Raw genomic sequence first — 49530 nt, 5'->3', positions numbered from 1 at the left:
TTCTCGCGCAGTTCCCCGCGCCCCTTACAGGGCGCACCCGCCGTCGCTCAAGTGCGGGAGCGTCGTGGTTTCTCGCGCAGTTCCCCGCGCCCCTTACAGGGCGCACCCGCCGTCGCTCAAGTGCGGGAGCGTCGTGGTTTCTCGCGCAGTTCCCCGCGCCCCTTACGGGGCACACCCGCCCGTCGCTCGGGTGTGGCGGCGGCCTGGATCAAGGACCCGATCAGGTCTCTTTCTCGCGGTTGAGGTAGTTGTAGACGGTGAAACGGCTCACGCCCAGGGCGCCGGCGACGGTCTCCACGCCGTGCCGCACCGAGAAGGCGCCGCGCGCCTCCAGCACCCGTACGACCTCCTGTTTGGCCTTGCGGTCCAGGTCGGCCAGCGGCCTGCCCTGCTTGCGTTCCATGGCGGCGAGGATGCGCTCCAGGGAGTCGGCGAGCTGCGGCAGGCGTACGGCCACCACGTCCACGCCCTGCCAGGTGAGCACGACATCGTCGGGACCGGCCAGGTCCGGCGGCACCAGCTGCCCGCCCATGGCGTCGACCAGCGGCTTCACGGCCGCGACGAACGGGTCGTCCCCGGTCAATTGCCGCCCTCCCTCACCACGTTCACCTGGAGCGAGATCCGCGTGGCACCGGCGTCGAGCGACTTGCGCAGCAGGGCGTCCACGGCACCGAGCACGGCGTCGGCCGCGCCCTCCGCGGTGTTGCCGAACGGGCCGACGTCCACCGCGTCCAGCTCGGCCGCCTCGATGACCTCGCGGGCCACCACCGCGTGCGCCGGAGCCTCGTCGAGGTCGAAGGGTTCCGTCGTGAACTCCACTCGCAATCGCACTGTGCCCCCATGGCATGGCTCCGCCGCCCTGGCCCGTTCCTCCCAGGGCAGATGGCTGTACACGTTCAGAGTCATCGCGGCGCCGGTGCACCCCGGCCGCTCCGACACGACCTTAACCGACTCCCCCGCGGCGATCAGCGGCGCTGCACAGGCCCTCGTCACACGATCACGGTCGGGCCTTCCTGGGGCGTCGCCGACCGACCCCCAGCCTTGACAAGCACCCGCCACGGGTAGCAGCCTTCCATTAAACAGAAACTAACTTCCACATTGCGAAATCAAGGGAAGGGGGCGCGGCCCCGATGGGATTCGCAGACCAGCGCTTCACCGTCAACCTGTCGATCCTCTTCACGGACCTCCCGCTCCTGGCGCGTCCCGCAGCCGCCGCCGCGGCCGGCTTCTCCGAGGTCGAGCTGTGGTGGCCATGGGCCGACTCCGCCACCCCCGGGCCCGCCGCGCTCGACGGCCTGCGCGGGGCGATCGAGGACGCGGGTGTCCGGCTCACCGGCCTGAACTTCTACGCCGGCCGGCTCCCCGGCCCCGACCGCGGTGCGCTGTCCGTCCCCGGCGAGGAGTCCGACAGGTTCCGCGCCAACATCGGCGTGGCCGCCGGCTTCGCCGCGTCCCTCGGCTGTACGGCGCTCAACGCCCTGTACGGCAACCGGATCGCGGGCGTGGACCCGGCCGAGCAGGACGCGCTGGCCCTGGAGAACCTGGCGCTCGCGGCCCGCGCGGCCGACCGGATCGGCGCGATCCTGCTGATCGAGGCGCTGAGCCGGACCGAGTCGCCGCGGTATCCGCTGGTGTCGGCGCCGGCCGCGGTCGAGGTCGTCGACCGGGTCAACGAGGCGACGGGCCTCGGCAACGCCCGGTTCCTCATGGATCTGTACCACCTGTCCATGAACGGTGAGGACCTGCCCGCCGTCATCGAGCGCTACGCGACGCGGACCGGTCATGTGCAGATCGCCGACAACCCGGGCCGCGGCGCCCCGGGCACCGGCTCGCTCCCCCTGGCGGACCTTCTCGACCGGCTGGGGAAGGCCGGTTACGAGGGCCGGGTCGGCCTGGAGTACACGCCGGGCGACCGCCCGAGCGCCGAGGCGTTCGACTGGCTCCCGCGCGCAGCGCGTTGAACCCCCGACACCGCACCTCCGGCAGAGAGGCCCCCTCGCCATGAGCACCCTTGCGGATTCCGACCCCGCCGCCCGCGCAGAGTCCACCCGTGCGGCCTCCGCCCGTCCGGCGGTTGCCTGGATCGGCCTCGGCATCATGGGGTCGCCCATGTCCGAGAACCTGATCAAGGCGGGGTACCGGGTCACCGGCTACACGCTGGAGCCGGAGAAGCTGGACCGGCTCGCCGCCGCCGGCGGCACCGCGGCCCGCTCGGTCGCGGAGGCGGTGCGGGACGCGGACGTGGTCATCACGATGGTGCCCGCCTCCCCACAGGTCGAGGCGGTCGCCTACGGCCCGGACGGCATCCTGGAGAACGCGCGGCCGGGCACGCTGCTGATCGACATGTCCTCCATCACCCCGCAGACCTCGATCGACCTGGCGAAGGCGGCGCGGGAGAAGGGCATCCGCGTCCTGGACGCCCCGGTCTCCGGCGGGGAGGCCGGCGCGGTCGAGGCCGTGCTGTCCATCATGGTCGGCGGCGAGCAGGCGGACTTCGAGGCCGCGAAGCCGGTCTTCGAGGCGCTGGGCCGGACCGTCGTGCGGTGCGGCCCGCACGGCTCGGGCCAGACCGTGAAGGCCGCCAATCAGCTGATCGTCGCCGTGAACATCGAGGCGTGCGCCGAGGCCGTCGTGTTCCTGGAGAAGTCGGGCGTGGACCTCGGGGCGGCGCTTGAGGTGCTGGGCGGCGGGCTCGCGGGCTCCACCGTGCTGGCGCGCAAGAGGGACGCGTTCTTGAACCGCGACTTCAAGCCGGGCTTCCGTATCGATCTGCACCACAAGGACATGGGCATCGTCACGGACGCGGCCCGGGCCGTCGGCGCGGTTCTGCCGGTCGGCGCCGTGGTCGCCCAACTCGTCGCCGGCCTGCGCGCCCAGGGCGACGGCGGCCTGGACCACTCGGCCCTGCTGCGGGGCGTGGAGCGCCTGTCGGGCGCCCGGCTCTGAGCCGGCCCCCGGCCTCCGGGCGGCGCCGCCGCCGACATCTGTCCCGTCGCGCCCAGGCGTCGACGCCGCCCGGAACCCACGTCATGGGCTCGGGGTGCGGGTCGCGTCGGTGCGCAGGAGGCTGAAGTCATGACGCAACCACCGACCGAGCATCCGCACATCGTGGTGCACCCTCCGGCGCTGGACGGCTCGCGGCGGGTCACCGAGGACGAGGTGACGCTGGGCGTCGCCTCGCACCTGGACGACGTGATCGAGATCCTGCGCATGGCCGACCTGGACCGGATCGAGGTCGAGGACAGCGATCTCGTCGAGTGGCTGGGCGGCGGACCGGAGGACTGGCCGGGACTGTCGGAGCCGGAACCGTAGCCCGGCGGCACGTACCGATCCCGGCGTAACCGGGCTACGCCAACCTCAAATCAACCTCTGAACAGCGCCCCACGATGCTTCGACCACCCCCGCCGGCGGGCACCTTCCAGACACGCGGGGCCCGCCGGCACGGGGGCGGCGGGCCCGCCCGCACGGGGGGTGCGCGATGGACATCAACTCCACGACGACGCTGGAGCCGCACGAGATCGCACGGATACGCGGCGGGCGCCGAGCCGCCGTGACGGTGGCCGTGCTCGATCTGCATCTGCGGGGCGCGGTCGGCGCGGGCCGCGCCGGCACGATGCAGGCGTCGGGGCCGGCCGACGGCCGGATCCGGGCGCCGCTCACCAAAGCGGTGCACGCCGCGCTGTACCGGCCCGCGGGCATGCGGCAGTTGCTGGACCGGCAGGGGGTGCGCACGGCCCTGACCGAGCTGGCCGGCGACCTCACCGCCGCCGGTCTCCTGCGGGCCTTCCCGCCCGGCCGCACCCGTGCCGGGCGCCGCCTGCTGAAGGAACTGCGCGCCCGGCACCCGCTGCCGACCCGCAGGTCGGGCCTGTCGGCCGAGGACAAGCTGCTGCTGGTCGCGGTGCACGGCGACGCGGCCCTGACCAAGCTGGCGCCCCGATTCGCCCGGGAGGCGGGCCTCGTCGGCCGCGGCGGCACCACGGAACGCGAGCTACGCCAGTCCTGGGGCAGCGGCGGAGGAGGCTTCAGCTGCGGCTCAGCATGACCCCAGCCCCAAAGGGGCCCGGGGAACTGCGCGCCCAGCCACAACACACCCACACCCGGCCACCGCCTCAACCACAACGACGAATAGCCACCTCCACCAGACACCCACCACAGGAACCGCGCCCCAAAGGGGCGCGGGGAACTGCGCGCCCAGCCACAACACACCCGCACCAGGCCACCGCCCCCCACCACAGCGCCCGAGTAGCCACCCCCGCTAACGCCGCGCAGCGCCAAGCGGAGGGATCGATGTCGGCGCATGCCAGGGCTCGGTAGCCGTCTCCTCGAACTCGACCACGTCCCCGATGTCGTTGGTCACCGACATCGAGATGTCGGTGACACGCTCCAGGATCGCCTCGACCACCACCGGCACCCGGTGCTCGGCGGCGAGCTTCTTGGCCAGCTCGAACGCCGCACCCAGCTCGTTCGGGTCGGTGACCCGGATCGCCTTGCACCCCAGGCCCTCGGCGACCTTGACGTGGTCGACGCCGTACACGCCCAGCTCCGGCGAGTTGATGTTCTCGAACTCCAGCCTGACCTCGAAGTCGATGTCGAACGCGCGCTGCGCCTGGCGGATCAGGCCCAGGTAGGAGTTGTTCACCAGGACATGGACGTACGGGATCTTGTGCTGGGCGCCGACGGCCAGTTCCTCGATCATGAACTGGAAGTCGTAGTCCCCGGAGAGCGCGACGACGGACGCCTCCGGGTCGGCCTGGGCGACGCCGAGCGCCGCCGGCACCGTCCAGCCCAGCGGGCCCGCCTGACCGCAGTTGATCCAGTGCCGCGGCCGGAAGACGTGCAGCATCTGGGCGCCGGCGATCTGCGAGAGGCCGATCGTGGAGACGTACCGGGTCTCCGGCCCGAAGGCCCTGTTCATCTCCTCGTAGACCCGCTGGGGTTTGATCGGGATGTCGTCGAAGTGCGTACGGCGCTGGAGCCCGGCCCGCCTCTCCTGCGCGGCGGCGGCCCAGTCGGAGCGGTCGGGCAGCCGGCCGGCCGCCTTCAACTCCCCGGCGGCCTCCACGAACAGCGTGAGGGCCGCCTTCGCGTCGGAGGCGATGCCGTAGTCCGGCGCGAAGATCCGGCCGAGCTGGGTGGGCTCGATGTCGACGTGCACGAACCTCCGTCCGACCGTGTAGACGTCCAGCCTTCCGGTGTGGCGGTTGGCCCACCGGTTGCCGATGCCGAGGACGAAGTCCGACTCCAGGAAGGTCGCGTTGCCGTAGCGGTGCGAGGTCTGCAGTCCGACCATGCCGGCGTTCAGCTCGTGGTCGTCGGGGATGACGCCCCAGCCCATGAGCGTGGGCACCACCGGGATGCCGGTCAACTCGGCGAATTCGACGAGGAGTTCGCAGGCGTCCGCGGTGATGACACCGCCGCCGGCGACGATCAGCGGCCGCGCGGACTCGTTCAGCAGCGCGAGGGCCTTCTCGATCTGGGCGCGGGTCGCGGCCGGTTTGTAGACCGGCAGCGGCTCGTACGTCTCGGGGTCGAACTCGATCTCGGCGAGCTGGACGTCCACGGGCAGATCGATCAGGACCGGGCCGGGACGGCCGGAACGCATCAGGTGGAACGCCTGCTGGAAGACGCCCGGGACCTGGGCTGCCTCCAGCACCGTGACGGCCATCTTGGTGACCGGGCGGGCGATCGAGGCGATGTCGACGGCCTGGAAGTCCTCCTTGTGGATCACCGCGGTCGGGGCCTGGCCGGTGATGCACAGGATCGGCACCGAGTCGCCGATGGCCGAGTACAGGCCGGTGATCATGTCGGTGCCGGCCGGGCCGGACGTGCCCACGCAGACACCGATGTTGCCGGCGTTGGCGCGGGTGTATCCCTCGGCCATGTGCGAGGCGCCCTCGACATGGCGGGCGAGGGTGTGGGTGATGCCGCCCGCGGACTTCAGGGCCGCGTAGAAGGGGTTGATCGCGGCGCCCGGCACGCCGAAGGCGTCGGTGACGCCCTCGCGTTTGAGGATCTCAACTGCCGCGCGGGCAGCGGTCATACGAGCCATCGAGTACTCCTGCTTCGGCTGTCGGTGCGTACTCCCGTCGCGCCCCGCGGCGAGCACTGCCTACACACTCCGCGCATTCAGCATATTCCGTACTGCGGAAAACAGTTTCTACGATCTGAAATCAATGTAGGCGGGGGGTCAAAGGTCGTCAAGCGACGGACAACGCGGGCCCGGCGGGAGCAGGATGGGACCGCTGCCTCGACACGACGCCTTTGAGAAGGTGGGAGAGGGCCATGCCCGAGAGCCTGCCGGTGCGCTGCCCGGCCTGCCGGCGCGAGCACGTCTATGTCGCCCCGCCCTACCCCTGCGCGTGCGGCGCCCCGGTCGCGCCCGCACTGGATCCGGACGGCACACCGACGGTGATCGCGCACCGGGCCTGGGACGACGACTGGATCACCGTGCGCTGCCCGGCCTGCGGGCGCGGCAACCAGTGGCCGCAACCGGAACTGGGGTGCCCGTGCGGGACGGTGCTGCGGATCCCGGCGGCGGGCGGTACGGCGTCCGGTCCCGGGCCCCGGGCCGACTTCCGGCCCATGACCATCCGCACCGCGCGCGACGCGGTCACCAACGCCGTGCTCTATCTGCGCTGGCTGGGCTACCAGGACATCCGGCGCGCCGACCAGCGACCGCCGTCGGGCGTCCGGCTCACCGCACGCGGCCTGCTGGCCCAGGTCGACCCGGCGGCCGGACCGGTCTCCCTGCGCGCCGTGGAGTGCCTGTGGCTGACCGCCATGGCGGAGTCAGCGGCGTGCGTCCACTTCTCCCTGGCCGGGTACGCCGCCGACGCCCGCGACCGCGCCGACACCCTGGGCATCCCCCTGTTCACCCTGCCCCCCACAGGCAACCCCCACCCCCTCAACCCCCCGGCCACCAGGCTGACCCCGACGAACAACGACTAGCCCAGCGCCCCGAGAGTCTTTCCGGGACACCTTGCTGACGCCGAAGGACGACCCCGAGCGGGCCAGCTTCACGAAGATGGGGCACGCCGGCGTTCTCGCACGGCGCGCTGATGTGCGCCGGGTGCCGGATGCTCCGGGCTGCTGTTCGGGCTGGTTCGCTGCAGGCCATGCCTCCGGTCAAGGTGACAGGTTGTTGCCGGCACGTATGCGGTTTTCGGCGCGTTCGAATCGGTGACGTCGGCGATCCCGTCCGGCCGCGCGTCCCGGCCGATGGTGCCGGGGCGTGCCGTGGTCGGCGCCGGCGGGTCCTGTGGGCGGCGCGGGACGGATCCGGCGGCTTCGCCCGCTGTTCACCAGCTGATTCCGGCCGCCACCGGCAGATGGTCGCTGCCGGTGGCCGGCAGCACCCATGAACTCCGCGGCTGCACCCCGCGGACCAGGATCTGGTCGATCCGTGCCACCGGGAACTTCGCCGGCCAGCTGAAGCCGAAGCCGTCCCCGGCCGCGTCCTGGACCGAGCGCAGCCGCGAGGTGATGCCGGCGAACGCGCGGTCGTCCGTGGTGCCGTTCAGGTCGCCGAGCAGCACCACCCGCTCCATCGGCTCGGCGGCGACGGCCTCGGCGAGCGCCTTCGCGCCGCGGTCCCGGCTGTCCGTCCAGAAGCCGTTCCGGGGAAACACCCGGACGGACCCCAGGTGGGCCACATACACCGCCAGCGGACCCTGATCGGTGACCACCGTGGTGCGCAGCGCCCGGGCGTAGGACAGCTTGACGTCGACCGGCTTGGTGTCCGCCAGCGGCCCGTAGTCCATCTTGATGTCGACCGGCCGGGTGTCCGACAGCGGCAGCTTGCTCCACAGGCCGACCGTGCCCTGCACCGTGTGATACGGGTACGCCTTCGCCAGACCCTTCTCGTACACCGGCCTGGCCTGCGCGGTGATCTCCTCGAGCGCCAGCACGTCCGCCTTGGAGACGGCCAGGTCACGGGCGGTGCCGGCCGGGTCCGGGTTGTCGGCGTCGACGTTGTGGCTGGCCACGGTGAGGTCGCTGCCCGAGTGCGACTTGTCGCCGAGCAGCCCGCCGAAGAGGCTCAGCCACACCGTGACCGGCAGCAGCAGCGCGGCCACCGCGGAGGCGGAGCGGCGCCAGAGCGCGCCGGCCAGCAACACCGGAACGAACAGGCCGAACCACGGCAGGAAGGTCTCCACCAGGCTGCCGAGGCCCCAGCGGTCCGTGATCTGCGTATGCAGCAGCATGAGCAGGCCCAGCAGCAGCGCCAGCGCCGCGAGAACAAGGCCGCGCTTCCAGGGCCCCGGCCCGGTGGCGAAGCGGAGTGCCCGGCGGATGTGCGCGCGCCCGGTGGCGAAGCCGGTGTCGCGGCGGCCGGCGCCTTCCTGCCCGGTGTCCGCCGTGTCCACCCGTGTCATCGTCTGTCCTCGTTCGCTGCCAGTCACCGCTCGGCCCTCGGTTCTGGCGGGCCGACCACCATGAGCCGCACGGACCGGCGACTCCTTGTCGGTGCCGATGGTGGTGTTCTCTTCATGCCGCCAGTCGATGCGGCGCCGTGTTACCAGCGCGTATGCGGTTTTCGATACGCCGGCGATATGCGCCGGCTCGTAGCCTTGACGGCATGCGTGTGCTGATCGTCGAGGACGAGCCGTATCTGGCGGAGGCCATCCGCGACGGCCTGCGCCTTGAGGCGATCGCGGCCGACATCGCGGGTGACGGTGACACCGCTCTGGAACTGCTCGGCATCAACACCTACGACATCGCCGTCCTCGACCGCGACATCCCCGGGCCGTCCGGTGACGAGATCGCCGAACGCATCGTGGCCACCGGCAGCGGCATGCCGATCCTCATGCTCACCGCGGCCGACCGTCTCGACGACAAGGTGTCCGGGTTCGAACTCGGCGCCGACGACTACCTCACGAAACCCTTCGAACTCCAGGAACTCGCGCTCAGGCTCAGGGCACTCGACCGCAGACGCGCCCACAACAGGCCCCCCGTGCGAGAGATCGCGGGCCTGCGCCTCGACCCGTTCCGCCGGGAGGTCTACCGGGACGGCCGCTACGTCGCACTGACCAGGAAGCAGTTCGCCGTGCTGGAAGTCCTCGTCGCCGCCGAAGGCGGTGTCGTCAGCGCCGAGGAACTCCTGGAACGCGCGTGGGACGAGAACGCCGACCCGTTCACCAACGCCGTGCGCATCACCGTCTCGGCACTGCGCAAGCGGCTCGGCGAGCCCTGGATCATCGCCACCGTGCCGGGTGTCGGCTACCGCATCGACACGCCGCCGGCGGCCGGGCACGAGGGAGACGCGTGTGGATAGAGCGCCCGGGTTGAGCGTCCGCCTCCGGCTCACCCTCAGCTACGCCGGATTCCTCATGCTGGCCGGCGTCCTGCTGCTCGCGGCCGTGTGGGTGTTCCTCCTGCGGTACGTTCCCGACCGTGCGATGCTCATCAACCCCGATGACAGACCCGAGAACGGTGTCTTTCCCGTCCGGTCCGCCCTCCTGGGGGTTTTCGCTCCGAGGGCGGCCGCGGTGCTGGCGTTCCTGCTGGTGTTCGGCCTCCTGGGAGGGTGGGTCCTCGCCGGCCGCATGCTCGCCCCGCTGACCCGCATCACGGACGCCACCCGCGCGGCCACGAACGGATCGCTCTCCCACCGCATCCGGCTGCCGGGCCGCAAGGACGAGTTCCGCGAACTCGCCGACGCCTTCGACACGATGCTCGCACGGCTCGAAGCACACGTCGCCGAACAGCGGAGATTCGCGGCCAACGCCTCGCACGAGCTGCGCACCCCGCTGGCCGTCTCGAAGACACTCATCGATCTGGCCCGCGCCGACCCGCACCACGACACCGGCGAGGTCATCGACCGCCTGCACACCGTCAACACCCGAGCGATCGACCTCACCGAGGCACTGCTCCTGCTCGGCCGCGCCGACCAGCGGTCCTTCACCCGAGAACCCGTCGACCTGTCCCTCATGGCGGAAGAGGCCACCGAAACACTCCTGCCCCTCGCGGAGAAGCACGGCGTGAGCATCGAGACCAGCGGCGACATCACCCCCGCGAGCGGATCGCCGGCGCTCCTGCTGCAACTGACCACGAACCTCGTGCACAACGCGATCGTCCACAACCTGCCCGAACAGGGCACCGTGTGGGTCCATACCGCCGTCCGCCCCAAGGCCGCGGTGCTCAGCGTCGAGAACACCGGCGAACCGATCACCCCTGAGCTGGCCTCGACACTCACCGAACCCTTCCAGCGCGGCACCGAGCGCATTCACACCGACCACGCGGGCGTCGGCCTCGGCCTGGCCATCGTCAGGTCCATCACCCGGGCACACGACGGCACCCTCACCGTCACCCCGCGCCCCGCCGGCGGGCTCCGTATCACCGTGGAACTACCCGCGGCATCCCCGCACACCGGCAGGTGAGGTCACCGGTACCCGGTCGGGTCGGCCGGCTTGCCGGCGTCGACGACCTCGACCAGGTAGCGCCAGGAGTCCGGGCGCGAGCCGTCGAGATCGGTGAAGCCGTATTCCCGTGCGAGCTGCCCGCTGGACAGGGACTGGCCGTTCCAGCGGGCGACACCGGCGTCGCCGGCCAGTGCCGCGACCGCGCGTCCGACGTACGCCGGGCTCTCCGAGATGCAGAAGTGCGGCACCGTCGTCAGCGCGTCACGCCAGTTCTCCTCGGTGACGCCGAACGTGTCGAGCATCATCTCCGAACGCAGCCAGCCCGGGCTGAGCGCCACCGCCGTTCCGCCGTGCGGCCTCAGCTCGTGTGCGAGTACGAACGCCATGCGCAGCACGCTGTTCTTGACCAGGTCGTAGAAGTACGAGTTGCGATAGTTCTCCGCGTTGTACGCGGCCGTGCCGTCGGTCATCTCGACCACGAGGCCGCCCGGGCGCCGCACCAGCAGCGGAAGCAGGAAGTGGCTGCTGATCGCGTGGGTCTCCACGCCCAGCCGGAGCAGTCGCAGTCCGTTGTCGAGGTCGTGCTCCCACACGGGCTTCTCGAACTCGAACAGCCGCTCGCCGCCCCAGACATTGTTGACCAGCACGTCGAGCCGCCCCTGTTCGGCGTCGACGCGCTCGGCCAGCGCACGTACCTGCTCGGGCACCAGGTGGTCGGTCGGCACCGCGATGCCGGTTCCGCCCGCGGCGGTGACGCGTTCCGCGGTCTCCGCGATGGTCTCGGGCCGGTCGTACTCCGAGCGTCGTTCGGGAGTCGTGCGGCCAGTGACGTAGACCGTCGCACCCGCCGCGCCCAGCTGGACGGCGATGCCGCGCCCGGCACCCCGCGTGGCCCCTGCGACCAGCGCGATCTTTCCGCGGAGGTCGGGTGTCGATGTGTCGGGCAGCGATCCCATGAAGGTCCTTCTCTGTCGGTACGGTCTGGTCCGCGTCCACCATCGACGCCGACCGGTGACACGATGCTCGACCAAAAACCCGACAGGGTGTGTCGCATTTCTTTGTCCGACTTACGGACGCCACCGAAACGGCCTAGCCACAGCGGACGGGGGCGTGGCGGGAGCGGGCCGGCAGCACGGGAGGCGGAAAACCGGGGCGCGGCGGGATCCCCCGCCGTGTGATGATCCCTCCGGTGCGCCGGGGCCGCCGGCGCGTGAGTCATGTCACCACACCCTTGGGGGGTAGCAATGAGACTGTTCTCTGCCAAACGCCCGTTACGTCTCAGATCCGGCGCCGCCGCGGCGGTGGCGGCCGGTCTGCTGACCGCCGGCCTCGCCGCGCCCGCGTACGCCGACGACGACCCGCCGCAGACCGACCAGTTGTGGATCAACCCGCCGTACGAGCAGACGCTGCCGGTCGGCACCGACGGCGGTGAGCCGCAGTCCCGCACCCTCGGCATCGGCATCTACCACGACAACGAGAACTTCACGGTGACCGACGGCAGGCTCACCGTCGACGTCTCCGACGTCGCCGGGGTCGCCGAGGTGACCTGGCCCGACAACTGCGTGCCGAGCGGCACGAGCGCGGTGTGCGACATCCCCGTGGTGCCCGCGATCGGGGCCGACTACGAAGACCAGGTGTTCCTCACGGTGCGCGCGGCCGACGGCGCCCCCGTCGGCACGCAGGGCAGGATCACCTACGAGGCGACGGCCACCGGCGGGCCCGAAGGCACGCTGACCGCTCCGCACGAGAGCTTCGAGACCACGCTCACCGTCGGCTCCGGGCCCGACCTCGTCATCGCCCCCGTCGCGGACATCGAGGACGGTCGGCCCGGCGACGAGCGGACGATCCCGTTCAAGGTCACCAACAACGGCAACGAGAGCGCGAACGGGTTCACCGTCAAGCTGTACGCCTCGTACGGCCTGACGGATCTGACCCGGTACGACGCCTGCACCTACACCACGACGGACGGCGACGACTACGCACCGTCGAACAAGGCGATCTGCGCGTTCGACCAGGTGCTGGCGCCTGGCGACTCCTTCGAGCTGCCCGAGCCGCTGACGGTGCGGCTCGCCCCGCACGCGCTGAACGAGCGGCTCGACATCGACGTCGAGCCGGGCGACGGAGCCCAGGACATCGACTACCAGAACGACTACACGGTCCTCCAGATCGGCGCGGAGAACACCGCGGACTTCTCCGTGACCGGTGACGCCGTCTCCGGCGCGGCGGGCGAGACGGCCACGGCCGAGCTCACGTTCAAGAACAACGGCCCGGCCTGGTTCGGCAACCTCGGCTCCGGCGACCCGGTCGCCGAGGTCCGGCTGATCGTGCCCGAGGGCACCACGGTCACCGGCGTGCCGTCCGGCTGCTACCCGCACACCCTCAGCGGCGGCTACTACCCGCAGCGGACGGGCGCCCCGCGCTACGACTGCGACTTGCGGTACTGGGTGCTGGAGGACACGCAGCGCACGTTCGCGTTCTCCGTGCGCATCGACACCGTGGTGCCCGGCGCGACCGGCGCCGTGAGCATCCACCCCGCGTTCGGCGAGTTCGGCCAGTACCCCTTCGACTTCGACCCGGACCCCACGAACAACACGGCGGTCCTGGCCGTCAACTGACCGTCCCGGGGGCTCGGAGCAGGCCGCCCGAGCCCCCGGGAAACTCCCGCGGTTCAAGGCTTTCCCAAGGTTTCGCCATGGTCGTGACGCCACCGTGGAGCGCGCCCCATACGCGGGCTCATCGCTCCACGACACATCACGGCTCACCGAGGGAACCTCATGAAGAGAACGAGATTACTGCCAGTGCTGTTGGGCGCGGTGCTGGCGCTGACCGCCGCCATCGTGCCGTCCTCCACCGCCGCCGCCGAGGCAGCCCCGCGGGCCGCCGCCTGCCCGGAAGACGACTCCGGCACGAAGAGGGTCCAGGCCCTCTACGTGCGTTCGCCCGCAGGCGCCGACCGCTACGCCGAAATGGCCCCTGAGATAAGGACGATGGCCAACCGGATAAGCGGCGGCATCAACCAGTCGGCGTTGAAGACGGGCGGAGCACTCGCGGTTCGCTACGTCCGCAACGCGGACTGCTCGATCGCCGTCGCCAACGTGACCCTCTCGTCCACCACCAACATCATGGACTTCGACGCCGTGATGCGGGACCTGAAATCGACCGGGTACAACAGAACCGACCGCAAGTACCTGGCCTTTGTGCAGACAGCCGCGTTCTGCGGCCTGGCACGCGAGGGCACGCTCAACGCCGGCCCCTCGTACGCCATGGTCGGCTCGGGCTGCTGGTCCTGGAACTCGGCCGGGCACGAGCTCCTGCACACGCTGGGCGCCGTCAGCCCGAACGCGCCCCATGGCACGCCCGCCGGCCACTGCTGGGACGACCAGGACATCATGTGCTATGACGAGGACGACGAGCCCAGCACGTATCCGCTCCAGGAGCTGTGCCCCAAGGGCTTCGGGGACGACGTGGACTGCAACAACGACGATTACTTCAGCACCGATCCGCCCGCCGGGACCTGGCTGGCCAACCACCCCGAATCAAACGTCGCCAAGAGTCCGTTCCTGACCACCAACGCGATGTTCCCCGTGGTGTACACGGGCACCAAGGCCGTCACCACCGCGCGGGCCGGGGCGACCGCGTACGTGACCAAGTACCAGTCGGACATCGGCTGGACCGCGAAGGCGAAGATCGTGACGAACTCGAGCAGCCCGTTCTTCTCGTCCGTGCTCGCGGTGCGCACCTCCTCCGGCGTCCGCTACGTCCCCCCGGCCGGCGTTCCTCGCGGCGAATCGGCCTACGTCACCGTCGACCTGGACACGGTGCTCGATGTGAAACTCTGTGAGGGCAACGCCACCGCCAAGAGCGGCTGCACCGCCACTTGGTGGTAACCGCTTCAGACGCACGTCCCGTCGAGACGTGCCTGCGCGCGGTGGACCACCACCCGTGCGTTCGGGGCGCACCACTACCCGGGGCGCTACGGCACACGTCTCGACCAGCGGGATCAGGGCGGGCCCGTACAGCGCCGGTTCGGCGACCTCACGTACCGCCCGGTACGGGCGTCCCCTGGGTGATCGGCAGGAGGGACAGCAGTCGGAGGCTGGTGTGGCTCTCGGTGCCGGGTGTCGCGGTGTAGACCACGAGCCGCTGGGACTGGTCGGGGTCGACCAACGTCTGGCAGTGCAGTTCCAGCGTCCCGATCTGCGGGTGCCGGAAGCGTTTGGTAACGCAGTAGGGCCCGAGCACGGGGCGCGCACGCCAGATGCCGGCGAACTCGGGGCTCTCCCTGTTCAGCGCGTCCACCAGTTCGGCGGCACGCGAGTCGCTGCCGTCGCGGGTGTAGGCGCCGTGGAGGTCCGCGACCATCAGCCGGCTCTGCTCGGCGTGGTCGTCCTCGGGGTGGACCAGGCGGGAGCCCGGGTCGGTGAACCAGCGGTAATGGGCACTGCGCGCCAGTCCGGTGTGGACCGTCTGGTCACCCAGCAGCGCCACCGCCGGGCGCGTCTGCTGCAGCGTCTCGCCCAGGTGGTTCATCACCTGGGCGGGGGTGTCCGCAAGCCGGTCCAGGATGCGCATCATCCCCGGATCGATGTGGTCGCCGCGCCGCGCGCGCTGCGGCAGGGCGTGACCGGCGAGCTGGAAGAGGAGGTCGCGCTCCTCCAGTGACAGGCGCAGTCCGCGGGCCATCGCGGCGAGCATCTGTTCCGAGGGGTGGGGACCTCGCGGCTGCTCAAGCCGGCTGTAGTAGTCCACCGACATGTCGCAGAGCGCCGCGACCTCCTCGCGGCGCAGCCCTCCGGTACGCCTGCGACGGCCGCGGGGCAACCCGACGTCCTCCGGCTGAAGGGCCTCGCGGCGCGCCCGCAGGAAGGCTGCCAGTGCCGCCCGGTCTGCCATGGTCGTCCTTTCTCCGTCGACGTTGTGAACAGTGCGGCCCGGGCACCTCATTCCCCGGAACAGTGTGCAGCACCGGGTCATCACGGATCGTGGGAAAGCATCCTTGCGGCGGCTCCGTTGTGGCAGTCCGGCGACGCGGCGTTGCGTCAGGCCACGGATCCCACGACGACTGCCGTGCACACGAACGTCACCATGGCGATCAGGGCGCCCAGCCATCGGCCGAACCTGACGTCGTGCGCTGCCTCGGCGGCGCCCGCGCTGTCGGCGATGTGCCGCGTCACCATGCGGGCCACGTACTTCTGCGCGTCGCCGCCGATTCTTCGCGGAACTGCCTCGCGCGAGGGATCAGTCGGTGCCGAGGGCCTTGCGCAGGACGTGGGTGGCCTGCTCGATCGCCGCGGTGGATGCCTGGGTTCCGCGAACCGGGTTCAGCATCATGAAGTCGTGCAGGCTGGCGTTGTAGCGGACGCTCGTGGTCGGCACGCCGGCCTGGACCAACTTGCGGGCGTACGCTTCGCCCTCGTCGCGCAGTACGTCGTTCTCGTCGACCGCGACGAACGCCGGCGGCAGCCCCCGGAGGTCTTCCAGGGTCGCGCGCAGCGGGGAGGCCGTGATCTGGTTCCGCTCGGCCGGGTCGGTGGTGTAGGCGTTCCAGAACCACTCCATGGCCTTGGCCGTCAGGTGCGGTCCGTGGGCGAAGGTCCGGTAGCTCTCGGTGTCCTGGCCCGCGTCGGTGACCGGGTAGTACAGCGACTGGTGCAGGAAGGTCACGTCGCCGCGCTGCTTGGCCATGTGGGTGAGGGCGGCGCTCATGTTGCCGCCGACGGAGTCACCGGCGACGACCATGCGGGAGCCGTCCAGGCCCTCTTCGGTGCCCTTGGTGGTGACCCACTGGGCGGTGGCGTACGCCTGCTCGATGGCGACGGGGTACTTCGCCTCGGGCGAGCGGTCGTACTCGACGAAGACCAGGGCCGCCTTCGCGCCCACGGCCAGTTCACGTACCAGTCGGTCGTGGGTGCCGGCGTTGCCGAGAATCCAGCCGCCGCCGTGCACGTAGAGGATCACGGGCAGGACACCGGTGCTGCCGACGGGCTTGACGATGCGCACCCGCACGTCGCCGACCCGGGCGGGGACGGTGATCCACTTCTCGTCCACGTCGGGCTTCCCGACCGGTCCGGACTGAACGTCGTCGAGCAGCTTGCGGGCACGCTCGACACCGAGTTCGTACAGCAGTGGCGGCTTGGCGGTCGCGTCGGCGAACTCCTGCGCGGCGGGTTCGAGAACGATGTCGCTCACGGCGTGCTCCTTGAGAGGTGGTGGGTTCGGGAAGGCTCTCCACCTCTTGAGACCGGGCCGGGAGCCAATGTGTGACGCACCGGGGGAAACGGCACGGAAATCTCTCCGCCCGACGAAGCCGCTGACCGGGCCGGTGGGCGAAACGCTGCCGGCGTACTAGTCAGCGGTCACCCGGGTGGGGTCGGTGGGCCTCGGCAGCAGGAAGCCGTCGACGTACAGATCGACATGCTCGTTGTAGAAGGCGGTCAGCCCGGCGATGCGGTGGGCGTGGATGGTCGGGAAGTCGTACGTCCAGGCGATGTCCTCGTGGGAGGCGGTGTCGCTGTCGAACGACCAGTAGCTGCTCGTCGTCCCCTTGTACGGGCATCGGGTCACCGTGTCCGAGTGCCGCAGCCGGGTCCAGTCGATGTGCGTGCGGTCGAGGTAGTAGCGGGTCGGCAGGCCGGTCTCGAACAGCTTCACGCAATCGGGGGCGTCCGCCAGCACGACACCGTCCACCTCGACTCGGACGTTGCTGCTGGAACGCAGCGCGTCCACGCGGGAGTAGGGGCTCCGGGGATGAACGAACACCGGCTCGTCCTCCTCGAACCAGGAGTCCAGCGCCTCCCACTCGAAACGCACGGTGTCACGCAGCGGCGCCGGGGCGCCCTCCCCCCAGACCCACGCCGCCCCCGCACGGACCTCCGGACCGACCCGCAGGGTGTGCCGGTGCGCGGGGCCGGCACCGAGTTGCTCCGTGTGCTGGTCGTCGTGGAGCACGCCGTCCACCAGGTCCTCGACCGGGATGCTGAACTGGGGGTACGCCTGCCACTCCCACACGTACAGCGCGCGGCGGGTGTCGAAGGCGACACGGCCGCCGATCAGTCCCCGGATGCGGCGGGGGACGGGCTCGACGTGTCCGATCGGGACGATGAGACTCGGGTGCAGGACACTTTCGGTCGCCATGGTGATCACCTTGTGTTCGCTGATGATGCGCTTGCCGTGCCCGGTGTCCGCGGCCCCAGGACGACCGCGCCGACTCGGGCCGACGGCCCTCACCTACTCGTTCGATGCTATCGGCTGTGCCCGGCGGCACCCGGGAGCAGGACGTGAACACAAGTTGTCGTCACACGGTGTTCCAGGCCGCCGTGTCGTGCCGGTCCATGTCACAGACCCCGGGGGCTCCCGGTCAGTGAGCTGTGACTGTTCCGCAGCCCTCCCGGTCGCCACTCAGGAGTTGGTGAAGAAATGCACACCAAGGACGCCGTCGCCGCTGGTGAGGAACAGCAGCGTCTGAACCTGGTGGCCGTGTGGCGCGAGGCCACGGTCTTCACCGACGCCGAGCGTGCGGCGCTGGAGCTGACCGAGCAGGGCACGCGCATCGCTGACGGCGCGGGCGGCGTGTCGGACGAGGCATGGGCGAACGCCGCGAAGCACTACGACGCCGTCATCAACGTCATCAACCGGCAGCCCGCCGGCGGTTCTGGCTGCCGGAGCCGCCGCTGGTGTCCCGCAGGAGCCGTCGACGCGCGGGCCCCGCCGCGAGGGTCAGGCGGTGGGCCGCGGGGCGCGCAGGTGGGCGCGCTCCTTCAGCTCGGCCTCGTCGACCAGTTCGAGCATGGGCTTGCCGGGGGCGCACATCATGGTGACGACGAACTCGGTCCGTTCGTCGTCCAGGGCGTTGCCGTCCTGGTAGTGGATGGCGTCGCCGCCCGGCTCCCAGAAGGTGCCGCCGGGGCCGATGACGCGCTCGGGCTCGCCCTCCAGTTCGAAGCGGACCGCGCCCTTGATGACGTAGCCGAACGCCGGGCCGGAGTGCCGGTGCGGCGGGGTGCCGGGGTCACCGGGCTCCCACTCGACGTGGATGGTCATCGCCGAGGCACCCTCCGGAATGGTGATCGGGGAGGCGTCCTGGAGCATCTTGGCCGCTCGGGTCCAGCTGGGACCGTGCTCGCCGCCGGTTCCGTGACCGTCGTGGCCGTGGTGGGCGTGCTGTGCATTCTCCGACACTGGGTCGCACCTTCCGTGTTCCACCGTGCCAGGGCGGCACGTCGTCCGCCGTCGCGGTGGTCATGTCCGGTCGTCAAGACCGCTCGTCCTTCTGACCGGGTGTCCGGCGGATCTGTGACAAGGGGCGGCGGCCGGCCGCGCTCAGGCGGCGGCCTCCGTCGCCGCCGGTTCGCGCGCCGTGCGCCGGCGCAGGGCACGGCGCTCCCCTTCCGTCGTGCCGCCCCAGATCCCCTCGACCGGGCCCGCGTCGAGGGCCCACGCCAAGCACTGCTCCATCACGGGGCAATGGCGGCAGACGGCCTTCGCTTCGTCCGTCTGTAGCGCTGCCGGACCACTGTTGACGCTGCCGATCGGGAAGAAGAGGTCAGGGTCTTCGCGTAGGCAGAGGCCCCGTACGCGCCAATCCATGAAACACCTCCTGCGTGAGGAACGGATACCGGTTCGGGGGGTGGCTCGTCGTGTCAGGGAGTGCACAGAAAGCGGCGGGTCATAACCTCCCGCTTCTCACGTGAGAGACCGAACGATCGGCGCGCGTGTGACATCGGCCCGACGGACCGCCCGCGTCCCGCAGGTCCGGCAAGACCTACGGCCACGCCTGTTCGGCAGCGCCCATCGCGTGCTGGGCGGTGCGGTGGAGGCCGAGGACGTCGCAGCGGACCGACCGTGCCCTCGTGGTCAGCCCATCGGGGCCACATCCCGTGGCATCCATCGGGTGATGCCAGACCGGACGCGGGCCAAGGCTGTGACAGCTCCGCAACGCAACACACTTTCGTCCGGCTCCGCCGCCCTCCGTCAATCCCATGGCAATACGGTGTGTTGCGTCAACAGGCCGTGCTCCTCCCGCACGACGGCCGTCACAGCTCTCCCCACTGCTCGGTCAATGCGGTGTCGACGGCTCGGGCGGTTCCCGCCCGGGCCCGGAGCGAAGAAGGACGAGCATGGCAGCCACACACGTCAGCCGAGGCGTTCGAGCGATCGCTGTCCGGGAGAAACCCGTCCATGTGCTTCCTGCCCGAGCTGAGGAAGGACGAGGCAATGCCCCGAAGCACTGACCGGCAGACCGAACCCGCCGCCGTCACCGCGTCGCTCGCGACGGAGGCCGCCCTGCTTGAGGGACGGCTGAGCCTGCTCCGAGAAGCGATCGACACGGTGGACGCCCGCATCGACGCGGTCTCCGAGACCCTGAGGCGACTGCAACGCTCGGTGGCCGGGCCCGCCGACGGCGAGCCGCGCTCGGGCGAGGGGGACGGCAGCGGGCTCGATCACTCGGCGACGTACCGTCCCTGACGGAGCGCGCGGGCGGATCCGTGCGTCGTCGTGGCAGGCGGTCTCCTCTGCCCGCCGCCCGCTCCGCTCTCGACCGGCGCGGGCCGCTGCATAATGATGTCCGGGTGGCATCCCCTCGGTGCTGGGCCGAGCGACGGAGCCGGCGCATCGGGCGGCCCCGCCGGAACAAGGGTTGAGGACGAGAGGAACGCATGGTCTCCGTGACCCCCACGGCTCGCAACATCGAGATCACCGCCGAGAGCCTTCAGGAGGAGCTGGCTCGGCTGGAGGTTCAGAAGCAGGCGCTGGAGAGGGAACTGGCCGCGGTCACCGCTCACCTCGGCTCCGTACAGCGGGCCCTCAGCGCCCTTCAGGCCCTCATGCCCGCGTATGCTCCGGCATCGGCAGCACCCGGTGTTCTGGATGTGCCCGCGCCGGTGGAGCCGGTGCCCGCGCCACATGCGGCACCCGCACACCCGGCCGAGGACGCCGCCGACGAGAACAGGGCGGCGGCCGGCCCCAGCGACATCGACGCCGGCGGCGTGAAAACGTACGGCAGGCTCACCGAGCAGATCCTCGCGTACTTCGCGGAAGTCGGAGACGTCGACGTCCGTGCCCGGGATGTCGCCTCCGCGCTGGGCCGTGACACCGACAGTGGCAGCATCAACGCGGTCCGCAGCACACTCGACCGTCTCGTCGGCACCTCCCGCGTCCGCCGTGCCGGCCGCGGTCTCTTACCGCGCCGTCACATCCTGAGCCGACGCGGTGCCGCGCTTGCGCCGATGTCCTCGGCTGCCCTCCGCCGCACGCCGGGCGCATGTGTCACACCGTTCAGGAGCGGCGGCCCGGCCGGCCGGGCGGGCCGCCACGCTCCTCACACGCGGTTCGGCGCCGCGGTCCTCGCGTTCCTCCGCGCTCACGGTGTCCCCGGGAGTGAGCAGAGCCCGTGACGGCGTCGCCGGCCGAGGATCAGTTGACGTCCCGGTCGCGGCCCGCCCAGTACGGCTTGCGCAGCTTGAACTTCTGGATCTTTCCCGTCGCCGTGCGCGGGATCGCGTCCCGGAACTCGACCGAGGTGGGGGCCTTGTAGCCGGCCATGCGCTGCTTGCAGTGCGCGATGATCTCCGCCTCCGACACGTCGGCGCCCTCGGCCGGCACCACCAACGCCTTGATCGTCTCGCCCCACTTGGCGTCCGGCACCCCGATGACCGCCACCTCGGCCACCGCCGGATGACTGAAGATCGTGTCCTCCACCTCGATCGAGGAGACGTTCTCACCCCCGGTGATGATCACGTCCTTCCTCCGGTCGGAGATCGTCAGATGCCCGTCCGTCTCGTCGATCGACCCGCCGTCCCCGGTGTGGAACCATCCGTCCTCCAGCACCGCCGCCGTCTCCTCCGGCTTCTCCCAGTAGCCGTCCAGAACCACGTTCGACCGTGCCAGCACCTCGCCTGAATCCGCGACGCGGAGCCTCACGCCCAGCGCCGGCAGCCCCGCCCGCGACAGCTTCCGCGCCCGCTCCCGCGCCGGCAGCGCATCGTCCTGGGGCCGCGTCCGGTTGAACGTCAGCACCGGCGAGGTCTCCGTCAGCCCGTAGATCTGTGTGAACTCCCAGCCCAGCTTCTCCTCCACGCGCTGGATCATCCGGCTGGGCGGCGGCGCCCCCGCACACACGATCCGCACCCGGTCCCGGCCCGGGACCTCACCCTCCCAGCCCGCCGCCGCGTCCAGCACCGCGTTCCACACCGCCGGCGCACCGCACATCAGCGTCACGCCGTGCTCGTCCACCCGCCGCAGGATCTCCGCGCCGTCCACCTTCCGCAGCACCACCTGTTTCACGCCGAGCCCGGCCATCACGAACGGCATGCCCCAGCCGTTGCAGTGGAACATCGGCAGCGTGTGCATATACACGTCCCGTTCCCACGCCCGGGTGTGCAGGCCGAAGGTCAGCCCGTTCACCCAGATGTTGCGGTGGGTGAGCTGGACTCCCTTGGGGCGCGCGGTCGTTCCGGAGGTGTAGTTGATCGTCGCGGTGGCGTCCTCGTCCGGCTCCGACCACGGGCGCGGCTCCACACCGAACCGCATCAGCTCGTGCTCCGTCTGCTCCCCCAGCACGAACCGGTGATCCGTCTTGATGTCCGCCACGGTGTCCCGGACCTCGGGATCGACCAGCAGCACCGAGGCACCGCTCTGCCGCACCACGTACTTGATCTCCTCCGCCTTCAGCCGGAAGTTGACCGGTACGCAGATCCGACCGCTCATCGGCACCGCGAACAGCAGCTCCAGGAGCCGGGCCGAGTTGTGGCTGACCACCGCCACCCGCTCGCCCTCCCCCACGCCCAGCGCGTCCAGCCCCGCCCGCCATGCCCTGACGCGTTCGCCCAGCCGTCCGTACGTCGAGACCGGCACCGGCGCCGCGGGCTGGCTCGGCTCGTCGATCACCCCCTCACTGGCGGCGAAGCCCAGCTCCGCACGGTCCAGGAAGTCCGCAATCGTCATCGGAACCCGCATCGCTCTCCTCCACTCCTCTCGGTCAAGCCTGCCCTCACGCACGCCCCACGGCCCGCGTTCCGCCCCCGGCTCCGGCCGCCATCACCACGTGGCCCACGCGACCGACACGGATGACACGGACGTGGTGAACGACGCGAGACCGCCCCAGCGCGCCCGCCTTGAACGACTGCCCGAGGCACCGGAAAACGTGCGCCGCGCCCTCGACGTGCCCGCAGCCACCGCGGAGGGTGACGCCCCCGGGGCCGGCGACCCGCTCGATGCCCTCGGGATTGTGCGGCACGCCCGCGACGACGGCCTCGGGCGGTGCGTTCTCCGAGCGACCCGGTCGGAGCGGGCGGGTGTGCCGGAGCGGAGCAGAGCATCAGCGGTTCCCCGCCGCGCGTGGGCCCCTCCGGTGTGGTCCAGGGCCCGGTCGGAGTGCTCCTTGCGCGCACGGCGGAACAGTTTCGTCGCCGTCGTCATCCTGTGCTCCCTGCTTCTGCGTGTCTCCGGTCGCTCGCCTGACCCGCCGCTCCTGTTCACTCGCTCCCGTCGGTGCCGGACCATTGCCGGGCGGCCCTCTGGCATCGTGTAATCCGTGATGCAGGTCTCACTACCCCCGAACGGGGGTGTGCAGCGCACGAGGGCCGCGGCGAAGGGGCGAACAGGTGGCAGCGGACGTCGCGGGGGCGGTCGAGATCAGCGGAGCCCTGGCCCGGCTGCGGCGTGTCACCGGGCTGCCGGTCGCCTTCGGCGGCCTGGTGGAGGCCGGCCGGTCAAGGATGCGCATCAGCGAACTGAGCGGCACGTCCACGCCGGCGCTGCGCGCGCTCGCGGTGACCTCCGGCAACGGCCTCGGCGGCAAGGCGGTGGCTCTCGCGCGGCCGTGCGCCGTGACGGACTACTCGTCCTCGCGGCAGATCAGCCACGAGTACGACGTCCCGGTGGCCGCCGAGGGTCTGCGTTCGGTGCTCGCCGTGCCGGTGGTGGTGCGCCGGCGGGTGCGGGGCGTGCTGTACGGCGCGCTGCGCTCGGCGCAGCCGCTGGGCGACCGCACGCTGAACGCGGCCGTGGCCGCGGCCCGGGACGTGGAGCAGGCGCTCGTGGTGCACGAAGAGGCGCGGGGTCTGCTGGCGACGGCCGGCCCGGAGTTCCCGGCCGGCGGTGGACGCGGTCCGTGCGGCCCCGGCTGGGAGCAGGTGCGCGAGGCCCACGCCGCGCTGCGCGCCCTGGCACCGAAGATCGCCGACCCGGAGCTGCGGGCCGAACTGCTGGCCGCCTGCGGGTTGTTGACGGCGCCGGAGCCGGCGCGGGGAGCGCATCTCGCACCGCGCGAACTGGACGTCCTCGCCTGGGTGGCCGCCGGTGCGACCAACGCGGCCGTGGCGGACCGCCTGGGCCTGCGCCCCGAGACGGTCAAGGGCTATCTGCGTTCGGCGATGCGCAAGCTGGGCACCCACACGCGTGGCGAGTCGGTGGCGGCGGCCCGCCGTGCGGGACTGCTGCCGTAGCGGGGAGCCCGTCCATTCCTTGGGACGGATCTTTGAATTCCCCGCGCGTAGGGGCTGTTATTTCCCTCACCACGCCTTCCGTCCGAATTCCAATGATCATTGCCTAGAATTTGGCCCGGACACGACACGAGGGGAGCGGCGACCGTGCGACGGGACTTCCAGGAGCCTGCGAGATGCCGCCCCGACCTGGTCTTCGGCCGGGACGAGCCGCTGGCCGCGGCCCGTGACCAGCTCGCCTCGGGCGGCAGCGTCCTGCTGCACGGGCCCGCCGGAATAGGGAAATCGACCGTCCTGCGCGCATTGGCGGCGGAATACGCCGCTGCCGCCCGCACCGTGTTGCGCTGCTCCGCCACCGAGTCCGAATCCCACCTGCCCTTCCTCGCCCTGGCCGACCTCTTCGGACTGGTCCTCGACCAGGTCTCCGGACGGCTACCCACGGCACAGCGCACCGCCCTGGAGTCGGCCCTCACCGGCCGCGGCGAGTCCACCCTCCAGCGCGACGGCCTGGCCCTGCGCCTCGCGGTGCTGTCCGCGCTGCGCGCCCTCGCCGCCGACGGCAGCGTCCTGATCGTCGCCGACGACCTGCAGTGGCTCGATCCGGCCAGCGCCGAACTCCTCGGCTTCGCGGCCCGCCGGCTCGGCGGCACCCCGGTGCAACTGCTGTGCGCCCTGCGCACCGACGGGCAGGAGTACGACCGCTATCTACGCGCGTCCCCGCCGGACACCGTCGCCGTACGACTCGGCCCGCTCTCCCGCACCCAGGTGGCCACGCTGCTCGACCACCGCGGCCACCGTCTGTCCCGCTCCACGGTCCGCGAGATCCACCGCACCAGCGGCGGCAACCCGCTGTTCGCCCTGGAACTGGGCCGCGCCCTGGCCGAGAGTCCGACCCCGCCGCGGCCCGGCGAGCCGCTGCCCGTGCCCACCTCGCTGCGCGCCCTGGTGCTCAGCCGCCTCGACATGCTGTCGGTCGAGGCCCGCCGCACCCTGCTGGTGGCGAGCGCGGGCGCCCGCCCCACGCCCGCCCTGCTGCTCGCGGCAGGCCGGGACAACGTCGAGGCCGAATGCGCCCAGGCCGCCGAACTCGGTCTGCTGGCCACCGACCTGGACGGCCCCGCCGGGCCCGCCATCCGGTTCGCGCACCCGCTCATCTCGGCCGCCCTGTACGCGGAGGCGCCCGCACCCGAGCGGCGGGCCGCGCACGCCGCGCTGTCCACCGCGGCCTGCGACCCGATCGAGCGGGCCCGCCACCTCGCCCTGGCCACCACCGGCACCGACCCCGAGGTCGCCGGCCGGCTCGCCGAGGCCGCCGCGCAGGCCCGGGACCGCGGGGCCCCCTCCGTGGCGGCGCAGCTCGGTCTGCTCGCCGCCCGGCACAGCCCCGCCGACACCGTGCCGGGCCCCGACGAGCGCCGGTTGCAGGCCGCCGAGGACGCGATCACCGCGGGCGAGGTCGACCTCGCCCGGGACATCGCCCACGATGTGCTGACCCGGACCACCGTGCCCGCCGACCGGGTACGGGCCTGGATCATCGTGATCGACACGGCCGGCCACACCATGGGCGAGGTCGACTCGGTCTTCCCGCAGGCCCTGGCCGACGCCGGGGACGACCCGCGGCTGCTCGCCCTGGTCCACTACCAGCTGGCCTGGCGCGCCCTGATCGTGCAGGGCGACTTCACCGAGGCCCGGCAGGCGGCCGCGCACGCGGCGGAGCTGGCCGCCCGCGGCGGCGACCGGCGCACCGAACTGCTCTCCCTCGCCTTCCAGGCCCAGACCGAGACCCTGATGGGCCACCCGAACGCGCCGGCCACCATCAAACGCGCCCTGAAGGAGCCTCAGGACCCCGCGGTCGCCTGCCATCACAACGGCGCGGGCAGCGCCCGGTTCCGCTGGCTGGTCATGGGCGACCGGCTCGCCGAGGCGCGGGCGACGGTCACCGCGCTGCTGCGCGAGGTCCGCCGGCGCGGCTCGGTGGAGAGCGAGGTGCACTTCCTGCGCGGACTCGCCGAGACCGAGCTGCGCTCCGGGCACTGCGGCCGGGCCCTGGACCTGGCCCGCGAAGGGCTGCGGCTGGCCCGGGACTCCGGCATCGGAGAGACCGCCTCCGCCATGCTCACCTCGCTCGCCGAAGCCTCCGGCGGCGACGTGGACCGGGCGCTCGCGCTCGCCCGGGAGGCGGTGCAGCACGCCCAGGAGGACGGCGACCAGATGTATCTGTCCCGGGCGCTGGGCGCACTCGGGTACGCCCAGCTGGTGGCAGGGGACCCGGCGGGCGCGGTCCGCTCGCTGCGCCGGGTGCGCGAACTGGAGCTGGGGCTCGGCATCACCGACCCGGCGCGTGGCCGCTGGCACGGCGACCTGGCCGAAGCGCTCGTCCGGATCGGTGAACCCGATGAGGCGCAGGACGTCATCGCCGTCACCCGGGAGCATGCGCTGCGGCTCGGCCGGGAGAGCGTCCTCGCCGTACTGGACCGGGCCGAGGCCCTGGTGCGCGCCGCCCGCGGCGAACGGGAGGCCGCCGTCTCCCAGCTGACCTCCGCTCAGGACCGGCTGGCCAAACTGGGCTACGGTCTGGAGGAGGCGCGGGCCGCCTTCGCGCTGGCCGCACTGCGCACCCGACGGCCGGACCCGGACACCCCGGACCCCGCCGCCGCGGCCCGTGGACGGGCGGCGGCGTACGACGAGGCCACCCGGCTCTTCCGCCGCTGCCGTGCGCTGCCCTGGCTGCGCCGGGTGGACGAGGCGCTGACCGACCCGGATGCACAGCCGCCCGTTGCCCCGGCCGCGCACGACGGGCTCGAAGGGCTGGCCCCGACGGAGCGTCAAGTGGCCGGTCTCGTCATGGAGGGCGCGACCAACCGGGAGATCGCCGCGCGCCTGTTCGTCAGCGTCAAGACGGTCGAGGCGACCCTCACCCGGGTGTACCGCAAGCTCGGGATCCGTTCGCGGGTGGATATCGTCCGATTGGCGGCGGGCCGCCGAGCGAAGTGAGATCACTGCCGGTTTACTGGGCCCGACCGAGGGTTTTCCCTGCCCTACTCCCTTAGGGGGTTCCCTCATTGGAGTCGTGGGTTCCGGGTCCTAGCGTAAGGGCGTGCCGCTCGCCCGGGCACATGGGGGTCGGTACCGCGGCCCTCATGAACCACCCCCCACCCGCGCGCCCCCCACCGGCAACCCCCCACTGAGGAGACTCATGTTCGGGCTCACCCGCGCAAGAAGGACCGCCGCCACCCTCGTGGCCACGGCCGCCGCCGCGACCGCGCTGCTCGCCGCCCCCACGGCGCTCGCGGCCCCGCGGCCCGTCGTCGGCGGGACGACGACCACGACGACCGCGTACCCGTTCATGATGCAGATCACCGACGCCTCGCAGAACCAGTTCTGCGGCGGCACCCTGGTGTCCCCCACGAAGGTGGTCACGGCCGCGCACTGCATGGTCGGCGAGACCACCGGCAGCGTGCGCGTGGTGGGCGGCCGGACCTACCTCAACGGCACCAACGGCACGGTCAGCCGGGTCAGCAAGATCTGGATCAACCCCGGCTACACCGACGCCACCAACGGCGACGACGTGGCCGTGCTGACCCTGTCGACGTCCATGCCGTACACCACGGCGCCGTACGTCTCCTCCTCCCAGACGGGTGTGTACGCGGCCGGCACCACGGCCCGCGTCCTCGGCTGGGGCACCACATCGGAGAGCGGAAGCTCCTCCAACCAGCTGCGGACCGCGACCGTGCCGGTCGTGTCCGACTCCAGCTGCCGTACCTCCTACGGTGCGGACTTCGTCCAGACCGACATGGTCTGCGCCGGATACACCTCCGGCGGCGTGGACACCTGCCAGGGCGACAGCGGCGGTCCCCTGCTCATCGGGGGCGTCCTGGCAGGGATCACTTCCTGGGGCGAGGGCTGCGCCCGCGCCGGTTACCCGGGTGTCTACACCCGGCTGACCACCTTCTCCAACCTGGTGACCGCGCAGGTCAACTCCTAGCCGGGCGGAGCTCTCGCACCCGGAAATCAACTCCTGAGTACCCCTCAGGTAGAGCCAGGGGGGCGTTGCGGGCCTCCACGAGCGGCCCGCACCGCCCCCCTATCCACCTGCCCGCCTCCCCTGTTTGCCAACGGAGCGGAGTGCCGGCCATGGTGTCCACGGAACGTCTCGCCGCCTTCGCGGCCATGTCGCTGCTGGTCATCGTCGTCCCGGGGCCAAGCGTGCTGTTCGTGATCGGCCGGGCCCTCGCGCACGGCCGGCGCACCGCCGTGGCGACCGCGCTCGGCAACGTGTTCGGCTCGTATCTGCTCGTCAGGGCCTAGGAGTGCCGCGATGTGCGGTGTATCTTCTGCGGCTCCGTTGTGGCTGGTCGTGCCGTTCCCCGCGCCCCTTCGGGGCGCCGTCGTTTCCCGGTCGCGTTCGCAAGGGTTCCATACGTGGCTCGGGGTGTCTCCCGGGTGTGGGGTTGGACGGGCGGCGTTCTGTGGTCTGTTTGCCCCGTATATCCTGCTCCAGGACCATCACCTTGGCTCGACGAGAGGCTGCCGCGATGCCCGAGCGACGCGCCCGCCCCGCCTCCAGGACCGCGCGGTCCGGTCGGCGCCGCGCCCTGCCCCCGCGGCAGCCGCCGACCGCCGAACCTGCCGCGAGCACGGCGGGGCCGGCCCCCGTGGAGCCGGCCGGACCGGCCGGCGTGGTCGAGGCGGCCCTGTACCGCGACGGGGTACGTGTCTCCTCGCCGGCCACCCTCGCCCAGACCTACCGCGAGCTGCGCGAGCAGCCGTCCGGCATGGCGTGGATCGGCCTCGCCCGGCCCACCGCGGACGAACTCCTTTCCCTGGCCGAGGAGTTCGATCTGCATCCGCTCGCGGTCGAGGACGCGATGGAGGCACACCAGCGGCCGAAGCTGGAACGGTACGGCGACACCCTGTTCGTCGTCCTGCGCGCCGCCCGCTATCTCGACGCGCCCGAGGAGGTCGACTTCGGCGAGCTGCATGTGTTCGTCGGCCAGGACTTCGTCATCACGGTCCGGCACGGCGCGGCCCCCGACCTCTCGGCGGTCCGCGCCCGCATGGAGGACTCCCCCGACCTGCTGAAGCTGGGCCCGGAGGCGGTCCTGTACGCGATACTCGACGCGGTCGTCGACGGGTACGCGCCCGTCGTGTCGGGCGTGCAGAACGACATCGACGAGATCGAGACCGAGGTGTTCCGCGGTGACCCCGAGGTCTCCCGCCGCATCTACGAACTCTCCCGCGAAATGGTCGAGTTCCAGCGCGCCACCCGCCCCCTGGTCGGCATGCTGCACGGCCTCATCGCCGGCTTCGCCAAGTACGAGACACACGAGGAACTGCAGCGCTACCTCCGGGACGTCGCCGACCACGTCACCCACACCAGCGAACGCGTCGACGGCTTCCGTCAGGCGCTCACCGAGATCCTCACCGTCAACGCGACCCTCGTCACCCAGCAACAGAACGCGGAGATGCGGGCGTTGGCGGAAGCGGGCTTCGAACAGAACGAGGAGATCAAGAAGATCTCTTCGTGGGCGGCCATCCTGTTCGCACCGACGCTGGTCGGCACGATCTACGGCATGAACTTCACACACATGCCGGAGCTGCACTGGGCACTCGGCTACCCCTTCGCGATCATCCTGATGGGGATCGTATGCGCCGGCCTGTACGTCGTCTTCAAACACCGGGACTGGCTCTGAGCGGCCGGCCGCAGGCGCATGTGCCCGGGACAGCCCTGCCCGGGTGGGTGTTGCCGGGCAGGGGGCTCGGTTGCGGGTTCAGGTGAGGTGGAGCACCGTCTTGCCGCGCAGTCCTGAGGGGGTGATGGCGCCCGTGAGGGCGCGCGGGGCCTGTGTCAGGGGGAGGAGCGAGCCGATGACCGGCTGGACCGTGCCCGCGGTGACCAGGTCGGCGATGCCGGCGAGTCGTTCGGGCTTGCGGTCGAGCCGGTAGTTCGCGGTGCGGATCCGCTCCTGGGCGAGAAGGTGCTCGCCCAGGCCGAAGGCGGTCGAGAAGAAGGCGCCCCCGTCGCGTACGGCGCCCGCCACCCGGGCGTTGGCCGAGCGGTCGCCGACGGCGTCGAGGACGGCGTCGACGCCCTCGGGGGCGAGCCTGCGCAGCACCTGGTCGACCGGCTCCTCGCCGCGGGCGGCGATGTCGGCCGCGCCCAGCTTCCGCAGGTCGTCGGCGAGCCGGGCGGACGCCGTCGCGATGACCCGGATCCCCTGGGCCGCGGCGATCTGGACGGCGTAGGTGCCGACCCCGCCTGTAGCGCCGAGGACGAGCAGGGTGCCGTGGTCCGGTACCCGCATGTGGTCGATCGCGCCGAGCGCGGTCATGCCCGCGGTCGGCACCGCGGCGGCCACATGGCTGGGCAGGCCGTCCGGGACGGCGGCCAGTGCGCCGAGCGCGGGAGCGGCCTGGACGACGGCGGCCTCGGCGAAGGTGCCGAACTGGAGCGGCCGGCTCCAGAACTGGCCGAAGACGCGGTCGCCGACGGCGAATTCGGTGACGCCGTCACCGGTCGCGGTCACGGTGCCCGCGCCGTCCATGCCGAGGGTGAGCGGGAACCGGTACTCGCCGAGGGCGGCCAGGGAGCCGGAGGCGATGGCCGTGTCCAGCGGGTTGACCGACGCGGCCTCGACGCTGACCCGCATCTGGCCGGGGCCCGGCTCGGGCACGGGCCGCGTCGTGAGCTTCGGGGTCGCCCCGAACCGCTCGATGGTGACTGCGCGCATGAGCTTTCTCCGTTCTGCCCGGCGTCGGAGCCGTTGCGTACGTTGCCCGACCCAGCATGGTCCGCGGCCGCACCCCGACGGAATGATCGATCAAGCAGGGATTAGGAACACGGGGGCATCAATCCCGTTGCCGGCCGGGACATAATGACCCCATGACGGTGGAGTCCCGGACCTTGCGCTACTTCGTCGCGGTGGCCGAGGAGCGCAACTTCACGCGCGCCGCGCAGCGGCTCGGCATCGCCGGCCCCGCGCTGTCCCGCGCGATCCAGGCGCTCGAAGCTGACCTCGGTGTGCGCCTGTTCGAGCGGACCACGCGCAGGGTGGAGGTGACGGAGCCCGGGGCGGTGCTGCTGGCGGGTGCGCGGCCCGCGCTCGAAGCCCTCGACGCGGCGGTCCTGCGCACCGCGCGGGCGGCGGCGCCGGACGGCAGGCTGCTGCTCGCCGTCAAGGCCGACGCCGACGGAGGACTGCTGGAGGACATCCTCGCCGCGGTGTCCACCGAGCCCGATGCCGAACCCGTGGCGGTGCGCCTGTGCGGCTGGGGCGAGCACATCGGGCTGCTGCGTTCGGGCGAGGCCGACGCGGCGCTGATGTTCGCGCCCCGTGACCGGGCCGGGATCGACACGGATGTCGTCGCGGTCGAACCGCACGTGGCCGCGCTGCCGGCCCGGCATGCCCTGGCCGGCTCCCGCCGGGTACGGCTGGCAGACCTGGGCGTCGGTTTCGACGAGGTCGACGACCAGGCGGAGCGTGCCATCGACGCGCAAGGGGTCCACGACCTCGCGCAGTTGCTCACCCTCGTCGGTCTCGGCGAGGCGACCACCGTCGTGCCCCGTTCGGTCGCCGCCGCCTATCCCCGGCCGGCCGTGGCCTACGTTCCGATCGAGGACTGCCCACCTGCCACGCTCGTCATCGCCTGGCCCGAGAACTCGCGCAGCCGGGGTGTGGCCGCGCTGGTACGCGCGGCGACCGCCGTCGCCTCCGCGCGCGGCATGGACGGCGCCGGCGCCCCCGACCCGCGTGCGGTGCGGCCCCGACGGACGGCCGGGGCGTAGCGCCGTGCGCGGGTCAGGGTGGTGAATCCGGTGCGCCGGGCCGGGCCGCCCGCGTGGCGCCGGCCACCCGCTGGGCCAGCTGGGCGAAGTGGCGTGCGGCCGGCAGGGGGTCGGGGGGCAGCACCACGGCGACGTCGCACCAGGCGATGTCGGTGATGACGGGAAACGCCAGGCCGGGGCGCGCGTAGAAGCGGGCCGCGGTGGCCGGCGTGATGGAGATGCCCCGTCCGGAGGCCACGGCCTGGAGTTCCGCCTCGAAGGTGGCCGCTTCATGGACCACCGGCGGGGCGCCGCCGCCGCGGTGGTCGAGCAGGAGCCAGTAGTCACGCCAGGTCCCGCTGCCGGGCGCGGCGACGATCGGCTGGTCGAGGAGGTCCGCGACGCTGACCTCGGTGCGCGCGGCGAGCGGGTGCAGGTCGGCGACGCAGGCCACCCGGGGTTCGCTGCGCAGGACGTGCAGTCGGGATCCGGGCGGCAGGTCGACCGGCGGGCGCAGCACGGCCACGTCGGTCGCGCCGGTGTCCAGGCCCGCCTCCGGAGAGCGGAAGTCGTATTCCTCGACATCGAGGGTGACGTCCGGGTATGTCTCGCGGAAGGCCCGCAGGATGGCGGGCATGTGATCGATGGCGGAGCCGATGAGGTGGCCCACGCGCACCCGTCCGACCAGACCGGACGCGATCCGCTCGGCCTGACGCATCGCCCCGTCGAAGCGCTCCAGTACGGCCCTGGCCTCGGCGAGGAACGTCTGCCCGTTCGGTGTGAGCGCCACCGAACGGGTCGAGCGCGCCAGCAGCCGGAAGCCCAACGCGTCCTCCAACTGGCGCACGGTCTGGCTCAACGTGGGCTGGGACAGGTGCAGTTGGGCGGCGGCACGGTTGAAGTGCAGCTCCGTGGCCACCGTCACGAAGGCCCGAAGATGCCGCAACTCAACATTCATCGACCGCACCAATGAATTCTATGGAAATTGCTATTTCTCTTCCAGCCCCCGCCGGCCCTAGCTTCTTTCCACAGGCGGCCGCCTCTGCCCTGGTCAACGCCCGCAGAAACGCCCACAGAAAGGGGCACCCCTCATGGATGTCCGTGCCGCATCGCCCTCGGACGCGACCCTCGCCCGCGGCCGCCACGCACTTCTGCACCAGTCCCCCGAGGCCGGCGACGAGATGCTGACCCTGGTCAAGGCCCGCGGCTCGCTGGTCTGGGACATCGACGGCCGCGAATACCTCGACTGCACCGCCCAGGCGTGGTCGAACAACCTCGGCGCGAACGACCCCCGGGTCGTGGAGGCGGCGGTGGAACAGCTGCGCCGTATCACCCACGCGAGGCCCACCTTCCACACGCCGGCCCTGCTGGAGCTCGCCGACCTGCTCGTCGGCATCGCCCCCGACGGGCTCGGACAGGTCGGGTTCACCCTGCACGGCTCGATGGCCGTGGAGATGGCACTCAAGCTGGCCCTGCGCAACCGGCCCGGAGCGCAGCACGTCCTGACCCTGCAGGACGGCTACCACGGCCGCTCACTGTCCACGATGGCCGCCAGCTGGCCGCACCCGGACAACGTCTTCGGCCCGCTCCAGCCCCGCTTCACCCGCGTCCCGCACCCCGACACCTATCGGCCCCGGCCCGGCCTCGACCCCGAGCAGGACGCGGAGCTGTGCCTGCACCTGCTGCGGGACACCCTCCGCAAGGGCGTGGACGGCAAGGTCGCCGCCCTCGTCTACGAACCCGTCCAGGGCAACGGCGGGCACATCGAGTTCCCCGCCGCCTGGCACGCCGGGCTGCGCCGGATCTGCGACGAGGAGGGCATCCTGCTGATCCTCGACGAGGTCCAGACGGGCCTCGGCCGCACCGGCAGCATGTGGGCCGCCCAGCACTACGGCATCCGGCCGGACATCCTCGTCTTCGGCAAGGGCGTCGGCGGCGGCTTCCCACTGGCGGGCGTCCTCGCCCATCGTGACCTGGAGCGCTTCGAACCCGGCGACGACCAGCTCACCTTCGGCCAGTTCCCGGTCGCCGTCGCCGCGGGTCTGGCCGCCGTACGCGCCATCGTCGAGGACCGGCTCCCCGAGCGTGCCGCCGAGCACGGCGCGTACGCCACCGGGCGGCTGCTGGAGATGCAGCGCCGCCACCCGCTGATCGGCGACGTACGCTGTCCCGGGCTGATGGTCTCCGTCGAACTGGTCACCGACCGCGTCACCAAGGAACCCGCCACGAAGGAAGCGCACCAGGTCTATCTGCGCGGCCTGGACCACGGCGTCATCTTCGGCGAGAGCCGCTACGCCGGCCTCGGCAACCTCATCAAGATCAAGCCGCCGCTCGACATCACCCGTGAACAGCTCTCGCACGCCCTCGATGTGCTGGACACCGTCCTGACCGAGATCGAGAGCGGTCAGGACTAGCGGAAGGAAGGTGCGCCTGCCATGGACACAAACCCAGCGGCCTCCGGCCCCCCGCACCTCGACGCCACCGCCCCGGCGGCCCCGGTCCCCGATGACGACAGCGACGACCTGAGCGCGCTGGGCTACCAGCAGAAGCTACGGCGCGGCATCGGCGGCTTCACCTCGTTCGCGCTGGCCTTCTCGATGGTGTCGATCAACACCGGCATCGTCACCCTCTTCGGCGACCCCTTCCACCGGGTCGGCGGCGTGGCCATCCTGCTGTGGCTCGCGGTCATCCCGCTGGTCTTCACCCTCGTCCTGGTCTACGCCCATCTGGCCGGTCGGATCCCGCTCACCGGCTACGCCTACCAGTGGTCCAGCCGGCTGGTCGGCCCGCACTTCGGCTGGTTCACCGGCTGGATCGCCCTCATGTCCTTCGTCGCCGGCACCGCGGCCACCGCGGCGGCCGTCGGCACCGTCTTCGCCCCCGAGATCTGGGACCAGCCGAGCCGCGGACAGGTACAGGCGCTGAGCATCGGCGTGACCCTCGTGGTCTGTCTGCTCAATGTGTTCGGCGTCCGCATCGCGGGCCTCGTCAACAACGTCGGCGCCTCCGTCGAACTGGTCGGAACCGTGCTGCTGGCGCTCGTGCTGGCCGCCGGCGCGCTCTTCGCCTTCCGCCACACCCAGGGCCCGGCCGTCCTCACCGACACCACCCCGGTCGGCGGCGGCTCCATCACGCTCACCGGCGTCGCCCTGGCCGCACTGCTGCCGGTGTACGTCCTGCTCGGCTGGGAGGGCGCGGCGGACCTGGCGGAGGAGACCACCGATCCGCGCCGGACCACCCCCCGGGCGATGATCCGCGCCGTCGCCGTATCCGGCGCCATGGGGCTGGTCGTCTTCGCGCTCCTCGCCATCGACCTGCCCACCGCACCGGCCGCCTTCCTCAGCGGGTCCGGCAATCCCGTGCTGCATCTCGTCGGTGCGCAGGTCGGCGGCGCCGCCCGTGCGGTCATGACGGTCGTGGCCTTCGCCTCGCTGTTCGCCTGCCTCATCGCGAACATGGCCGTCGCCACCCGTATGGTCTTCGCGCTCGGCCGGGACAAGATGCTGCCCGGCTCCACACTGCTGGCATCCGTCGGGCGGCGCACCGGCGCGCCCGTCGCGGCGATCCTCGTCATCACCGCCCTGGCGGTCGTCCTCAACCTGCTCAACGCCGGTCTGGTCGAGAAGATCTTCGCGATGGTGGGGCTCACCTATTACTGCACCTACGCGCTCACCCTGATCGCCACGGCGATCGCTCATCGCAAGGGCCGCATTCCGCCGGCTCCCGAAGGCGTGTTCGGCCTCGGGCGCCGGCTGTGGCCCACCCTCGTCATCGGTCTCCTCTGGTGCGCGACCGTCATCGTCGTCCTCACCGTCCCCGCGGAGAACAACCAGACCGCCCTGACCGTCGTCGTGGGCGCGGGTCTCGGCTTCGTCTGGTGGCTGCTCGTCCTGCGCCGGCGCATCGACGCCGGCCGGGCCGGGCCGCCCGTGGCGGCGGCGCCGTCGACGTCCGGCGGACTGATCGCGGATCAGGTCCCGGCGGACTCCCCCCGCCCACCCGTCTGACCCACCGGCGCGCCCACCCCCGGTCGGCCCCGCCATGTCACTGATCCCCGCCCCGCCCTCCGAACGCGAGGGCGGGCTTCCCGCCGTAGTGCGCGAACAGGTGCCCCCGCGTGGGCCGGCCTCGACAAGTGGGGCGCAGGTGTCACGCGGGTGTCGGTGGGGCCGGGGCGGCGGGCGGATGAGGGGGCGTGCTGTCGCCTTCGGTGTGGCGGGGACCGGGGCGGCGCGTGGGTGCGACACGCTCGTCGGGCGGGTCGGAGGAAGGCGGGCGATGGGTGCGGGACAAGACAGCGGCGGCACAGGGCGCGAGGCCGGGACGGTGGAGCAGCCGAACCTGCTCGCGCCGGTGGATGTGCCGGCGCTGTCGGTGCGGCTGTGGGTGCTGGTGGTGGCCACGGGCGTGCTGGCGGGACTCGCGGGTGCCGCGCTGATGGTGCTGCTGCACACGGCGGCGCACCTCACCTATGCCTACCGGTCGGGGAGTTTCCTGGCCGCGGTCGAGCGGGCCGGTGCCGCCCGCCGGGTGGTGGCCCTGGCCGCCGCCGGGGCGCTGGCCGGGACCGGTTGGTGGCTGCTGCGGCGGTGGACCGGGCCCGGTGGCTCGGAAGTGAGCACGGCGCTGTGGCGCGACGAGGGACACCTGCCGCTGCGGCGCAGCCTGGGCACCGCGGTGCTGTCCGTGGTGATCGTAGGCATGGGGGCGTCCCTGGGGCGGGAGGCGGCGCCGCGGCTGGCCGGCGCGGCACTGGCCTCCCGGCTGTCCGACTGGGCCCGCATCGACACCGCGCACCGCCGGCTGCTGGCGGCCTGCGGCGCCGGTGCCGGCATGGCCTGCGTGTACAACGTCCCGCTGGGCGGTGCGCTGCTGACCCTGGAGGTGATGCTGGGCGTCCTGTCGCTGCGGCTGGTGCTTGCCCGCCCTGGCCGCCTCGTGCACCGCCACCGCGGTCTCCTGGACCGTGCTCCCGACGGGGCCCACCTACCGGCTGCCCGAGGTGCCGCTGTCCGCTTCGCTGACCGTGTTCGCCGTGCTGATCGGGCCGTTGGCCGGACTGGTCGCGGTGGGCTGGGTGCGGATGGTCAGGATCGCGCACGCATGCCGTCCGACGGGGTGGCCGCTGCTGGTCGCGCCGCTGCTCGTGTTCACCGCGGTCGGCGCGCTGGCCGTCCCGTATCCGCAACTGCTCGGCAACGGCAAGGACATCGTCCAGCTCGCCCTCGGCGCCCAGCTCGCCGTCCCCGCCCTGGTGGCCCTGCTCTTCCTCAAACCGATCGCCACCGCCGGCAGCCTGGGCAGCGGGGCAAGCGGCGGGCTCTTCACGCCCACCGTCGCCACCGGGGCCCTGCTGGGCGCCCTCGCCGGGCAGGGCTGGATTCTCGCGTGGCCGGCTCCGGCCGCGGGCTTCGCGGTCATCGGGGCCGCCGCGGTCCTCGCCGCCGCGATGCAGGCCCCGGTCGCCGCCGTCGTCCTGATGCTGGAACTCACCCGCACCATCGACGCCCTGATGGTCCCCCTGCTGTTCGCGGTCACCGGCGCCGTGCTCGTCTCGCGCAGGCTCGACACCCCGTCCATCTATTCCGTGCGCCTCCCCGCCCAATGACGGCCGCCCCGCGCGGCGGCCCGTGCCGGGTGGTCACTCGGCCGTCGTGACGGTGACTCCCGTGTCGGCGATGGCGGACAGCGCGTCCCCGGGGGCGCCCTTGCTGGTGACCAGGTGGTCGATGTCCGTGACCGGGCAGATCTTCGCGAAGGTGACCTTGCCGATCTTCGAGTGGTCCGCCAGCACGACGGTCCGGCTGCTGCTGTCGGCGAAGGCGCGGTCGGTCGCGGCCTCCAACTGGTCGTGTGTCGTGCAGCCGTGCGCGGTGCTGATTCCGTCGACGCCCAGGAACGTGATGTCCGTGTGGTGGTCGGCGAGGGTCTTCTCCGCTATGGGGCCGACGAGTTCGTAGCTCTTGGTGCGCGCGTAGCCGCCGACGACGACCAGGGTGACGTCCTGGTGCTGGACCATCTCGGCGGCGATGTTGACGGCGTTGGTCACGATGGTGAGCGGACCGCGCGCGGCGAGCACGCGCGCGACCTCGGTGACGGTGGTGCCGCCGGTCATCCCGACGACCGCGCCCACGGGCACCAGTTCGGCCGCGGCACGGGCGATGGCCTGCTTCTCCGGCCGCCAGTGCTCCGTACGGTGCTCGACCGGAAGCTCCAGCGCGGAGCTGCCGAGAACCGCCCCGCCATGGGTCCGGCGCAACAGGTTCCGGCCGCTGAGGTGTTGCAGATCGCGCCGGACGGTGGCGCCGGAGACGTTCAGCAGCCGGGACAGCTCGGTGACGTCGATGGCGCCGCGCGCTGAGACATGCTCAAGAATGCGCGCATGTCGCTCGGATTTCAGCATGGACCGAGCATAGACCCGGAGCCACCCCGGTCGGCCCGGGCATTTCGTCGGCAACCGCCTGCCGAAGTCTTTGCCCATTTGAACAAGATGCGCAAGTTCGATCTGTTGACATGACGATTGCTGCTCGGTTTACTCCATCCAACGCCAAGAATGAGCACCTGGCGCCAGAGGTACGCCCAGCCGGTAGCACGGTGCACGCGCCGTAAGTCCGGACACAGTCGCCAGGACGACCGCCTGACAGCGGGGCGTCCGAGGCGGGGACGTGCCCCCCATCATCTGGAGCTCGTGATGCCCTTCAACTCCCGTGCCCGGACCCGTGGGTTCACCGCGGCGGCGGTGGCCTCCGCCGCCGCCGTCGTCGGTCCCCTGCTGCTCGCCCCGCCCGCCGACGCCGCCCAGGCGGTGACGCCGCCCCCGGCGCACGCCGACTTCGACTACCAGATCGGCTCCCCCTACTCGCCGCCGCCCGGGGTGCGGGTCGTCAGCCGCGACCACACCGCCACACCCGCGGCCGGGCTCTACAACATCTGTTACGTCAACGCCTTCCAGGCCCAGCCGGGCGCCGAGAGCGAATGGGGCGACCTGCTGCTGCGGGACGCACGCGGCAACGTCGTCTACGACGAGGACTGGGGGGAGGCCATGCTGGACATCCGTACCGACGCCAAACGCAAACAGATCGCCGCCAAGGTCGACGCGTGGATCGACAACTGCGCGAGCAAGGGCTTCAACGCCGTCGAGCCGGACAATCTGGACACCTTCGACCGCGCGAGCCTGATCAGCGAGTCGAACGCGAAGGCGTACGTCAGGCTGCTCTCCGACCACGCCCACGCCAAGGGCCTGGCCATCGCGCAGAAGAACACCCCGGGTTTCTCCACGGACCGCGCGAGAACCGGACTCGACTTCGCCGTCGCCGAGGAGTGCGGCCAGTGGGACGAGTGCGGTGACTACACCGAGGGCTTCGGCGACAACGTCATCGTGATCGAGTACCAGGAGAAGGCCTTCACGAAGACGTGCGCCGAGTTCGGCGACCGGCTCAGCGTCGTCCTGCGCGATGTGAACGTCAGCGCACCCGGCGACCGCGGATACGTCCGCAAGACCTGCTGAGCGGGCCGCCCGCCGAAAGACCGGCGTCCCGGCCACCGGGTCCCCCGCCCGGGGCCGGGACCGCCTCCCGCTCCCCCTCCTCGGGGGAGCGCGCACCGTGCGCCCGGGGCTCCGCCGCCCGCCGCACGTGCACCGCCCGTCCACACCACCTGCCGTGCCGGAACGTGCCGCGCGTGACGCACCTCCCGCACCGCGTACTCATTGGGGGCTTCTGCCACATGACCGCAGCACAACAACCCACCGGGACCGGTCAGGGACCGACGCGCCGCACCGTCCTGCGCCGGGCCTCGGCCCTCGCGCTGGGCGCGGCGGCGGCTCCCCTGGCCGGTTGCGGCACACCGGGGGACGACGGCGTCGGGGCCGACGGGCGGGTCACGGTCGAGCTGTGGCACGGGCAGACGGACACCGGCCGCAAGACGATCGAGCGGCTGGTGTCCGAGTTCAACCGGACCCATCCCGGCATCAGGGTCGACGCCGGCGGCGGCGTGCTCGCCGACGCGATGCTGCAGAAGATCACCGCCGCGCTCGCGTCCGGCTCCTTCCCCGACGTCGCCTACGTCTTCGGCTCCGACCTGGCCAGCGTCGCGCGCAGCCCCTCGGTGGTCGACCTGACGGACATGGTCCGCTCAGGACCCGTGCCCTGGAAGGACTTCTGGGCGCCCGCGCGCGAGGCCGTCACCCTGAACGGACGGGTGCGCGCGGCGCCCGCGCTGCTCGACTCGCTCGCCGTCGTCTGCAACAAGAAGACGTTCCGGGACGCCGGAGTGCCGCTGCCCCGGGAGGGCTGGACCTGGCAGGAGTTCGTGGACACGGCCGACCGCCTCACCGACCGGCGGCGGGGCGTCTTCGGCACCGGCTGGCCCGGCGTCGGCGACGAGGACACCGTGTGGCGGCTGTGGCCGATGGTGTGGGATCTCGGCGGCGATGTCGTCGGCGAGGGCGGACGCCGGATCGGGTTCGCCGACGCCGGCGTCAAGGCGCTGGAGACGGTGGCGGAGCTGACCCGGGCGAAGAGCGTCTACGTCGACCCCAAGCCGGGCAGCGAGCAGATGTACCAGGTCTTCCTCTCCGGCCGGATGGGCATGGTCGTCACCGGGCCCTGGCAGCTGCCCGACGTGCAGCAGGCCGGCATCGACTACCACGTGGTGCCGCTGCCCAGCTACAGCGGCCGGCCCGTCACCATCTCCGGACCGGACACCTGGACCGTGTTCGATAACGGTCCGGCCCGGGTGCGGGCGGCCCGCACGTTCGTGTCCTGGCTGTCCCGCCCCGCACAGGACGTGCGCTGGGACATCCAGGCCGGCAGCCTCCCGCTGAGCCGCAGCACCCAGGCCCTTGCGGCGTGGCGGAAGCAGGAGTCACACACCGAGGGGCTGCGGGTGTTCACCCGGGCCCTGGACTCGGCCCGGGTGCGCGCGGTGCACCCCGCCTATCCACAGATCTCGCAGGCCCTCGGACAGGCCATCAGCGCCGTGCTGCTCGGCCGGAGTTCGCCCGCCGCGGCCATGCGCGACTGCGCGAAAGAGGCCAACGCCGCCCTGCTCATTCCGCGTTGAGAGGAACACCATGCCCCGCCTGCCCACTCCCCTCACCCTCGCGGACACGGACACCGGTCGAGCCCGGCGCACCGCCGGCCGCAAGCGCCCCGGCGCGGCGTCCGGCGCACCGCGCCGCCGCGGTCCGAGCCGGGAGACCACGACCGCCTGGGCGTTCGTCTCCCCGTCGGTCCTGGTCATCCTCGGGCTGAGCGTCGTACCCGTGGTCTGGTCGCTGCTGCTGTCCTTCCAGGCCGACGACCTCGTCACACCCAGCCGCTGGGTCGGCCTGGACAACTACCGGGCCCTCGTGCAGGACCCGCACTTCAGCCAGGCGGTGCGCAACACCCTGCTGTACACGGTGCTCTACGTCCCGCTGAGCATCGTCCTGGGACTGGCGCTGGCGCTCGCCCTGAACCAGCGGATCCGGCTGGTGGGCCTGTACCGCACGCTCATCTTCGTACCGTTCGTCGTCTCCGCGACGGCGCAGGGTGTGCTGTTCTCCTTCATCCTCGACCCGGAGTTCGGCGCGGCCAACTCCGTCCTGCACAAGCTCGGCATCTCAGCGCAGGGCTTCCTCACCGACCCCGGACAGGCCCTGCTCGCCCTGGTGGTGATCTCCCTGTGGAGCGGCACCGGGTTCTGTGTGGTGGTCACGCTCGCCGCGCTCCAGGACGTGCCGGTCTCCCTGATGGAGGCGGCCCGCCTCGACGGCGCGGGACGATGGCATCTGCTGCGCCATGTCACCCTGCCCGCGCTCGCCCCGGTGCTCAGCTTCCTCACGGTATGGCAGACCATCAACGCCCTGCAGGTCTTCGACCTGGTGTACGTGACGACCAAGGGCGGCCCGCTGGGCTCGACCACGGTCATCGTCTACTTCATCTGGGAACAGGCCTTCAAGAACTTCACGGCCGGCTACGGCGCGGCAGCCGCCTACGCCCTGGCGCTCGTCCTGCTCGTCCTCGGCGCACTCCCCCGGGTGGTGCGGGCCGTACGGAACCGGGCCCGCGCGAACCACCACCTCGAAGGAGCCGCACGATGACGGCCGCATCGCCCTCGCACTCCGCCCTGCACTCCGCTTCCGCGAGCCCCGCCGCCGCGCGGCCCGAGCGCCGTCTCAGGCTGCCGTTCCGGGCCTGGCATCTGCTGCTCGCGCCGCTGTCGCTGCTGTTCGCGATGCCGTTGATCTGGCTCGTGCTCAGCTCCGTCATGAGCGACGCGGAGATCAACCGCTTCCCGCCCGCCCTGTGGCCGTCGGGCATCGACCTGGGCGGCTACCGGTACGTCCTCGGCAACGCCATGTTCCCGCGCTGGTTCGCCAACTCGCTGATCGTGTCGCTGGTGGCGGTGGCGTCGAACCTGCTGCTGGGGTCGCTGGGCGGGTACGCGTTCGCCCGGATGCGGTTCGCCGGTTCCCGGCTGCTGCTCGCCCTGATGCTGGGCACGATGGTGATCCCGTTCCAGCTGACGATGATCCCGACGTTCCTGGTGATGAAGCGGCTGGGGCTGATCGACACCCTGGGCGCGCTGATCGTGCCGTCGCTGGTCACCCCGTTCGCGGTGTTCCTGCTGCGCCAGTTCTTCCTGTCCCTGCCCAGGGAGCTGGAGGAGGCCGCGTGGCTGGACGGCTGCTCGCGGCTGCGGGTGCTCTTCCGCATCGTGCTGCCGCTGTCCCGGCCCGCGCTGAGCACGGTGGCGGTGCTGACGTTCCTCACCACGTGGAACGACCTGTCCTGGCCGCTGATCGCCATCAACCACGACACCCAGTACACGTTGCAACTGGGTCTGACGACCTTCCAGGGGCAGCACCACACCAAGTGGTCGGCGGTCATGGCGGGCAACGTCATCACCGTCCTGCCGGTCCTGCTCGCGTTCCTGTTCGCCCAGAAGTCGTTCATCCAGTCGATCACATCCAGCGGCCTGAAGGGCTGACCCCGCACTCACGGCAACCCACCCGACCCACGTCGCACATGCCCCCCTCGGACTCGTATCTCACAGGAAGCCGTATGCCGCACTCCTTCGACCTGCTCGTCATCGGGGACGCCAATCCCGATGTCGTTCTCGGCCCGCTCGATGCCCCGCTCTCCTTCGGACAGCGCGAGCAACTCGTCGGCACCGGGCTGCTCACCCTCGGCGGCTCGGCCGCGATCATGGCGTGCGGGGCCGCCCGGCTCGGACTGACGGTCGCCTTCGCCGGACGCGTCGGCGACGACGACGCTGGCCGCTTCATGCGGACCGCGCTGGAGGAACGGGGCGTGGACACCACCGCGCTGCGCGTCGACCCCGAACTGCCCACCCCGCTCACCGCGGTCCTCACCCGGCCGGACGGCGACCGTGCGATCGTCACCTCGCCCGGCACCCTCGCCGCCACCGGCCCTGAGGACGTGCCCGAGTCCCTGCTCACCGCGAGCCGGCACGTCCACGCCGCCTCCTACTTCCTGCTCCCCCGGCTGGCCGCCGCGCTGCCCGGCCTGTTCGCCACGGCCCGCGCGCACGGCGCCACCACCTCCCTCGACACCAACGACGACCCCGCGGGCACCTGGGACCCGGACGGTGTGGCCGCCGTGCTCGCCGTCACCGACTTCCTGCTGCCCAACGCGCAGGAGGCGCTGGCCCTGGCCGCCGCCGGCGGCACACCCGCCGACACCCCCGCCACGGCCGCCGCCGCACTCGCGGCGCGCGGTCCGCTCGTGGCCGTCAAGAACGGCGCGGACGGCGCGCTCGCCCACGACGGCCGCACCCTGCTCGGCACGCCGGGCACCCCCGCCCGGCCGCTGGACACGGTCGGCGCCGGAGACAGCTTCGACGCGGGCTTCGTCGCCGCGCACCTGCGCGGCCTGCCCACCGCCGACGCCCTTCACCTCGCCGCGGCCTGCGGCGCCCTGTCGACCCGGGCGCACGGGGGCACCGGCGCCCAGGCCACCTGGGACGAAGCCCTGGCCGTACTCGCTCGGAACGGAAAGAACCTCTGATGACCCTCACCGCCCCGAAGATCGCGTTCATCGGCGCCGGCAGCGTCGTATTCACCCAGGGCCTGCTCGCCGACCTGCTGGCCTTCCCCGAACTGCAGGGCGCGCACATCGCGCTGCACGACATCGACGCCGAACGGCTCGCCACCGCCGAGGGCGCCGCCCGGCAGATCGCGGACCGCCTCACCGGCGGCGGCACGGCACGGCCGCGGGTCACCGCGCACGCCGAGCGCCGCGCCGCGCTCGCGGACGCCGACTTCGTGATCAACATCGTCCAGGTGGGGATGCGCGCCGCCACCCGCACCGACTTCGACGTCCCCGCCCGCTACGGGCTGCGGCAGACCATCGGCGACACCCTCGGCGTCGGCGGCATCTTCCGCGCGCTGCGCACCTTCCCGGTGCTGAAGTCGCTGGCCGAGGACATCGCCGAGGTCTGCCCCGACGCCTGGCTGCTCAACTACACCAATCCGATGGCCATGAACATCCAGTACCTGACCCAGGCCACCGGCCTGACCCGGGTGGTCGGCCTGTGCCACTCGGTGTACTGGACCGTCCACGACCTGGCCGAACTGCTCGGCGTCCCCCACCAGGAGGTCACCTACCGCGCCGCCGGCGTCAACCACCAGGCATGGGTGCTGCGCCTGGAACACCAGGGCAGCGACCTGTACCCGCGGCTCGACAAACTGATCGCGGACGACCCGGAACTGCGCCGGCGGGTCCGCGTCGACATGTACCGGCGGCTCGGCTACTACCCGACGGAGACCAGCGAGCACTCCTCCGAGTACGTCCCCTGGTATCTGCACCACGACAGCGAGGTGGAGCGGCTGCGGCTGCCGATCGGGGCCTACCTCGGCATCGTCGACGAGAACATCGCGGCCTACGAGCACACCCGCGACGCGCTCGCCGAGGGCACACCGCTCACCGTGGAGGGCACCATGGAGTACGCCCCGCAGATCATCCACAGCATCACCACGGGCACCCCGCGCACGGTGTACGGCAACGTCCCCAACCACGGGCTCATCGACAACCTCCCCGCCACCGGGACCGTCGAGGTGCCCTGCCTCGTCGACGGTCTGGGCGTCCAGCCCACCCGGGTGGGTGCGCTGCCCGCCCAGTGCGCGGCGCTCAACCGCTCCTATCTGAGCATGAACGACCTGGTGGTGCGGGCCGCGCTGGAGGACGACCCGCGGTCGATCCGGCAGGCCGCCATGGCGGACCCGGCGACCGCCGCCGCCCTGCCGGTCGAACGCATCTGGGACCTGTGCGACGACATGGTCCGCGCCCACGCGGATCTGCTCCAGCCCGGGCTGCGCGCCACCCTCGGACACTGAGCCCGCCGGGGCAGCCACCCCTGCCCCGGCGGGCTCAGTCCCCAACTGCCCGGCCCCCGCCCCCACTTACCGAGGAGGTACTTCCATGGCCCAGGTGACGCTGGCTCTCATCGGTGCCGGTCTGCGCGGCATGACCTACGCCCGGCACGCGGTGGCCACCGGGACCGCGCGCGTCACCGCCGTCGCCGAACCGGACCCGCGGCGGCGGGCCCGCGCGGCGGCCGAGTTCGGCATCCCGCCGGACCGGACCTACCCCGACTGGCGCGCGGCCGTGCGGGACGGACGGCTCGCCGACGCCTGCATCGTCGCCACCCAGGACCGCGAGCACACCGAACCGGCGGTCGCGCTCGCCGACCTCGGCCACCACATCCTGCTGGAGAAGCCCATGGCGACCGACGAGGCGGAGGCCACGGCGATCGCGGAGGCCGCGCGGCGAGGCGGCGTCCTGCTGGCCGTGTGCCATGTGCTGCGGTACACCCCGTACACCCGCTTCCTCAAGGGGCTGCTGGACGACGGCCGGATCGGGGACGTCGTCAGCGTCCAGCACCTGGAACCGGTCGGCTGGTGGCACCAGGCGCACTCGTTCGTACGCGGCAACTGGCGCCGGCAGGACACCTCGGCCCCGATGCTGCTCACCAAGTCGTGCCACGACATCGACTGGCTGGTCCACCTGTTCGGGCAGCTCCCGCGGCGGGTGAGTTCCTTCGGCAGCCTGACGCACTTCCGTCCCGAGGCCGCGCCGGCGGGAGCCGCGGCGCGCTGCGTCGACTGCGCGGTGGAGCCCACCTGCCCGTACTCGGCCGAGCGGCTGTATCTGAGCTGCCTGGGCGATCCGGAGCGGGAGTTCTGGCCGCTGTCGGCCGTGACCGACGACCACACCGAGGCGGGGGTGCGCAAGGCGCTGCAGACCGGGCCCTACGGGCGGTGTGTGTACGCGTGCGACAACGACGTCGTCGACCACCAGGTGGTCACCATGGAGTTCGCCTCCGGCGCCACCTGCTCCTTCACCATGAGCGCCTTCACCCCCATGGAACAGCGCCGCACCCGGATCCTCGGGACGCACGGCTTCCTGGACGGCGACGGCGAGACGCTGCGGCTGGTCGACTTCCGCGACGGCTCCGAGCAGGTGGTCGGCCCGCACACCCACGTGCCCGAGCCGGCCGCCGGGGCCGCGGCACAGGCGGGGCCGAGCGCGCGGGACGGGCACGGCGGCGGGGACGAGGCGCTGACCGAGGCGTTCCTGGCCGCCGTGGCGACCGGCGACGCCTCGCTGCTGCTGTCCGACGCGGCGGAGAGCCTGGCCACCCACCAGGTGGTGTGGGCGGCGGAACGAGCCCGCACCACCGGCACCGTCGTCGAACTCCCGGCAGCGCTCGGCGCGGCATGAGGGCGTACGGGGGCCATGCGCGGGCTGCGGGCCGCGGTCCCGCGGGGCCGACGTCAGGAGGGTGCCAATAACCGGGGTCAGGGGTGGTCCGGAGCCGGTGGGCGGAGGTGTGATGGAGGCGGTTCGCGTGGAGGTTCGCCGGCCGGGGTCCGGTCGGCGGGTGCAGAACGGTGGTGCCGATGTCCGAGTCCCGCCCGCCCTCGGGCGCCCGTGTCGTGGTGGGGGTCAGCGGCTCACCGGGGAGTCTGGCCGCCCTGGTCCGAGCTGCCGACGAGGCGCGGCGCCGGGGAGCCGAACTCTGGCCGGTGCTGGCCTGGCAGCCGCCCGGCGGTGACCTCGCCTGCCGCAGATCCCCGGCCGCCTCCCTGCTCCCCGAGGACTGGGAACGGCTGGCCCGGGAGCGGCTGGAGGCCGCGCTGCGCGAGGCGTTCGACGGTACGGGCCCGGGGCTGCCCGGGCCCGCGCTCGTCGCCCGGGGCCTGCCGGGTCCGGTGCTGGTGCGGACCGCCGACCGGGACACCGACCTGCTGGTGATCGGCGCCGGACAGCGCGGGCCGCTACACCGGGCGCTGTGGCCCTCGGTGGGCCGCCACTGCCTCGCCCACGCCGGCTGCCCTGTCCTCGCGGTGCCGCCCTCGCCCCTTGAGGCGGCGCTGGCGCGGGTCCACCGCCGCAACGCCTGGCGGCTGCCGCTGCACACCGGGCATCTGCGACGGGAGTTCGAGGCCGTACCGCCGGACCGGAGCACGCCCGGGTAGCCCTCCGCCCGCCACGCCGCGCGCCACCATCGGCCGCTATAGGCCGCGCGCCACCACCTCCGGCCGCCGTGGGCCGCGCCACCACCGGCCGCTGTAGACCGCGCGCCACCACCTCCGGCCGCCGTGGGCCGCGTGCCACCACCGGCCGCTGTAGGCCGCGCGCCACCGCCTCCGGCCGCCGTGGGCCGCGTGCCGCCGCCGGCGCGGCCCCGCCGACAGGGCCGACGCCGGTGCGGGGCGGCGCGGCCCCCCGTCCCGCGCCACCGGGCTGCGCCCAGCCTGCCATCCGGGCGTCCGGCCGCCCTGGGCGTGGAGCGCACTCGGCTTGGCGTGCAGCGCACTTTGCGGGGGCGCCGTCCACCGGGGACCATCGTGGACGCGACCGCGGCGGGCCCGCGCCTGCCGCGCGCCGCAGCCACCTGACACGGCGTCACCCGGGAGAAGAATGCTCACCACAGTGCTGGACACCGCCCGGGTACGGCCCGCCGACCGGACGGCGGCCTGGACCGAGGTCACGGGCCTCGCCCTGGTGACCACCCTCATCAACTTCCGCGCCCGGGAACCCGAGCAGGTGAGCGCCCGGATCCAGACGCTGGCGCTCGGTCCCGTCCAGCTGTCGGTGATGTCCTACTCGCCGCTGTCGTCGCGGCGCACCGCCCGACTCATCCGGCAGTCCGACCCTGAGCTGTACCAGCTCGGGCTGACCGTCTCGGGCCAGCAGGAGATCGAACAGGCCAGGTCGAGCGCCGCGCTCGGCGCCGGCGACCTGGTGCTGTACGACAGCTCCCGGCCGTTCACCGCCGTCTCGGGCCCCTCGCCCGCCGGGACGCGGACCCTGCTGCTCCAGTTCCCCAGGAGGCTCGTGCCACTGCCGGACAAGGACGTGGCGCCGCTGTGCGGGACGGTCTTGAACGGCCGAACGGGCGTGGGGCGGCTGCTGAGTCTGATGCTCACCGGTCTGGTGGAGACCCACGGCGATCTCACCCCGGGCGACACCGTCCGGCTGGGCAACACCGCGGTCGACCTGACAGCGGCGCTGCTCGCCCACCACGGCGGACGGCAGGACGTGCTTCCGGCCGAGTCGCGGCAGCGTGCGCTGTTCGAGGAGATCAGCGCGTTTCTCGTCGCCCATCTGCACGATCCCGGTCTGAAGCCGGACACGGTGGCGGCCGCGCACTTCATCTCCACCCGCTATCTGCACCGCGTGTTCCAGCAACACGGCATCACGGTGGGCGAGTTCGTCCGGCAGCAGCGGCTCGCCCGTTGCCGGCGGGACCTGGCGGACCCGGCGCAGCGGGCGGTTCCCGTCGCGGTCATCGGGGCGCGCTGGGGCTATCCGGCGCCGTCCGACTTCACCCGCGCCTTCCGCACCGCCATGGGAATGACCCCGACCGAGTACCGCGCCACCGCCCAGCCGCCGGGCGAACCCGCCGAGCCCCACGACCGCTGACCTCCGACGCGTCCCCCTCCGTCACCGGGCCCGAGGCGAGCGTCCACCGGGGGTGCCGCTCCGTCCGGGCGAACCAGGTCCGCCTGACTCCGTCGCGAAGCCGGCCCCTGCTACGGAGGGCACGTCTCTCGGCACCGAGACCGAGCCCGGCCGGCAGCCACCCGGCCGGACGGCGTGGCGACGGGCGGCGTGGCGACGGGCGGCGATGTGGCAGGCGGTTGTGCAGGCGGCGGTGAGCCGTCGCTGACGCGGCGGGGTGAGTCGCGGGGACAGACCTCTCGCGAACCCACCCCGGCAGGCCCAACCCCGGCCTCGCCCCACCCCGGTGTGCGGATGGCGGTGAGCCGTTGCCGACGCGGTCCGTTGACTCGCGAGGACGGACCCCTCGCGAACCCGCTCACCCCGGCACGCCAAGGCTCGACCTCGCCCCACCAGCGGCGTTCCACTCCGAAGACCACGCGGCCCCGCCCGGGGGAACCCCGCATCACACTCCGCGGCGCCCCGCCGGACGCGGACAACGGATGGCATCCGGCATCAGACCACACGCCCCGCCGGACACCACCCGCCCCCAACCACACGACCCCGCCCAACACGACCCACACCAGACCACGCGCCCCCGCCGGAGACGACCCGCACCAGACCACGCGACCCCGTCGGAGGCGACCCGGGTCAGACCACGCGCCCCCCACCAAACGCCACCCGCACCAGACCACGAACCCCGCCCAACGCGACCCGCACCAGACCAGGCGACCCCGCCGGAGACGACCCGCACCAGACCACGCGCCCCCCACCAAACGCCACCCGCACCAGACCACGAACCCCGCCCAACGCGACCCGCACCAGACCAGGCGACCCCGCCGGAGGCGACCCGGGTCAGAGGGCTTCTCGAAACCGAATGTGCAGCTTGGGGTTCCGTACGGGTGTGCTGTTCAGGTGATTGTGGCTGCGCGGGGGCATGAAGGCAGGGCCTCTCGGTAGCACAGAGGGTGTCTACGCCACTGCTCACCAGGAGGCCCTGTTGC

42 protein-coding genes and 5 pseudogenes are annotated in these 49530 nt (G+C 72.1%); 31 read left to right on the top strand and 16 right to left on the bottom strand.

The window, feature by feature from the left end; all coding sequences use genetic code 11:
* Positions 1-220: 220 nt before the first annotated feature.
* Both ACIRFL_RS25340 and ACIRFL_RS25335 read right to left on the bottom strand, forming a co-directional pair.
* The gene (locus ACIRFL_RS25340) at positions 221-532 is read right to left on the bottom strand and encodes a helix-turn-helix domain-containing protein (RefSeq protein ID WP_404032646.1); all 312 of its coding nucleotides are present in this window, start codon (positions 530-532) and stop codon (positions 221-223) included.
* Positions 533-579: 47 nt separating this feature from the next.
* Positions 580-831 carry a hypothetical protein gene (locus tag ACIRFL_RS25335; protein ID WP_404032643.1) on the bottom strand — a complete coding sequence of 84 codons (252 nt, stop codon included), beginning with the start codon at positions 829-831 and terminating at the stop codon, positions 580-582.
* A 299-nt stretch (positions 832-1130) separates the two neighbouring features.
* On the opposite strand from ACIRFL_RS25335, the gene ACIRFL_RS25330 reads away from it, so the two are divergent.
* From ACIRFL_RS25330 to ACIRFL_RS25315, 4 genes are all read left to right on the top strand, one after another.
* Complete coding sequence (locus tag ACIRFL_RS25330; RefSeq protein ID WP_404032495.1) at positions 1131-1961, top strand: TIM barrel protein; 831 nt, start codon at positions 1131-1133, stop codon at positions 1959-1961.
* Positions 1962-2001: 40 nt separating this feature from the next.
* On the top strand, positions 2002-2946 hold the full coding sequence (locus tag ACIRFL_RS25325; protein WP_404032493.1) for a 2-hydroxy-3-oxopropionate reductase: 945 nt from the start codon (positions 2002-2004) through the stop codon (positions 2944-2946).
* 129 nt (positions 2947-3075) lie between these two features.
* Positions 3076-3312 (top strand): hypothetical protein, encoded by a 237-nt coding sequence (locus ACIRFL_RS25320; protein WP_404032491.1) that lies wholly within the window; start codon positions 3076-3078, stop codon positions 3310-3312.
* Positions 3313-3478: 166 nt separating this feature from the next.
* Positions 3479-4045, top strand: a complete 567-nt coding sequence (locus ACIRFL_RS25315) for a TIGR04222 domain-containing membrane protein (protein ID WP_404032488.1) — start codon at positions 3479-3481, stop codon at positions 4043-4045.
* Positions 4046-4258: 213 nt separating this feature from the next.
* On the opposite strand, the gene gcl is transcribed toward ACIRFL_RS25315, so the two are convergent.
* On the bottom strand, positions 4259-6052 hold the full coding sequence (gcl, locus tag ACIRFL_RS25310; RefSeq protein WP_404032486.1) for a glyoxylate carboligase: 1794 nt from the start codon (positions 6050-6052) through the stop codon (positions 4259-4261).
* A gap of 233 nt (positions 6053-6285) precedes the next feature.
* On the opposite strand from gcl, the gene ACIRFL_RS25305 reads away from it, so the two are divergent.
* A complete protein-coding gene (locus ACIRFL_RS25305; protein WP_404032483.1) occupies positions 6286-6951 on the top strand; it encodes a hypothetical protein in 666 nt (221 codons plus the stop codon).
* A gap of 350 nt (positions 6952-7301) precedes the next feature.
* On the opposite strand, the gene ACIRFL_RS25300 is transcribed toward ACIRFL_RS25305, so the two are convergent.
* Positions 7302-8378, bottom strand: coding sequence for an endonuclease/exonuclease/phosphatase family protein (locus ACIRFL_RS25300; protein WP_404032481.1), 1077 nt, complete (start codon positions 8376-8378; stop codon positions 7302-7304).
* Between the two features lie 203 nt (positions 8379-8581).
* Between ACIRFL_RS25300 and ACIRFL_RS25295 the strand changes: the two genes are divergently transcribed.
* Both ACIRFL_RS25295 and ACIRFL_RS25290 read left to right on the top strand, forming a co-directional pair.
* A complete protein-coding gene (locus tag ACIRFL_RS25295; RefSeq protein WP_404032478.1) occupies positions 8582-9277 on the top strand; it encodes a response regulator transcription factor in 696 nt (231 codons plus the stop codon).
* A complete protein-coding gene (locus ACIRFL_RS25290; protein WP_404032475.1) occupies positions 9270-10382 on the top strand; it encodes a sensor histidine kinase in 1113 nt (370 codons plus the stop codon). Before ACIRFL_RS25295 ends, ACIRFL_RS25290 begins: the two co-directional genes overlap by 8 nt.
* 2 nt (positions 10383-10384) lie before the next feature.
* Here the strand turns inward: ACIRFL_RS25290 and ACIRFL_RS25285 are convergent, their stop codons facing one another.
* Entirely contained in the window at positions 10385-11320 is a 936-nt protein-coding gene (locus ACIRFL_RS25285) for an SDR family oxidoreductase (protein ID WP_404032472.1), read from the bottom strand.
* 261 nt (positions 11321-11581) lie between these two features.
* Between ACIRFL_RS25285 and ACIRFL_RS25280 the strand changes: the two are divergent.
* Positions 11582-12268, top strand: a pseudogene (locus ACIRFL_RS25280) (hypothetical protein); the annotation flags it as partial.
* An 870-nt stretch (positions 12269-13138) separates the two neighbouring features.
* A complete protein-coding gene (locus tag ACIRFL_RS25275; protein WP_404032469.1) occupies positions 13139-14251 on the top strand; it encodes a hypothetical protein in 1113 nt (370 codons plus the stop codon).
* 148 nt (positions 14252-14399) lie between these two features.
* Here the strand turns inward: ACIRFL_RS25275 and ACIRFL_RS25270 are convergent, their stop codons facing one another.
* The 4 genes from ACIRFL_RS25270 to ACIRFL_RS25255 all read right to left on the bottom strand — a co-directional run bounded on the left by ACIRFL_RS25270 (position 14400) and on the right by ACIRFL_RS25255 (position 17498).
* Complete coding sequence (locus ACIRFL_RS25270) at positions 14400-15257, bottom strand: helix-turn-helix transcriptional regulator (protein WP_404032466.1); 858 nt, start codon at positions 15255-15257, stop codon at positions 14400-14402.
* A gap of 146 nt (positions 15258-15403) precedes the next feature.
* A complete protein-coding gene (locus ACIRFL_RS25265; RefSeq protein ID WP_404032463.1) occupies positions 15404-15541 on the bottom strand; it encodes a hypothetical protein in 138 nt (45 codons plus the stop codon).
* A gap of 61 nt (positions 15542-15602) precedes the next feature.
* Complete coding sequence (locus tag ACIRFL_RS25260; RefSeq protein ID WP_404032461.1) at positions 15603-16553, bottom strand: alpha/beta hydrolase; 951 nt, start codon at positions 16551-16553, stop codon at positions 15603-15605.
* Positions 16554-16709: 156 nt separating this feature from the next.
* Positions 16710-17498 (bottom strand): DUF427 domain-containing protein, encoded by a 789-nt coding sequence (locus ACIRFL_RS25255; RefSeq protein WP_404032458.1) that lies wholly within the window; start codon positions 17496-17498, stop codon positions 16710-16712.
* 267 nt (positions 17499-17765) lie between these two features.
* On the opposite strand from ACIRFL_RS25255, the pseudogene ACIRFL_RS25250 reads away from it, so the two are divergent.
* A pseudogene (locus ACIRFL_RS25250) lies at positions 17766-18011 on the top strand (carboxymuconolactone decarboxylase family protein); the annotation flags it as partial.
* Positions 18012-18080: 69 nt separating this feature from the next.
* On the opposite strand, the gene ACIRFL_RS25245 reads toward ACIRFL_RS25250, so the two are convergent.
* Both ACIRFL_RS25245 and ACIRFL_RS25240 read right to left on the bottom strand, forming a co-directional pair.
* Complete coding sequence (locus ACIRFL_RS25245) at positions 18081-18542, bottom strand: cupin domain-containing protein (protein ID WP_404032456.1); 462 nt, start codon at positions 18540-18542, stop codon at positions 18081-18083.
* A gap of 141 nt (positions 18543-18683) precedes the next feature.
* The gene (locus tag ACIRFL_RS25240; RefSeq protein ID WP_404032453.1) at positions 18684-18950 is read right to left on the bottom strand and encodes a WhiB family transcriptional regulator; all 267 of its coding nucleotides are present in this window, start codon (positions 18948-18950) and stop codon (positions 18684-18686) included.
* A 627-nt stretch (positions 18951-19577) separates the two neighbouring features.
* Here ACIRFL_RS25240 and ACIRFL_RS25235 point away from each other — a divergent pair.
* Positions 19578-19829 carry a hypothetical protein gene (locus tag ACIRFL_RS25235; RefSeq protein WP_404032451.1) on the top strand — a complete coding sequence of 84 codons (252 nt, stop codon included), beginning with the start codon at positions 19578-19580 and terminating at the stop codon, positions 19827-19829.
* A 191-nt stretch (positions 19830-20020) separates the two neighbouring features.
* Positions 20021-20542 (top strand): annotated as a pseudogene (locus ACIRFL_RS25230) (hypothetical protein); the annotation flags it as partial.
* 235 nt (positions 20543-20777) lie between these two features.
* Here the strand turns inward: ACIRFL_RS25230 and ACIRFL_RS25225 are convergent.
* Entirely contained in the window at positions 20778-22319 is a 1542-nt protein-coding gene (locus ACIRFL_RS25225) for an AMP-binding protein (protein WP_404032448.1), read from the bottom strand.
* A 647-nt stretch (positions 22320-22966) separates the two neighbouring features.
* Here ACIRFL_RS25225 and ACIRFL_RS25220 point away from each other — a divergent pair.
* The 5 genes and pseudogenes from ACIRFL_RS25220 (at position 22967) to ACIRFL_RS25200 (ending at position 29499) form a co-directional block, all read left to right on the top strand.
* On the top strand, positions 22967-23809 hold the full coding sequence (locus ACIRFL_RS25220) for a LuxR C-terminal-related transcriptional regulator (protein ID WP_404032445.1): 843 nt from the start codon (positions 22967-22969) through the stop codon (positions 23807-23809).
* Between the two features lie 144 nt (positions 23810-23953).
* Positions 23954-26800, top strand: coding sequence for an AAA family ATPase (locus tag ACIRFL_RS25215; RefSeq protein ID WP_404032442.1), 2847 nt, complete (start codon positions 23954-23956; stop codon positions 26798-26800).
* Between the two features lie 202 nt (positions 26801-27002).
* Positions 27003-27791, top strand: a complete 789-nt coding sequence (locus ACIRFL_RS25210) for a S1 family peptidase (protein ID WP_404032440.1) — start codon at positions 27003-27005, stop codon at positions 27789-27791.
* Positions 27792-27940: 149 nt separating this feature from the next.
* Positions 27941-28111, top strand: a pseudogene (locus tag ACIRFL_RS25205) (LysE family translocator); the annotation flags it as partial.
* Between the two features lie 230 nt (positions 28112-28341).
* Complete coding sequence (locus tag ACIRFL_RS25200) at positions 28342-29499, top strand: magnesium and cobalt transport protein CorA (protein ID WP_404032438.1); 1158 nt, start codon at positions 28342-28344, stop codon at positions 29497-29499.
* Positions 29500-29577: 78 nt separating this feature from the next.
* Here ACIRFL_RS25200 and ACIRFL_RS25195 read toward each other — a convergent pair whose 3' ends face one another.
* Entirely contained in the window at positions 29578-30537 is a 960-nt protein-coding gene (locus tag ACIRFL_RS25195; RefSeq protein WP_404032435.1) for an NADP-dependent oxidoreductase, read from the bottom strand.
* 152 nt (positions 30538-30689) lie between these two features.
* On the opposite strand from ACIRFL_RS25195, the gene ACIRFL_RS25190 reads away from it, so the two are divergent.
* Positions 30690-31592 carry a LysR family transcriptional regulator gene (locus tag ACIRFL_RS25190; RefSeq protein WP_404032433.1) on the top strand — a complete coding sequence of 301 codons (903 nt, stop codon included), beginning with the start codon at positions 30690-30692 and terminating at the stop codon, positions 31590-31592.
* A gap of 13 nt (positions 31593-31605) precedes the next feature.
* On the opposite strand, the gene ACIRFL_RS25185 is transcribed toward ACIRFL_RS25190, so the two are convergent.
* The gene (locus ACIRFL_RS25185) at positions 31606-32529 is read right to left on the bottom strand and encodes a LysR family transcriptional regulator (protein ID WP_404032430.1); all 924 of its coding nucleotides are present in this window, start codon (positions 32527-32529) and stop codon (positions 31606-31608) included.
* 133 nt (positions 32530-32662) lie between these two features.
* Here ACIRFL_RS25185 and ACIRFL_RS25180 point away from each other — a divergent pair, with 133 nt between their 5' ends.
* On the top strand, positions 32663-33985 hold the full coding sequence (locus ACIRFL_RS25180; protein ID WP_404032427.1) for an aspartate aminotransferase family protein: 1323 nt from the start codon (positions 32663-32665) through the stop codon (positions 33983-33985).
* Positions 33986-34006: 21 nt separating this feature from the next.
* A complete protein-coding gene (locus tag ACIRFL_RS25175) occupies positions 34007-35578 on the top strand; it encodes an APC family permease (RefSeq protein WP_404032424.1) in 1572 nt (523 codons plus the stop codon).
* Between the two features lie 468 nt (positions 35579-36046).
* On the opposite strand, the gene ACIRFL_RS25170 is transcribed toward ACIRFL_RS25175, so the two are convergent.
* Positions 36047-36274, bottom strand: a complete 228-nt coding sequence (locus tag ACIRFL_RS25170; protein ID WP_404032421.1) for a hypothetical protein — start codon at positions 36272-36274, stop codon at positions 36047-36049.
* Here ACIRFL_RS25170 and ACIRFL_RS25165 point away from each other — a divergent pair.
* A pseudogene (locus ACIRFL_RS25165) lies at positions 36186-36431 on the top strand (chloride channel protein); the annotation flags it as partial. The gene ACIRFL_RS25170 and the pseudogene ACIRFL_RS25165 overlap by 89 nt on opposite strands.
* Before the next feature lie 58 nt (positions 36432-36489).
* A complete protein-coding gene (locus tag ACIRFL_RS25160; RefSeq protein WP_404032418.1) occupies positions 36490-37179 on the top strand; it encodes a chloride channel protein in 690 nt (229 codons plus the stop codon).
* 33 nt (positions 37180-37212) lie between these two features.
* Here ACIRFL_RS25160 and ACIRFL_RS25155 read toward each other — a convergent pair whose 3' ends face one another.
* A complete protein-coding gene (locus ACIRFL_RS25155) occupies positions 37213-37974 on the bottom strand; it encodes a DeoR/GlpR family DNA-binding transcription regulator (protein WP_404032415.1) in 762 nt (253 codons plus the stop codon).
* Between the two features lie 288 nt (positions 37975-38262).
* Here ACIRFL_RS25155 and ACIRFL_RS25150 point away from each other — a divergent pair, with 288 nt between their 5' ends.
* The 9 genes from ACIRFL_RS25150 (at position 38263) to ACIRFL_RS25110 (ending at position 48508) form a co-directional block, all read left to right on the top strand.
* Positions 38263-39078: an endo alpha-1,4 polygalactosaminidase gene (locus ACIRFL_RS25150; protein WP_404032412.1), complete on the top strand. Its 816-nt coding sequence runs from the start codon at positions 38263-38265 to the stop codon at positions 39076-39078.
* Positions 39079-39296: 218 nt separating this feature from the next.
* The gene (locus ACIRFL_RS25145; protein WP_404032410.1) at positions 39297-40634 is read left to right on the top strand and encodes an ABC transporter substrate-binding protein; all 1338 of its coding nucleotides are present in this window, start codon (positions 39297-39299) and stop codon (positions 40632-40634) included.
* Positions 40635-40644: 10 nt separating this feature from the next.
* On the top strand, positions 40645-41655 hold the full coding sequence (locus ACIRFL_RS25140; RefSeq protein WP_404032407.1) for a carbohydrate ABC transporter permease: 1011 nt from the start codon (positions 40645-40647) through the stop codon (positions 41653-41655).
* A complete protein-coding gene (locus ACIRFL_RS25135; protein WP_404032403.1) occupies positions 41652-42545 on the top strand; it encodes a carbohydrate ABC transporter permease in 894 nt (297 codons plus the stop codon). The genes ACIRFL_RS25140 and ACIRFL_RS25135 overlap by 4 nt, the downstream gene beginning before the upstream one ends.
* A 74-nt stretch (positions 42546-42619) precedes the next feature.
* Entirely contained in the window at positions 42620-43585 is a 966-nt protein-coding gene (locus tag ACIRFL_RS25130; protein WP_404032401.1) for a carbohydrate kinase family protein, read from the top strand.
* Positions 43585-44913 (top strand): alpha-glucosidase/alpha-galactosidase, encoded by a 1329-nt coding sequence (locus ACIRFL_RS25125; protein WP_404032399.1) that lies wholly within the window; start codon positions 43585-43587, stop codon positions 44911-44913. The genes ACIRFL_RS25130 and ACIRFL_RS25125 overlap by 1 nt, the downstream gene beginning before the upstream one ends.
* 85 nt (positions 44914-44998) lie before the next feature.
* Positions 44999-46300 (top strand): Gfo/Idh/MocA family protein, encoded by a 1302-nt coding sequence (locus tag ACIRFL_RS25120; protein WP_404032395.1) that lies wholly within the window; start codon positions 44999-45001, stop codon positions 46298-46300.
* A gap of 179 nt (positions 46301-46479) precedes the next feature.
* Positions 46480-47058: a universal stress protein gene (locus tag ACIRFL_RS25115; RefSeq protein WP_404032392.1), complete on the top strand. Its 579-nt coding sequence runs from the start codon at positions 46480-46482 to the stop codon at positions 47056-47058.
* Between the two features lie 445 nt (positions 47059-47503).
* On the top strand, positions 47504-48508 hold the full coding sequence (locus tag ACIRFL_RS25110) for a helix-turn-helix domain-containing protein (RefSeq protein WP_404032389.1): 1005 nt from the start codon (positions 47504-47506) through the stop codon (positions 48506-48508).
* The last annotated feature ends 1022 nt before the right edge of the window (positions 48509-49530 follow it).

The organism is Streptomyces sp. NPDC102462 (assembly GCF_044765425.1).
Classification (GTDB): domain Bacteria; phylum Actinomycetota; class Actinomycetes; order Streptomycetales; family Streptomycetaceae; genus Streptomyces.
The sequence above is the reverse complement of the archived record's forward strand: the minus strand, read 5'-3'. Positions and strand labels throughout refer to the sequence as shown.

Excerpts from the sequence above, each read along its gene's own strand:
- ACIRFL_RS25340 (WP_404032646.1), bottom strand. The coding sequence starts at position 532 with ATGGGCGGGCAGCTGGTGCCGCCGGACCTGGCCGGTCCCGACGATGTC.
- ACIRFL_RS25330 (WP_404032495.1), top strand. The coding sequence starts at position 1,131 with ATGGGATTCGCAGACCAGCGCTTCACCGTCAACCTGTCGATCCTCTTC.
- ACIRFL_RS25325 (WP_404032493.1), top strand. The coding sequence starts at position 2,002 with ATGAGCACCCTTGCGGATTCCGACCCCGCCGCCCGCGCAGAGTCCACC.
- ACIRFL_RS25320 (WP_404032491.1), top strand. The coding sequence starts at position 3,076 with ATGACGCAACCACCGACCGAGCATCCGCACATCGTGGTGCACCCTCCG.
- ACIRFL_RS25315 (WP_404032488.1), top strand. The coding sequence starts at position 3,479 with ATGGACATCAACTCCACGACGACGCTGGAGCCGCACGAGATCGCACGG.
- gcl (WP_404032486.1), bottom strand. The coding sequence starts at position 6,052 with ATGGCTCGTATGACCGCTGCCCGCGCGGCAGTTGAGATCCTCAAACGC.
- ACIRFL_RS25305 (WP_404032483.1), top strand. The coding sequence starts at position 6,286 with ATGCCCGAGAGCCTGCCGGTGCGCTGCCCGGCCTGCCGGCGCGAGCAC.
- ACIRFL_RS25300 (WP_404032481.1), bottom strand. The coding sequence starts at position 8,378 with ATGACACGGGTGGACACGGCGGACACCGGGCAGGAAGGCGCCGGCCGC.
- ACIRFL_RS25295 (WP_404032478.1), top strand. The coding sequence starts at position 8,582 with ATGCGTGTGCTGATCGTCGAGGACGAGCCGTATCTGGCGGAGGCCATC.
- ACIRFL_RS25285 (WP_404032472.1), bottom strand. The coding sequence starts at position 11,320 with ATGGGATCGCTGCCCGACACATCGACACCCGACCTCCGCGGAAAGATC.
- ACIRFL_RS25275 (WP_404032469.1), top strand. The coding sequence starts at position 13,139 with ATGAAGAGAACGAGATTACTGCCAGTGCTGTTGGGCGCGGTGCTGGCG.
- ACIRFL_RS25270 (WP_404032466.1), bottom strand. The coding sequence starts at position 15,257 with ATGGCAGACCGGGCGGCACTGGCAGCCTTCCTGCGGGCGCGCCGCGAG.
- ACIRFL_RS25265 (WP_404032463.1), bottom strand. The coding sequence starts at position 15,541 with ATGGTGACGCGGCACATCGCCGACAGCGCGGGCGCCGCCGAGGCAGCG.
- ACIRFL_RS25255 (WP_404032458.1), bottom strand. The coding sequence starts at position 17,498 with ATGGCGACCGAAAGTGTCCTGCACCCGAGTCTCATCGTCCCGATCGGA.
- ACIRFL_RS25240 (WP_404032453.1), bottom strand. The coding sequence starts at position 18,950 with ATGGATTGGCGCGTACGGGGCCTCTGCCTACGCGAAGACCCTGACCTC.
- ACIRFL_RS25235 (WP_404032451.1), top strand. The coding sequence starts at position 19,578 with ATGCCCCGAAGCACTGACCGGCAGACCGAACCCGCCGCCGTCACCGCG.
- ACIRFL_RS25225 (WP_404032448.1), bottom strand. The coding sequence starts at position 22,319 with ATGCGGGTTCCGATGACGATTGCGGACTTCCTGGACCGTGCGGAGCTG.
- ACIRFL_RS25210 (WP_404032440.1), top strand. The coding sequence starts at position 27,003 with ATGTTCGGGCTCACCCGCGCAAGAAGGACCGCCGCCACCCTCGTGGCC.
- ACIRFL_RS25200 (WP_404032438.1), top strand. The coding sequence starts at position 28,342 with ATGCCCGAGCGACGCGCCCGCCCCGCCTCCAGGACCGCGCGGTCCGGT.
- ACIRFL_RS25195 (WP_404032435.1), bottom strand. The coding sequence starts at position 30,537 with ATGCGCGCAGTCACCATCGAGCGGTTCGGGGCGACCCCGAAGCTCACG.
- ACIRFL_RS25190 (WP_404032433.1), top strand. The coding sequence starts at position 30,690 with ATGACGGTGGAGTCCCGGACCTTGCGCTACTTCGTCGCGGTGGCCGAG.
- ACIRFL_RS25185 (WP_404032430.1), bottom strand. The coding sequence starts at position 32,529 with ATGAATGTTGAGTTGCGGCATCTTCGGGCCTTCGTGACGGTGGCCACG.
- ACIRFL_RS25180 (WP_404032427.1), top strand. The coding sequence starts at position 32,663 with ATGGATGTCCGTGCCGCATCGCCCTCGGACGCGACCCTCGCCCGCGGC.
- ACIRFL_RS25175 (WP_404032424.1), top strand. The coding sequence starts at position 34,007 with ATGGACACAAACCCAGCGGCCTCCGGCCCCCCGCACCTCGACGCCACC.
- ACIRFL_RS25170 (WP_404032421.1), bottom strand. The coding sequence starts at position 36,274 with ATGCCTACGATCACCACGGACAGCACCGCGGTGCCCAGGCTGCGCCGC.
- ACIRFL_RS25155 (WP_404032415.1), bottom strand. The coding sequence starts at position 37,974 with ATGCTGAAATCCGAGCGACATGCGCGCATTCTTGAGCATGTCTCAGCG.
- ACIRFL_RS25150 (WP_404032412.1), top strand. The coding sequence starts at position 38,263 with ATGCCCTTCAACTCCCGTGCCCGGACCCGTGGGTTCACCGCGGCGGCG.
- ACIRFL_RS25145 (WP_404032410.1), top strand. The coding sequence starts at position 39,297 with ATGACCGCAGCACAACAACCCACCGGGACCGGTCAGGGACCGACGCGC.
- ACIRFL_RS25140 (WP_404032407.1), top strand. The coding sequence starts at position 40,645 with ATGCCCCGCCTGCCCACTCCCCTCACCCTCGCGGACACGGACACCGGT.
- ACIRFL_RS25135 (WP_404032403.1), top strand. The coding sequence starts at position 41,652 with ATGACGGCCGCATCGCCCTCGCACTCCGCCCTGCACTCCGCTTCCGCG.
- ACIRFL_RS25130 (WP_404032401.1), top strand. The coding sequence starts at position 42,620 with ATGCCGCACTCCTTCGACCTGCTCGTCATCGGGGACGCCAATCCCGAT.
- ACIRFL_RS25125 (WP_404032399.1), top strand. The coding sequence starts at position 43,585 with ATGACCCTCACCGCCCCGAAGATCGCGTTCATCGGCGCCGGCAGCGTC.
- ACIRFL_RS25120 (WP_404032395.1), top strand. The coding sequence starts at position 44,999 with ATGGCCCAGGTGACGCTGGCTCTCATCGGTGCCGGTCTGCGCGGCATG.
- ACIRFL_RS25115 (WP_404032392.1), top strand. The coding sequence starts at position 46,480 with ATGTCCGAGTCCCGCCCGCCCTCGGGCGCCCGTGTCGTGGTGGGGGTC.
- ACIRFL_RS25110 (WP_404032389.1), top strand. The coding sequence starts at position 47,504 with ATGCTCACCACAGTGCTGGACACCGCCCGGGTACGGCCCGCCGACCGG.